The sequence below is a fragment of the Vibrio sp. 779(2023) genome (assembly GCF_033344285.1).
GTDB classification, from domain to species: domain Bacteria; phylum Pseudomonadota; class Gammaproteobacteria; order Enterobacterales; family Vibrionaceae; genus Vibrio; species Vibrio alginolyticus.
Map to the genome: position 1 here is coordinate 1 of NZ_JAWPOM010000023.1, position 57,671 is coordinate 57,671.

Consider the following 57,671-nt stretch of genomic DNA (forward strand, 5'->3'; position numbering starts at 1 on the left):
CAGACAAAATAAAACCCCGCCTGGTTTCCCAGACGGGGCTTATTCTTTTTCGCAGCAATCCAGCTACTAATAGGTGCTCCCTGCATCTATCCTTGATTGTGGCTAAGTCCTTTAACCGAGTTCCTTGTTCATCGCCTTCCTAGCGGTGTCCATTCTTGCCTATCATCCTGACGGGCGAACTCTATCCTAGAGCTTAACTACATCCTTGCTGACAACTCATCCTAAGTTATCAAATCTTCATCCTGAAGATACCCAATCCTTTAGGCTTTTTTCCTGTTCCCGCCAACATCCTGTCGACAAATTGAGTATTGATGTTTTGCTGATTTGACTCAATTAACTTTTCTAAATTATTTTTACTTATTATTTTAAGTGAATTTAAATATTACTTTTAAATCATATATTTAATGTTTTTTCTGGCATTGCTCTTAGAGGTGATTAATCTATTTGCTTACAACTCTTGTAAGAGATCTCGCACAAGTTTGGTGGTGAATGTATTAATGTGCGCTTTTTGTTCCGAGTTCTGTGGATTGAACTGGATCACAATGCGTTAAAAGGGAGACGATAAAGATGAAAGTGAATTGATCTTGAGTAGAGATTTGTTTGAAAAGAAATAAAAATTCTTGCGGTTTTTATAAACAGTATGGTAAATCTGAAATGCCCACCTTGTTAATCCTTATTAAGATTCAATGACAGTATAAGTAGGGAACTTGATTGCCATTTTTCTGTCATATCTGGTGAGTAAGTTAACCGTGTCAGATAGATAATATGCCGTTTGCCAGTAAAAACATGCTGCAAGAAACCGGTAATTATCATTATGTTGTGAAATTGGTCACGGTTAAATGATTGATTCCCTTATAGATTGAAGGGGATACGACCTTAGACAATAAGCTCCATGAGGAGCGTTACTTATATAAGATGAGGGACTTTACTATGAAAAAGACTAGAAGAGCTCAGCTACATCGTGTGCGTATTCAATACTGGAAAGACACGAAAGACGCCCCAGCTAAAAAATCATAGTTAATTATACCTAAAGGCACGAGCTGGCTGTGGAACGCAGTTTCCCGTTGATTGCCAGCTCAAAAACGCCACAATCACTCCGCGCAACTTCCCAAGCACCCTATTTTTACTATCGCATTCTTCCAAAAATAAAAAAGCCAGTCTTAAGACCAGCTTTCTCTACCATTTACTGAGCTCTGCGTATTACAGGTTGCCCTTTAGTTACAGGTAGTTGGCGTCAACTAGTTCGCCCGCTTGCGCGCTTTTCACTTCTGGGCGTGCTTCTAACCATTTGATAACTTGCGCTTTCTGTTCTTCAGTCGCACTGCCGTAACGGTCAGTAGAACATAGGAAGCCTTCAAACAGTTCTAGACCACCGCCACCGAAGCAAAGACCAAGCTCGTCAATGTAGTCGATAAAGTCATCAACGAATGCATCGTAACGGTCGAAGTCGTTAATGTCTGTTTCACAGCTGATCTCGAAACCTAGGATTGCGAACTCACCTAAGAACAGCTTTTTACGGATACGACGGCTCTTGTTATCGATCTTGTCTAATTTCATGATTATCTCTCGTAGATGATTTGATTTCGTACACCTTATACCTTCTATCACACTTTAGCCCAAGTAAAATCAGAATGAAGCGATACAGTTGGTGATTATGTAACCAGAATTTAATTGCTTCGTTAGCTGTGTTGGTTGGTTTGCAGTATTGTTGAAACACAAGTTTCATATGTTTTAAGCACTTTTGTCATTTTTCTTATCCAAACTTCTTGCCGTTCAACTAATCACTTATTTATTAATTAAACTATAAGATCGGGAAAGTAAAAATGAGCAAGGAAACCTTTGACGCGACGCGTTATAACCAAAGTGAAAACAAACCATTTGAAGAAGTATTAGAAGCGAGCCTATCTCGACGCAGCATTCTGAAAGGTGGTTTAGGTATCAGTGCGATGACAGCGTTTGGTGCTTTCGGATTGGCTGGTTGTAACTCGTCTGACTCAGGGAGTACAGTAAGCAGTGGTTCGGGCGCATCTAAAGCCGTTCTTAACTTTGAATCTATCCCTGGCTCACTCACTGACGCAGTTTCAATTCCACAAGGCTACACCGCACAAGTACTAGTACCTTGGGGAACACCACTTAATGCACAAGGCAGCGCATGGCAAAATGATGGTACCAACACCAGTACCGATCAGTTAAATGCGCTAGGCATGCACCATGACGGCATGCATTTTTTCCCATTGAACGATAGCACTACAGATGGCTTGCTATGTATTAACCACGAGTACATCGACACATCAGCACTGCATCCAAACGGTCCGACGGTTGAAAATGGCGTACGTACCATTGTAGATGAAGTGCGCAAAGAGATTAACGCGCACGGTGTATCAGTGGTTCGCATTCAACTGGAAGACAACATGTGGAAGTTGGTTGATACCGACCCACTAAACCGTCGTTATACTGGTGCGACAGTCATGGATTTGTCTGGCCCGGTAGCCCACACATCTTTAACTGTCACTCGTTTCTCACCAGATGGCAGCCAAGCGCGTGGTACGTTAAACAACTGTGGCAACGGCTACACGCCGTGGGGCACGTACTTAACGTGTGAAGAGAACTGGCCAGGTTACTTTGTTAACGCCGGGACTCGTACAGAAGAGCAAGATCGCATTGGTGTCGATGACCAAAGCACTCGTTACCTATGGGAGACATTAGCAGGAAATGCAGAAGAGCGTCTTGATGAGTTCTCTCGCTTTAATGTGGCTCCAACAGGAGCAAGTGCGATGGATGATTACCGTAATGAAGCCAATGGTCACGGTTACATTGTCGAGATTGACCCTTACACGCAAAACTCACGTGCGAAGAAACGTACTGCGCTAGGTCGTTTCCGTCACGAGGGCTGTACTTTCGGTAAGCTTGAAGAAGGCAAACCAGTGGTATTTTATTCTGGTCACGATTCTCGCTTTGAATACCTATACAAATTTGAATCTGCGGCAGCGTGGGATCCAGCAGATGCTAACCCTGATAACCGCTTGGCGATGGGTGACAAGTACATGGACGAAGGCACACTGTATGTGGCGCGCTTCAATGAAGACAGCACAGGTACTTGGTTACCATTAACGCTTGATAGCGTAACAACCGCTGGTGGTACATTAGCGGATCACTTTGATTCACTGGCTGAAATTATCATCAATACTGCGGGTGCGGCGGATTTAGTTGGGGCAACACCAATGGATCGACCAGAGTGGTGTACGGTTGATCCATTCACGGGTTCAGTATATTTAACATTGACGAACAATACGCGCCGTACAGATGAAACCAATCCTGCGAATCCACGTTTAAATAATAAGTTTGGTCATGTTATTCGTTGGGATGAAGGTGCTTCAGCAACTGACTTTACTTGGGATATCTTTGTGTTTGGTTCGCCAGCAAATGGTGATGCAGATACCAACCGTTCTGGCTTGAATGAGTTAAACCAGTTTGCGAGCCCAGACGGATTAGCGTTTGATGGCCGTGGTATTTTGTGGATTCAAACGGACAACGGCGCAGATGAAGTCACGTCTTACACCAATGATCAAATGTTGGCTGTTGTGCCATCTAAGCTAACAGATGAGAATGGTGATCAAGCTGTGATTGGTGCGGATAATCAAGCTGAATTGAAACGCTTCTTTGTCGGACCAAATGGTTGTGAAGTAACAGGCTTTACCATCAGCCCTGATTACAAATCATTGTTTGTGAATATTCAGCACCCAGGTAACTGGCCATACAGTGAAGATGCAGCCGAAGAAACACCTGCTGGTGTTTCTGTGCGCCCACGAGCGGCGACAGTGGTTATTCGCCGTGAAGACGGTGGAGAGATTGCAGTTTAATCTCTAAATGAATAAACACCTTAAAATTCAAGCCCTGCAATTGCAGGGCTTGATGGTTTAGGCGAATGCCTAGTTGCACTTTATACCTAGACAACAGGCTTATCTTTTCAATGAACCGCCTGAAGTACGAATCACGTCTTGATACCAGAAAAAGCTTTTCTTGCGTTTACGTTCTAGCGTTCCTTGCCCATCATCATGACGATCGACATAGATAAAGCCGTAACGTTTGCTCATCTCAGCGGTTGAGTTCGCGACCAAATCGATTGGTCCCCAACTGGTGAAGCCCATCAGCTCAACGCCATCAAGAATCGCTTCGTGTGCTTGCACAAGGTGGTCGTTCAAGTAAGCGATGCGGTAATCATCCTGAATCTCACCGTTTTCATCGATTTCATCACGCGCGCCTAAGCTATTTTCTACGACGAACAGTGGCTTTTGGTAGCGATCGTGAAGGAAGTTCAGCAGAACGCGAAGAGCTTTTGGATCGATCAGCCAGCCCCATTGGCTCTTTTCAAGATATGGGTTTGGTACGCTATCGACGATGTTACCCACTTCTTTCTGTTTCGGATCCGCGCTAGCACAGCCACTTGCGTAGTAGCTGAATGAGATGAAGTCGACACTCGCAGACGCAATTTCTTCTAAGTCGCCTGCTTCCATCTGAATTTCAATGCCGTTTTCGCGGAAGTAACGCTTCATGTAGCCAGGGTACTGACCACGTGTTTGCACATCACCGAAGAACAACCACTTGTTGTTTTCATGCATTGCAGCAAGCACGTCATCAGGGTTACAGGTATATGGGTAGTTGATTGCGCCAAGCAGCATGTTACCAATCTTGCCGTTTGGTACGATTTGCTGACACAGTTTTACCGCTTTTGCGTTGGCGACTAGTTGGTGGTGAATCGCTTGGTAAATCTCTTGTTCACTGGCGTCTTCTTGCAAACCAACACCAGTAAATGGTGCGTGTAGAGACATGTTGATTTCGTTGAACGTTAACCACAGCTTCACTTTGTCTTTGTAGCGTTCCAGCACGGTGCGAGCATAACGTTCGAAGAATTCGATGACGCGACGATCGCCCCAACCACCGTAGTTCTCGACCAGTGCGTAAGGCATTTCGTAGTGAGATAATGTCACGAAAGGTTGGATGTTGTGCTCGGCAAGTTCGTCAAAAATTTTATCGTAGAACGCCAAACCTTCTTCGTTAGGTTCTAGTTCGTCCCCGTTCGGGAAGATGCGGCTCCATGCCAAAGAGAGACGCAGACAGTTAAAGCCCATCTCTTTGAACAGCGCGATGTCTTCTGGGTAGCGATTGTAGAAGTCGATCGCCACGTCTTTGATACCCGGTGTACGCTCTTCACGGGTTTGATGCGGACTCAAAATACCGTTTGGCAGCATGTCTGATGTCGATAACCCTTTACCCCCAAGGTTGTACGCCCCTTCTACTTGGTTTGCAGCAATGGCACCGCCCCAAAGAAAATGTTCAGGAAACTTAATCATGTTTCTCACTCTTTATCGTTCGGAAGTTATTCGTCTTATTTGCTTGAGAATAGTGTAGGTCAAGGAGGGATTCTTGTATCGAGATCGTGTTTTTCTCAAACAGCGGGGATGCCTAGTTCTAATGATGATTTTGTAATCAATATCACCTTAGGCTGATTTGAACAATAAAGTGAAAGTCAGCCCATTTTGTTCATTCTTATGCACAGTAATTTGTCCGTTCATATCACGCATATTGTTGGCCGTAATCGCTAAACCCAGCCCCAATCCTTCACCAATTTTCTTTGAGGTTTGGAAGGGTTCGAACATGGATTCAAGCATCTCATCCGACACGCCGCAGCCATTATCACTGATGATCAGTTCGACCTGATTGCTGGTTGGGTTGACGATCAAGCTGAGCTGCGGGTTGGTGGTATTGTTCATTGCGTCTAGCGCATTCGAGACAAGATTACCGAGCACCTGAAGCAGTCGTTGTTCTTCACCCATGATATTAGGTAAATCATGAGGAACGCGCACACGCACATCCACCTTGTCTAATTGGGATTGATAAACGCGTAAGGTCTCTTCGAGTGCGGAGGTAAGAGAAATCGCCTGTAGGCTTTCTGGTTTGTTGTAGGCGAACGTCTTTAACTGACTGGTCATGCTTGCCATGCGATCAATCAGCTTCTGCACCAATACATTGTTGGCTTTCATCATCTCGGTTTCGCCACGTTCTGCTAACAGTTCGTTTGTAGTGAGCAGGGTACGCAAGCCTGTCAGTGGCTGATTGAGCTCATGAGTGATCGCGCTCGACATGCGACCCAAAGCGGCCATTTTGCTCGATTCAATTAATTGGCTTTGTGCTTCTTTTAGCGCTTGAGTACGCTCTTCTACCCGCTGCGCCAGTTCTTGGTTGACCTGTTGCAGTGATTGCTCGGCTTTTTTCCGCTTGCTGATGTCGATGATCGTCGCAAGGAAATACTGCTCGCCATGCCAAGGGAAACTGGTTAGCGAGAACAAGACAGGGAAGACGCTTCCGTCACTGCGTCTGGCAATGGTTTCGACCGTGCTGATCTCTGCGAGCTCTTTATGTTTAGGTAAATCCTTGAGCAACTTAAGTGTGGTGGAATTGGGATTGCCTGCGTCGAATAACTCCCAAGCAAAAGCATGTCGATTGACGCTTTCTGGTAAACAGAACAAACGCTTCGCCATTGGGTTGAGATCGAACAGTTGCCCTTGTTCATCAATCAATAGCAAACCAACGTGGGTTTTATTGATCATCTGTTTCAAGCGGCGTTGAGACTCTTCCAACAGGGCTTGAATTCGTTGTTGATTGATGTGCTTTTGTCGACGTTGTAGACCAATGATGACGAGTAATACAACCAACAAGAGCAGCGCCGCTACGCTCCAACCAATCACGTTGATGGTTTGTTGAATCGGCTTAGAAGGGGTGAGGTAGCTGACGTACCAATTCAAATCATCCAATTTAACGGTGTGCGCAAAATAGCGTTGCTGATTGAGCGTCCACACACTGATATTGGTGTTGTCGTATAAGCGCTGCGTTTCTAACTGAACGGTGTTGCTCGGTTCGTTAAACCAGTCTGCGTTATAAAGCGAGCTGCTTGATAGGAAAAAGCGTTGCTGGCGATTTTGCAACGTAATGATGTCTTGGCTAGTAATGGTCTGTTCGGTCAACAAGCTGAGGTTGATCTGCACCACCACAATGCCTGCGATATCCAGACCGTCGTAGATAGGAGCTGCAAGGTAATACAACGGGCTCGAACCTTTGGTTTTGTTCACCAAGGAAACACCGCCGCCTTGATTGTGAATTTGTTCCACAATGGCTTTTCGGTCAGATAGGCTAAAGCGCTCTTCGATTAAACTCGAGACCAATACTTCGCCAGAGTTAGACAGGATTAGCCAACCTTCCGTATTGGCGGCTTTATCTAGCTGAGTCAGTTGGGTTTGCAACGGTTCGTAATAAGTCCGGTTTCCTTTCACAAACGCGATGGTTTCCGGGTTATTGGTGACAAGGTAAGGCAAGTGATAGAAGCGTTTGAGTGCACGGCGAACTTCACCGATATAGTCGAGCAGTTTTTGTTGAGCTTCGGTTTGAGTTTGTACGCTCAACCATTGACGAGCAACCTCTCTGCTGGCGCTATAACAAGACAACATCAGCACTGCTGCAATTACGACCACAAGCCACGTTTTGCCATTCCTTTTGCGCTGCATACTGACTCCGTTCAGCTAGTGCGTTCTCACCGAGAGTCATTAAAGAGTGCGCCTAACTGGTTGGATGTTAAAGACTTGTAAGCAAGAAGTGAGATCTAGCTCCTTTTCTCCTCAGTGGTTTTTGCTACCGTTAGCAAAGAGCGATTTCTATTCCACCTACGGTAGTAACTCATGGCTTTTGACGACACCCCTAAAATTGCACTTATCGAAGACGATGACATTGTTCGTCAGGCTACCAGTCAGTGGCTGCAACTGGCGGGGTTCGACGTGACCGCATTCAGTTTAGGAGAAGAGGGGAAAGCGGCCATTCTTAGCCAAGAATTTGATGCGATTGTCAGTGATGTTCGCCTGCCGGACACCGATGGTTTGTCGATACTAGAAAGCCTGATTGCCAATCACATTCCAACGCCGGTTATCTTGATCACCGGACATGGTGACGTTGACATGGCTGTCGGGGCGTTACAAAACGGTGCGTTCGATTTTATCGAGAAACCTTTCCAACCTGAGCGCTTATCTCAACGTGTGACCGAAGCGGTCGAGAGTTATCGCGCACAAACGTCTACTCAAGATCGTCAAGAGTACCTTTCTAGCGTTAGCGGCTTAGAAGAAGTGTTGATTGGGCGAAGCCGAGTAATGCGACAGCTTAGAGAACAAGTTGCCAAGTTAGCGCGCATTGATACCAATGTGATCATTTACGGTGAAACAGGTTGTGGTAAAGAGCTGGTGGCGACCAGTTTGCATAATGAAAGCCAACGTAGATCCCATCATTTTGTGCCAATCAACTGTGGCGCTATTCCTGAGAACTTGTTTGAAAGTGAGCTGTTTGGGCACGAAGCGGGGGCATTTACCGGAGCGGGTAAAAAGCGCATTGGTAAGTTGGAATACGCGGATAAAGGCACCTTATTCTTTGATGAAATCGAGAGTATGCCGCTGTCCATGCAGGTGAAAGTCTTGCGTTCATTACAGGAACATACGGTTGAGCGCGTTGGGGGTAACCAACAGATCTCGGTTGATTTAAGAGTGATCGCCGCCGCGAAAGAAGATCTCAATGATCATGACGAGTTTCGTCAGGATTTGTACTATCGTCTTAATGTGGCGCAGATCTATTTGCCACCGCTACGTGAGCGAGAAGAAGATGCGTTGATCTTGTTCGAACACTTTGCTCTGAAAAGTAATCCTGAGAGTCGTCCGCTGAGTGAAGCCGATAGAAAGGCCGTTCTTGCTTACTCTTGGCCCGGTAACGTACGTGAGCTTAGGAATGTAGCGATGCGTTTTGCATTGGATGAAACCGTCTCCGTGATGGAAATTCTGTCCAGTCGACCATCCTCAACAACCGAAGAGACGCATGCAGGCGTGCCGTTGGCGATTCAGCTACATAACTTTGAACGTAAGGTGCTACATGATTCTTTAGTTAGGCATCATGGACGCATCAATGAGGTGATGCAGGAGTTGGATTTACCACGTCGAACCCTTAACCAAAAGATGCAGAAGTTTGGTTTGAATCGCTCCGACTATACTTAGTGCGATTTCTAGCTAATTCGAAATTACTGTCATAACAAACACGTTATGCGCTTTTGGCTGGAGCTGGGACAAACTTATAATTTAGGTCTTTCCCTTCTCCAAACAAGGTAACGAGGTTCCTTCCAGTATGTTTAGAGCTATATAGCGCTTCGTCTGCTTCAGCAAGCGCCTCTTGAAGTGATTGCCCCTCAGATAACTGACTGATACCAAAGCTCATGGTCACTTCAGTTTTAAATGATTGCAAAGCGGTTTCAGTTTCGACCGCAAGGCGAATTTGCTCTGCGAAAATTTTGGCTTGCTGTGCTTTTTCGAGCAAAACAATCATGAACTCGTCACCACCAAATCGCACAATGCAGGCTGACTCAGGAAGATGCTTTTTAAAAATAGTGGAGATCGTTGCCATGACGGAGTCGCCAACCGTGTGACCATAGTGATCATTAATCGCTTTGAACTTGTCGACATCAGTCATAATAATGCTGATTGCTTGGCTTTTTTTATACGCTTTACTAACCAAGTTTGGAACGATTTCTTCCATGGCTCGACGATTATATAGCCCTGTGAGTGCATCTAAATGAGAGAGATCATTAATGGATTGCACCAAGCGTCCGTTAATTAACCACAGCATACTAAAGCTCAAAGCAACGATCAGGCAGATGCTAAATAAGAAAGTCAGCTGATGGATAAGGCCTGCGACCATAAAACTTGGTAACTCACCTGAAAAAGTACTCCAAAGCGACCTAAATCCCATAAAAAAACTAAATCCAAAGAAAGAGTAAGCCATTGCTTTAACAGGGAGCTTTAAGTCCTTTTGGGTACCTTTAAGCATGGCGACACCACTAAAGAAGGTGACGATACAAATATACATGCTCAGATAAATAATGCGGCTTTTGATAGAAGGGTCATGGAAGGTGAAATAGTAAAATGAACCACTGAAAACAGGTGTTAACAAGGTAAGACAGTGAGCCAATTTTAAAGGATATTGACGAAAAATGCTTACGCTATATAGCGTAAGCAAGAAGCCGACTAATATGAGAGTGTTGGCTATGACGATGGTCAGCCAGTCTGGCGCAGAGCCTCTAAAGCCAAGTAAAAAAGGGCCTAAACCAATAAACAGTAGTGATATCGAGAAGGTTTTTAAGCCTTTGACTCTACCCTGAGTGTATTGATAACAAAGCAGACTAATAGAGTAAATGCAAGAGAACAGAATAACGATAAAGTTCAGTGTTCTGATGTCTAGATACTGATTATCCATAGGCGACCCATATCAATCTTTCATTCAGGCAACTCCTTTGCCTGATATCAATAAGCGAGCTACATAGTAACGCACTTATTGAGCGATGTCTTATGTTAAACGGCTATTCATTCACCAGCTCGAATTGTTCGGTTTGGTTGGTTTTCGTCGTAAACAGCAGACCAACAATCATCATAAATACGCTAGGCATAATCCAGCTAGCAAAGTCATTGTACAGAGGCATGTAATTACCCATCCACTCATCAGTGGAACTTGGCATGTAACCTAGGATGTGCAGCGCATCAACACAACCAAACGTTAGAGCAGTGAATGCGGTTGCGACGACCATGATTTGCGACATCTTGTTGCGCACTGGTGCCATGATCATCAACGCAATCGCGACTGGGTGAAGCGCCACAACCGCTGGTAATGTGATAGCTAATAGTTGCTCCAGACCTACGTTGGCGATTAAACCTGCCAATACCATGGTCGTGATAACGCAGCCTTTGTAGTTCACTTTGCTGAAGGTGTTGTCGTAAAACTCACTGCCTGCGGTGGTTACGCCGATAGCAGTAGTCAAACACGCTAATACCATCACGGCACCTAGTAATAGTGAACCAAATGCGCCGAAGTGGCTGAAGGTGAATGCCGTTAAAATGTCGCCACCATTGCTGAACTCAGAACCCAAGTATGAGCTTGTCGAGCCAATGTAAGCCAATGAGATGTAAACAAACGCCATGGCAACCGCGTACATCAAAGCTGCGATTAGCGTGTATTTTGCGGTGGCTTTCGGGCAATCCACACCCATGCTGCGAATCGCGCGGAAGATAATCCAACCAAAACCGATAGAACCTAGCGCATCCATGGTCATGTAGCCTTGGGTCAAGCCTTCAGCAAATGCGCCAGATAGGTATGGTCCCGTTGCGGCAGTTAGCTCACCTGCAGGAGAAACCAAAGCCGTCACAGACATGATGATCAAGATTGCCATCAAGGCAGGCGTTAAGATCTTGCCTAGGTTGTCGACCAATTTACCCGGATATAGGGCAAATAGAATGGTGATAGCACAGAAGGCAATAGTGAAAGGCACCAAAGCTGCATCACCAAACATTGGCGCAAAGCTGAATTGGTAAGCCACGGTAATTGCACGTGGAATCACGAACGCAGGGCCAATCACGATAAACACCATCACCCAGAAACTGGTCGCCAAAGGTTTAGGTAGGGCAGCGGTTAATTTATCTGAACCGTTTACGATAGCCACCATCACTAGTGCCATCGCAGGCAGACCTACACCCGTCAAGAGGAAGCCAGACATCCCGCTCAGAAAGTTTTCACCTGCTTGGTAACCCAAAAATGGAGGGAAGATCAGGTTACCCGCGCCTAAGTACATGGCGAAAGTCATGAAGCCCAAAGCGGCGATATTGCGTGCGCTTAACATTGTTATTCCTCTTATGTTTCGCTTGGAAGAAACTGAAAGGAATGGGAGGAGTATGTGGTGTTCCCGTCAGCTTCTTCTCAAGCTGACAGAAAGTTTAGATATAGCCTGTCAGCTCTGAATCAGTTCCAGAGAGAGCAGGAGGATCGCAGCAGCAACGCCAGATGGGCGTTTTAAAGCGAATTGTAATTGCGCAGTTGCTGACATGGGTGATCCTTAAAGACGAAAAAATACCAAGGAATACGTTTGCCTTGGTGTGTTGTTACACTAACGAACATAGGGCCATTGGCACAACCCCGAAGTAGAAAATAAGTTGATACGGTCAATGTCTATTTCTGAACTGGTGGATCGAGCTGCTTTTTAAATTAAAAATTAGAATAAATGACTTTTCATTTTTGTAACATGGCTTTCTTTGCTGTATTTTTGTGCTATTTGTAGTCGTTTAGGCTATAAACCTCAGCTGATAAATTGAGCAGTTTAGAATGATGCGCTTTTTCTTCTTATTGTTAAGATGCTCATTAGTTGCAATTCAATCCAAAATTGCATCGGCAAAATATTGCTTATTAGTGAATCGTGCATTTATTTTGTCTTGGTCACATTTTATTAACCTTTTGCGATCTAGGCGTGCAACCTTCTCCTCTTCAATGAGCAAGATCTTGCTCATTACTTTGCTATCAAATCAGCATGATTTTGCTCATTTTTGATGTCTTTCAGTACTTAGTTCAATAAATACAAAGGGTTAAAAGTTGGCATTTCAATTGCTCTAGGGAATATGTTGTTAATAAAGATTTAACATGATGTAAATCCCCAATCGTGAAACGACTACACGGAGAGTAATAATGAAAATGAATAAGCTGGTAAAAGCTTTGGCTGTCGCTGTGACTTCTTTTGGTATTGCTGCTAACGCTGCGGCAGAAGATCGTAGCTATATTCTTGCAACGGCATCGACAGGTGGTACTTACTACCCTGTGGGCGTAGCGTTGGCGACGTTAAGCAAAGTGAAATTGGCACCAAAGCACCACTTCTCCCTTTCTGCAATCAGCTCTGCGGGCTCTGGTGAAAACGTCAAACTGCTGAACGAAAACGAAGCACAGTTCGCGATTCTACAAGGTCTTTATGGTGCGTGGGCTTGGTCTGGTGAAGGTCCTTATGAGAAGAGCGGTCGTCAAGAACAACTGCGTTCAGTCTCTATGCTGTGGCAAAACGTTGAGCACTTTATTGTTCGCTCTGACCTAGCAAAAACGGGCACAGTGACTGATCTGAACAACCTAGATGGCAAGAAGTTCTCTATCGGTAAGAAGAACTCAGGTACTGAGAACTCTGGTCGCCAAATCATGAAAGGTCTGAAGGTCGACCCTGATAAATTCAATCTTGCTTACATGGGTTACGGCGGCAGTGCGAGCGCACTTCAAAACGGCACCATTGACGGCATGAACACGCCTGCGGGTGTACCTGTTGGTGCGGTCACTCAAGCTTTTGCTGCGTTGGGTAAAGACATTTCGATTCTTTCGTTTACTGACGAACAAATCAAAGAGGCGAACGGCAATTACAACCTATGGACGAAGTACGAGATCCCAGCGAACACGTACCCGGGTCTAGATAAGCCGATCACTACCATTGCACAGCCTAACTTCTTGGCAGTTCGTGAAGATATCTCGGAAGAAGACGTTTACCAGCTAACCAAAGCGATCTACGAGAACCTGCCTTTCCTACAAGGCATCCACAAAGCAACAAAAGCAATGGCGATTGAGAAAGCGATCGCTGGCTTGCCAGTGCCTCTTCATCCAGGTGCGGTGCGTTACTACAAAGAAATGGGCATCGAAATCCCATCAGACCTAATGGCGAAATAACGCCAACTTCGCCCCGAGTTTTGGCTCGGGGAATTTTATCCCTACCGATTTCTAAGATGGAAAAAGCCGCCAGAGCTTGGAGTATGAGATGAGCGACTCAATAGAAAAGGAATTGCAGAAGTTTGAGCTGCCCACGCGCACTGATTTTCCGTGGGTAACCACCACAATCACAGTGTTTGGCGTGGTGTTGTCTGCTTTGCACATTTGGTTTAATACCTTATCGACGTTACCAGAGTTATGGATTTCCGCGACCCACTTTGCTGGCTTTGCGGTGATTTGTGCGCTTTGGTATCCGGCTCATATCTCTCTCAAGCAGAGTAAGATTGCACTCGGCATCGATGTGTTGATTGCCATGGGCGCGGTCGCGTGTTTGCTCTACATTCCCTATGCCGAAGATGCGCTATATGAACGCGGTGTGAAGTTCGTGACCAGCGATTGGGTCTTCGCCATCATGGCAATTTTGATTGTTATCGAACTGATTCGACGCACCATGGGCTGGTTTATTCCAGTGCTGATTGTGGTGTGTTTAAGCTACGTTGTGCTTTGGGGTAAATGGGCGACAGGTATTTTCCACTTCCCGGGTTTGAGTATGGAAACCTTGCTCTACCGCAGCTTCTATTCTTCTGAGGGCATGTTTGGCTCTATCTCGCGCATCAGTTGGACTTTCGTATTCATGTTCATTCTGTTTGGTGCGTTTCTTGTGCGCTCTGGTGTCGGTGATTACATCATCAATGTGGCACGTGCTGCGGCTGGTAAAATCATCGGTGGTCCCGGTTTTATCGCAGTGATTGGCTCGGGATTGATGGGCTCAGTATCTGGATCTAGTGTGGCAAATACGGTTTCAACCGGTGTTATCAGTATTCCTTTGATGCAAAAAGCAGGTTTTCCTTCGCGCTTCGCGGCGGGGGTTGAAGCTGCGGCATCGACAGGTGGTCAGTTGATGCCGCCAGTGATGGGCGCGGGTGCTTTCATCATGGCGTCTTACACGCAAATTCCGTATGTTGATATCATTGCTGTTTCTTTCATTCCGGCCCTTATCTATTTCTTGTCTGTTGCGTTCTTTGTGCGTATTGAAGCCAAACGCAGCGGCGTTCAAAAAATCACGACCAGCGATGAATCTCTATTAAAAGTGTTAATCAGCGGTTGGCACAACCTTATCCCTCTGGCGGTTTTGGTTACTTTGTTGGTTCAAGGCTTTACGCCAACTTACGCTGCGGGCTTGTCGATCATTTCAGTAGTGGTGGCTTCTTGGTTCTCGAAAGATCACAAGATGGGACCAAAAGCGATCATCGAAGCGCTATCGCAAGGTGCGAAGAACATGGCGACAACAGCCGTATTGCTGGTGGGTATTGGTTTGGTGATCAACGTGATCAGTACAACAGGCATCGGCAACACGTTCTCACTGATGATCGACGGTTGGGCGAATGGCGACTTGTTCATCATGATCGTTCTGATTGCGCTCGCTTCTCTTGTTTTGGGTATGGGTTTACCTGTGACAGCGGCGTATATTGTATTGGGTACTCTGTCTGCCCCTGCACTTTACAAGTTAATTGCCGAAAACCAATTGCTTGAATTGATGGTGTCGGGTCAATTGCCTGAACAAGCAAAAGCTATCTTCATGTTGGCGGCGCCAGAAAAGTTGGAACTGCTTAATGCACCAATGGCGTTGGAAACCGCGAAAGAAATGGTGGCGCTAGTACCTGCGGACTTTATGGAAACCCTACTAGAGCAAAGCCTGGGTATGGAAGCGGTAGGCTTGGCATTGCTGGCTGCTCACCTCATCATCTTCTGGTTATCGCAAGACAGTAACGTTACGCCACCAGTGTGTTTGACCGCTTTTGCAGCAGCAACCATCGCCAAAACACCACCGATGCGCACTGGTTTGATGGCGTGGAAAATCGCCAAAGGTTTGTATCTTGTACCGCTACTTATTGCCTATACAGGCTTGGTCAGTTGGGATGTGACGTCGGTAATTACCGTAGGCTTCTTTGCCATCATCGGTACCTATGCATTGATTGGTGCGATTGAAGGCTACTTGGAAGGTCCTCTAAACATTCTGACGCGTCTCTTGTTGTTAGTGGTGGGTACATTGCTGGTTTGGCACGACATCCCAATGTTGGTTCGTGTGGCAAGCTGTGCGGTATTTGTCGCGGTGTTCATTTACAGTGGTCGCAAGTTCAAATTGCAACAATCTCAACTATCGGTTTTATAAGAGGTCGTATGAAATCAGTCTATGACTACATCATTGTTGGTGGCGGTATCGTTGGTGTGTCGACAGCATGGCAACTACAGCAACGTCATCCAGACAAATCCATTTTATTGGTTGAGAAAGAGTCCGGTTTTGCCCAGCACCAAACCGGACACAATAGCGGCGTGATTCATGCCGGGGTGTACTACGCACCGGGCAGCTTAAAAGCGGATTTTTGTAAGCGTGGGGTAGAGCGAACCATTTCGTTTTGTGCCGAGCACGATATTCCGGTGGAGAACTGTGGCAAGTTACTGGTTGCGACCAATGAGCAAGAAATCGAACGCATGAATGCCCTCTATGAGCGCTGCCATGTCAACGGCATCGACGTAAAGCTACTCGATGAAGTCCAACTCAAGCTGGCTGAGCCAAACATCACAGGCTTGGGTGCGATTTATGTCAAAACCACCAGTATTGTCGATTATCGTTTGGTCACAGAGCAGATGGCGGAAGAGTTTAAAAAGCTTGGCGGTCAAATCAGTCTGAGAACCAAAGTGGTGGCTGCCGAAGAGAAGGATGAAGAAGTTCAACTGACCTGCATTTCAGACGGGCAAACCATGCAACTTAATACCAAGTTCTTGGTTACTTGCAGCGGCTTGATGGCGGATCGCATGACTAAGATGATGGGTATTCCAACTGACTTTCAGGTCATCCCTTATCGTGGTGAATACTACCGCTTAGATAGCAAACACGACCAAGTGGTGAATCATCTTATTTATCCAATTCCCGACCCTGACTTGCCATTCTTGGGCGTCCATCTGACTCGCATGATTGATGGCAGTGTGACCGTAGGTCCAAATGCGGTGCAAGGCTGGAAGCGAGAAGGGTATGACAAGGTTAACTTCAGCTTGCAAGATACCATGCAAATGCTCAGTTTCTCCGGCTTTTGGAAGGTGACACAAAAGCATCTAAAAACCGGATTGGCTGAGTTTAAGAACTCGTGGTGGAAGCCGGGCTATCTCAAGTTGGTCAACAAATATTGCCCAAGCATCAAGGTAGAAGATCTCAAACCATATCCTGCGGGTATTCGTGCGCAAGCAGTGTTATCCGACGGAACCTTGGTTCATGACTTCTTGTTTGCCGAGAGCGCAAGAAGCTTACACGTTTGCAACGCCCCCTCTCCTGCAGCGACATCTGCAATGCCTATTGGAGAGTACATTTGCGATAAAGTGAATGAGAAGATAGAGGCGAAAACCGAGACGGTTTAACAGTAAAAAGCCATGTTAAAATATATGAGCGAAAAGAATGCTTTTCTAGAATATTGACTGGTATGTTATTTGCCGCACAATAATGTAATTAGCATGTAAGAAATGGTTTTAAAGTGTCGTAATACAATGTCAACTTCAAATTTTATAGGTGATTTTTTGTTCTTTCAGTTTTAATCTTCATCAGATGGAGGGACTATGATTACAAAACAGCACCTTAGAAAAGTATGGAAGAATGAAACTAAAGTTTCAGAAGACTATTTAGTGATTATAAGCAAAGAACTTTCTATGAAGATCTCTGAATGTAAGTTAGACAGTGAACTGAGACTGTCACACTTTGTCGCTCAATTAGCAAAAGAGGTTGGTCCTGGAATGAGAATAGAGGAAAACCTGAATTATTCAGTTCAAGGATTGAAAAGCACTTTCAGAGTCTATCGGAATAGGCCGGCGTTAGCTGAAAAGCACGGGAGAAAAAATGCCATCAATCAAAAAGCAAACCAAGAAGCGATAGCAAATAATGCCTATGCCATGAAAATAGGCAATGGTGATGCAAGTACCGGAGATGGATGGAAATATCACGGTAGAGGAATGATACAGTTAACAGGGAAAGGAAACTATTTAGCGACAGAAAGCATACACGCAAATATTTGGAATGAAAATACGAGTTTCTCTTCTTCGCCCCAGTTAGTTGCTCAACCTAAATATGCCATCAGGACTGCTATGATTTTTTGGCTGAAGAATAAACTATATTTAAAAGCCGATAAGGGAGCATCTAGAACGGTGACTGATAGTATTACTAGGGTTATTAATAAAAATACAGATTCATATGGACAACGACATGAGATATTTACCGAACTGTATAAAAAAGGTATTTTCAAAGAAATTTTTAAGTAGGGCTTTTGGAGCTTGTTTGATAGTACATTACCCTGCATTTTCCTTTCAGTTAACTAGTGTCGACGATGGTTATTTGTTGACTGATAATAAGTTTGAATCGGATTATATGGTATATACTCCGGGCGCGAAGGGAGCGGAAATTACTGATGCATATGACTTCACTTGTGTTGGTAGCAAAATCGAAGTGGTTAAAATTAGAAGTGAAATTAACAATGCCGTGACTCATGGAGAGCAGCTCCAATATTACTTTTTTCTTGTTACTGAGAATAAAGCTTACTGGCCACTTAGAATTGTTGAATCTTTCCAGACCGTGGACAAAGATTCCCAGGAATTAGTGTCAGAACATTTACCTTTCACAAAAAATGATGACCTTGGGTTAGCTTGTGATTTAGTTAGGCCTCAGGTTGAAAGCTATTACTTTTCCCAAGCTTTTGAAGCGATACCTAAACATACCAACAATAAAGGCGACTGAATCAGTCGACTTTATTGTGTCGGCTGTAAAGTTGTAGTGTCTATTGCTATTTAGGGCAGAGTTCCCCTTTCTTGGCGTGTCTTTCTATCATGTAATCGCCTCGGGCACTGTGCAATACAATTGCATTCCAGACTTTACCATCTTGCAACTCGAACTCAAACGCATAATGGGTGCCGCCGACTATTTTCGTTCTCACCTCATGAATTGCTCTCAATTTATCATCGGCATTCATTTGATAAAGCACCATGTTAAGTGAACGTCTGGCGTCAGGAGTTGCCTCAGCAAGTTGCCAATGGCTCTGTTCGTTTGTTGCGGAGCAAATAGACCGCATTTTACTTTTCATGGCGGATGACATCTGCTTGTCTACGGCCAATGCATTTGGTGAAAACAGTGGAACCGTCAAAGGAATCAAAGTTACCAGAAACCGCTTTAAGGTCATAAAAACACTCCGTTGTTTTACTCTTGCTTGAGTATAGACCTCAATGGCTTCAGATGTGGTGCAGTAGACTCTGGGCCTACAATATCACAGTTCGTATCAACGAACTGATGATAAACAAGGCGACCACGCTTGCCAGCCAAATGCCAATGAACCACAAAATGGGCTTTAGTTTCATCAGTGATATCCTTCTCCACGTTTCATCTTGCCGCGGAACACCCAGTACGAATAAGCCGTGTAGGCTATGATCAGAGGAAGTAATACCACCGCACCGGCAAGTAAAAATGCCAAACTTTTGTCTGGCGCGGCGACGTCTTGATAAGTGAGTGCGAATGGGACCAAGTAAGGGAATGTACTGACACCGAAACCCATCGCGGACACAAGAAACAGGCCGATCGCAAGAACGTAGGCTCGGACGGCTTTGTGGTCGAGTAAGGCTTTGAATAACTGCCAAATAAGTGCCGCTGCAATAATTGGTAAAATGAAAAACAGTAGCGAGTTTGGTAATGAGAACCAACGTTCAAATACGATATTTTGGCTCAATGGCAGCCACAAACTGGCGATGAATATACAGGCTACCATCGCTAGTCCCCATCGTCGCGCGACCACGTAATAGCGCCCCATCAGCTCTTCTGGAAGCTTGATTAATAACCAGCATGAACCGAGCAGAATATAAGCACAAACAAGCGCCAAGCCACAAAATACGCTAAATGGCGAAAGCCAATCAAACCATCCACCTGCGTATGCTCGTTCACTAACCTCTATACCTTGGAGCAGGGTTCCGAGCATAATGCCTTGCATCAATGCCGCGGTGAGTGAACCAATGAAAAAAGCGCTATCCCATAAAAACTTTCCGCGTTGTGTTCGGAAGCGATACTCAAAAGAAACCCCGCGCAGAATTAACCCGAGCAGCATTAAAATCAGAGGAGCATAGAGTGCTGGCATAATGACCGCGTAGGCGAGGGGGAACACGGCAAAAAGCCCACCTCCGCCAAGAACTAGCCAAGTTTCATTCCCATCCCAAACAGGAGCGATGCTGTTCATCATCATGTCGCGCTCTTCATCATCATTAGCGCTGAGGAATAGGATACCAATACCGAGATCAAAGCCATCTAACACGACATAAATCAGAACAGCGAGCCCAATCAAAGCGTACCAAATTAATGCGTAATCCATGAGTAAGCTCCTAGGTTAGATGGTTAGAATGTGTGATGGCATCGGTTTTCGTGCCATCAGGAAGTCGGCTATCTAGACCTTCTTCATATCGAGTTGGAGACTTGCGCATCAAACGTAGGAGATAGAAGAAGCCAGCTCCAAAAACCACAAAGTAAACCACGATGAACGCCGTCAGGGAGACGCTCACCGCGGCGGCATCAATAGGCGATGCCGAATTGGCTGTGGCTAAAAGACCGTATACGGTGTAAGGCTGGCGACCGACTTCGGTGGTTACCCAGCCTGCTAAAACTGCAATGAACCCCGCAGGGGCAAACAGGACACAAATACGTTGAAGTGCCCTTGAATCAAAAAGTTTGCGACGTTTTCTTAGCCATAGGCTCCACAAACCAATAACAAGCATGCCAAAACCAAGCGCGACCATTACTCGGAAAGACCAGAAAACGATAGAGACAGGAGGGTGTTCCTCCTCTGGAAAAGCATCTAATCCCTTCACTTCACCGTTGAGGTCATGAGTTAAGATCAAACTACCGAGTTTGGGGATTTCCAGTGCGTATTCCATGCGTTTTTCTTCATCGTTAGGGATACCGAAGAGGATCAATGGCGCGCCTTGGTGAGACTCATAGTGCCCTTCCATCGCAGCGACTTTGGCGGGTTGATGTTCAAGGGTGTTTAAACCATGCATGTCTCCAGCAACGATTTGAATTGGTGTCACGATGGCAGCCATCCACATTGCCATCGAGAACATAATTCTGGCTAGAGGGTTATGGTTTGCTTTTAGTAAGTGATAAGCGGCAACGCCGGCTACAACAAAGGCAGTAGTAAGGTAAGCGGCGAGCAACATATGAACGAGCCGGTAAGGGAAGGAAGGGTTGAAGACAATCGCCCACCAGTCTTCTGGGATAAACTGTCCTGCTTCGTTGATACTGTAGCCCGCTGGTGTTTGCATCCAACTATTAACCGAAAGTATCCAAAACGCAGACAAAAACGTCCCGAATGCAACAATACAAGTCGCGGCGAAGTGAAGCTTCTTACCCACCTTATCCATACCGAAAAGCATCACGCCTAAAAACCCCGCTTCGAGGAAAAACGCAGTAAAAACTTCATAACCCATTAGCGGGCCCAGGATTGGGCCTGTTTTGTCGGCAAACACGCTCCAGTTAGTACCGAATTGATAGCTCAACACGATGCCACTCACCACACCCATACCAAAACTGATGGCAAAGATTTTGAGCCAGTACTTATAGATTTGCATGTACTGTTTGTTGCCCGTTTTTAAGTACAAGCCCTCTAATACAGCGAGATAACTTGCCAAACCAATCGTAAAAGCTGGAAAAATAATGTGGAAAGAGACAGTAAAGGCAAATTGGAATCTAGCTAGGTCAATGGCGAGTGTGTCCATGAGCGGTCCCTTTTTCGTTGGATAAAACTGTTCGCCGGATTTAAAGAGGAGACAGAAGAGTGGCGAACAAGGTGAAATACGAAGAAGGAAGACGAAGAGATTAAAAAACGATCGCTTTTTACACATGTGCGTACCATCTTTTAGATAAAGGAGGAGCGTTATGAGCCTTAAACACTACTTAGAGAAAGCGACACCTAAGTTTGGTCCAGGTGGGAAGTATCACAAGTTCTACCCACTTTTCGAAGCTGTCGAAACCATTTTTTACACGCCTGGTAAGGTAAACCAGGGCATGACTCACGTTCGAGATAGCATCGATTTAAAACGTATTATGATCATGGTGTGGTTGGCGGTCTTCCCTGCCATGTTCTGGGGTATGTACAACATAGGCCAGCAAGCGAGTGATGCCTTGTTGTATGGAATGGAGCAAGCCTTAGCTCAGCAAGCGCTTGTTTCTTCATGGCAACTGAGTTGGGTATGGGGCTCGTTAGATGCGGTTTCACAAGCGGGGTGGGGAAGTAAAATGTGGCTTGGTGCTACTTACTTTCTCCCGGTTTATGCGACTGTGTTTATCGTTGGTGGTTTCTGGGAAGTTCTGTTTGCTATTGTGCGAAAGCATGAGGTAAATGAAGGCTTTTTTGTCAGCTCTATACTCTTTGCGCTGATCCTTCCTCCGACAATTCCACTATGGCAAGCGGCTTTAGGTATCACTTTCGGTATTGTTGTGGCGAAGGAGATTTTCGGTGGTACTGGACGAAACTTCCTAAATCCAGCTTTAGCAGGGCGAGCGTTCTTATACTTTGCCTATCCTGCCAACATGTCCGGTGGTGCTGTGTGGGTCGCGGCTGATGGTTACTCTGGCGCTACTCCACTTAGTCAATGGTATGAAGGCGGGCAAAGTGCTTTGATAAATAATATGACAGGACAAACAATTTCATGGGGAGATGCTTTTGTTGGTAATTTACCAGGCTCGATGGGTGAAGTCTCCACGTTGTTGATCGCACTAACAGGCTTGGTTCTCATCTTTATGAAGATTGCATCGTGGAGAATTGTTGCGGGCGTGTTGGTCGGTTTAATCGGAGCTTCATTACTATTGAATGCGATCGGTTCAGACTCTAACCCCATGTTCTCCATGCCGTTCTACTGGCACTTCGTGATTGGTGGGGTTGCGTTTGGTACCTTCTTTATGGCGACAGACCCTGTCTCGGCAGCTTTTACCAATAACGGGAAATGGGCATACGGACTATTAATCGGCGTGATGACGATTTTTATCCGAGTGCTGAACCCGGCTTATCCAGAAGGCATCATGTTAGCGATTCTATTTGCTAACTTATTCGCGCCACTTTTCGATTACCTAGTCAAAGAAAGTAATATCAAACGCAGAATGAAAAGGGCGAGACCTTCTTAAAATGAGGGTGACCTCACTGAAAATTGATTGAAAACTGCACTATATTGAAAAGGTCAGAGACATGGGGTTTCTGACCTTTTATTTTTATCAGGAGGACGAAGACGATGAGAATAAAGGATATTCTCGATAGCCGTTTGGTGCTGTCGTTCTGGTATAACCTAGACTACTGCTTGTCTCTTCTTAGTAAAATCTCTTCTCGTTGATTTCCTCAATGCAATCGCATTGAAAAGCATTCTATCTATTTGTTTTTTAGTCTTACGTGAAACTGCGTAGGGCAATGCGTATAAGGAAATTAACAATGAAACGTATTCCAGAACCTTTCCGTATCAAAATGGTTGAGCCAATCAAAATGACGACTTTGGCAGACCGTGAAGTCGCGTTAAAAGAAGCGGGCTATAATCCATTTCTTCTTCGTAGTGATGATGTTTATATCGATTTGCTGACTGACTCTGGCACTGGTGCCATGAGTGATAATCAGTGGGCTGGCATCATGATGGGGGATGAATCCTATGCGGGGAGTCGAAATTACTACAACCTGTGTGATGCAGTGGAGCACTTCTTCGGTTATAAGCTCACCGTGCCTGCACACCAAGGGCGTGGTGCCGAGCAAATTTTGTTCCCAGCTTTGATTGAGCGTATGCGTCAGGTGCGTGGTGGCGAAACGCCAGTATTTATCTCGAACTACCATTTTGATACCACAGCGGGTCACATTGAACTCAATGGCGGTAAAGCGATTAACGTGGTAACGGAAGAAGCATTCGACACCACTACGCCTTATGATTGGAAGGGCAATTTTGATATCGATAAGCTGGTGGCAACAATTGAAGCGCACGGTTCGCATAACATTTGTGCAATTATCACCACGATTACTTGTAATAGCTCCGGTGGTCAGCCTGTGTCGATGGAAAACATGCGCAGTGTGTACGAGATTGCAACCAAGTACGATATTCCAGTGGTGATTGACTCGGCTCGTTACTGTGAGAACGCCTACTTTATCAAGCAGCGTGAAGCGGGTTACGAGAATAAATCGATTCTGGAAATCATCCGTGAGATGTACCAGTACGGTGATATGCTCACCATGTCAGCTAAGAAAGACCCGATGGTAAACATTGGTGGCATGTGTTGTATTCGTGATCATAAGGAGTTGTTCCAGGCGGTGCAGACGCGCTGCGTACCCATGGAAGGATTTGTAACATACGGCGGCATGGCTGGGCGTGATATGGAAGCGCTCGCTCGCGGTTTGTATGAAGCCGCGGATGAGGATTTTCTTCACTATAGAATTAGCCAAGTTCAATACTTAGGTGAGCGCTTACGTGAAGGCGGTATTCCGATTCAATACCCAACGGGTGGTCATGCGGTGTTTGTGGATGCCGCTAAGATTTTGCCACATATTCCAGCGGATCAGTTTCCTGCGCAGGTATTGTGTAATGCTTTGTACTTGGAAGCGGGTATTCGAGCAGTAGAGATAGGATCGTTGCTGCTTGGTCGAGATCCGGAAACGGGTAAACAAAAAGTGTCAGAGCTTGAGTTGATGCGTTTGACCATTCCACGTCGTGTCTACACAAACGATCATATGGATTACATTGCGGATGCGATTATCGAACTGAAAAATCGTGCACATGAGTTAAAAGGGCTCACTTTCGAGTACGAGCCACCAGTGCTGCGCCACTTTACTGCTCGATTTAAAGAGATCGATTAACTCAAGTTTAAATCTAGATAAGCAAAAGGCCGCGAGTTTCGCGGCCTTTTTCGATTTGTTTATTTCTTAGCGTTACAGTTACGCCAACTCTAACGTGATGCGAACGAACTGGTCGTCTTGATACTGCACTTCATAATTGAAGGTACCACTGGCGTAAATGCTGCCAAGGAAAAGTGAGCGTTGACTCATTGGTCCGCGGAACAGCATCGAAATAGGAGCGATTAGGGCGTTATTATCATCGAAGTGCTGATTTAAGTTCTCAGAAAGCACACACAGCAAACAGCCGTGTTGGTCGTGAGATAAGTCGACGTCTTCCGGTCGAGATAATAACACGGTAGTCCCCAGTTTCTTCTCAATCTCGTTGATCAGCAGCAAGTAGCTATCTAGATCGGGTTGAGGGTTGCTGGGTTTGTCTGCACCGACGCAGCGCTCGAGTAATTCTTCCAGATTTCCGTTCTCACCTTTTGCCTGCTGAGTCAAAGATTTTAACGGCTTTTTAATCAGCTTATAGCGATTACTCTTCAGTTTTGGTTTCAGCCATTTCTGAAGTAAGTCATTACGTTCTTTAAGGGAGAGGCCATGCGAGGACGCGTGAATTTTAAAGTGCAGGTGTAATAAAGCGTGAACCGCAAGCTCACTCAGAAGTTGGTTAGCATCTGTAGACTGTCTTGCCTGCTTAGAACTTTGCATTACACTCGAACAAAATTAGGGAAGAAGGATAATGGTGCCGAGAGAGGGACTCGAACCCTCACACCAAAGGCACTAGCACCTCATGCTAGCGTGTCTACCAATTTCACCATCTCGGCATCATGATGCTCTGAATACTCAGAGGCCTCGAAAGAAGCAACGCGAATTATAACCAAAATCCACCTGTTGGCGAGAGCAAAATGACGAATTTTGGCTCTTTCGAGTTTGATTGCATATTTATTGGTCACTTTTATGTTTTTTACCATCAACGCCTATCCTTATGCCCTTACTTTTATTAATGGTATGACGACAAAAGAGTACTTTTGCCTAAATTTTGAACGCTTGAACGTTTGCGTAAATAAATGTGATGAATATCTCTTTTTGTTGGCTATACTTGCGTCCCGTTTAAGCGGGAATTAGGGTTTAGTTGTTCAGGACCCTTACCCATACAAGCCGTCACATGGAGCAGGCCAAGCAACATGCTCGCCAGCAGTGAATGACCCCACGGACCGGACCAGCTACGTTCAATTGCTTGTATAAGGTAAAAATAAGATGTCGAACTATTCGTTCTGTCTACATTCTGGATCTAAAAGTGAGTTATCACTCGCTGCGTTGTCCCTTTCTTCTGCCAATTCCTTTGGCTCTTTTTTCTTTTTCAACGTTTAGTAGGTCCAGCTCATGAGTGTTCTATTTAGTCTATTTGGTATTGTTGCACTGCTAGGTTGTGCTTTCCTACTTTCTGAGGGTCGTTCTTCCATTAATTGGAAAACTGTATCTCGCGCCTTGATGCTACAAATGGGGTTTGCTGCTTTGGTGCTCTATTTCCCGTTGGGTCAAGCGGCGCTGGCGAGTTTAAGTAATGGTGTCGCGGGGCTACTCAGCTTTGCTGATGAAGGGATTAAATTCCTCTTTGGTGACCTCGCTTCTTCTGGCTTTATCTTCGCTATCCGTGTCCTTCCTATCATCATCTTCTTCAGTGCTCTTATCTCCGCCCTTTACTATTTGGGCATTATGCAAAAAGTGATTCAATTTATTGGCGGCGCTATCCAGAAGTTCTTGGGTACGAGTAAAGCAGAGTCTTTGGTTGCAACAGGGAACATTTTCTTATCTCAAGGCGAGTCACCACTTCTTATTCGTCCATTTCTTTCTAACATGACTCGCTCTGAACTGTTTGCCGTGATGGCTGGTGGTATGGCTTCAGTGGCGGGCAGTGTGCTTGGTGGTTATGCTGGTTTGGGTGTCGACCTCAAATACTTGATCGCGGCAAGCTTTATGGCAGCACCAGGTAGTTTGATGATGGCAAAAATCATCGTTCCTGAGCGTCAAACGCCAAGCGATTACAACAATATTGAGCTAGATAAATCAGAAGAAAGTAACGTTATTGATGCGCTAGCAAGCGGTGCCATGGGCGGTATGAAAGTTGCCGTTGCTGTTGGTACCATGCTTATCGCTTTCGTGAGTGTTATCGCGATGGTGAACACGGGGCTAGAAAACTTGGGCGAGATACTTGGTTTCTCTGGCGTAACGCTACAAGCGATTTTTGGTTATTTGTTTGCACCTCTAGCGTGGTTGATTGGTGTGCCAAGCCACGAAATTCTAGCTGCGGGTTCATACATTGGTCAGAAAGTGGTGATGAATGAGTTTGTTGCGTTTATCGATTTTGTGCAGCACAAAGCGACACTGTCTGAGCATACTCAAATTATTATCACTTTTGCGTTGTGTGGTTTTGCGAACATTGGCTCAATTGCGATTCAGTTGGGTTCTATCGGCGTGATGGCACCTGAGCGCCGCAAAGATGTTGCAAGTCTAGGCCTAAAAGCGGTTGCTGCTGGTACACTCGCTAACCTGATGAGTGCGTGCTTAGCGGGCATTTTTATCTCTCTCTAATTTAGATTGAAGATACACACTAAAAACCCGCCTAAATGGCGGGTTTTGTTATTTCTAAGGCTTGGGCATTAAGCCGTAAGGTATCGATTTAAAAGCCTCTGGGTGCTCTTGATAAGTTGGCGCTTTATGTACCCCTTTCCAATCGAGCAGCATGATGGCTAGTACGTTACGGTGTTCGCCGTACTTGAGATCAAAGTTACCGTCGACCGACGGAATCATCCCTTTTTCTGCGTTGATTGCGTGACGAATGGCTTGGCGGGTTTTCTTTACGACCGGATCATGGTCCAAGCCTGCTAACAAAAACGAAATGCCGACTTCCGCAATCACGTCTTCTTTGGCGCGCAGTAGGATAGTGTCGATATTGTTGCGAAAGTAATCATAAATCCATTGGTGTTTCTTCTCGCTTACTCGCTCCTGATAATACTGTGAATCGGCAAAGATGATGTGCGTCATACCATAGAGTTTGTTCCAATACTGCTGAGCTGAAAGCATCTTATCTTTATCGTCGGGGTAGGTGTCACGGAAGGTTTGAGTGAATTCCTCGACCACATCTTGCTCTCCTAACTGACGAAGCCAGTAGACTTGGTTTGCAAGCTGAGCTGCCCATGCTTCTATCATCTCTTTGTCCGTAACGTAACGCGAGAAATCGTAGCGCCTAATAATTTTTCTCAGCGTTTTGTCTTGTTTATGCTTTAGGCCGTATTCGTTTGCTCTTGCCATTGCGCCAAGCAAATCCACACCAAGATAAAGGTACTCAGGATGGTGTTTAGTCACGGTATAGCGTCGCTGCCCTCGTTCGGTTTCTTTCTCTTGATACGTGGTCAACCTTTGAGATGAATAGAGAATGATGTCTTCTGGTTCAACGACTTCATTAGCAAATAGGTTTAACCGGCTGGCTACTTGTGCCATGTCGGTCCAAATGGCAGCGTGATATTTCTCATCTAATGTTTGGCGGTACATGCGTAAGCCAAAATGGCCCTCTTTAAACGCCGGGAAAGTGAACAGTTCTTGTTCGTAGGTACTACGAATCAACTGCGCTGATTGAGTATTATCGAGAAGCGGTACGTCTTCCTGTGATGCCTGAGCAGCAAAGGTAAGTGAGTAAAAGAGTAAGACCGCTAAGCTAAGAGGTTTAATACGCATAAATCCATTCCCTATGAAGTCCTGAACCTAAACCTACCATCAATATTAATTGAGAATGTAAAAGCTGAGTCAATAGTTGAAAATTTGCCTAAAAGTCAGGTTGATACGTTCATCTTTGGTTTTCGCGGTTTTTGGTACGCAGTGCTTCCAGTGATGCTGGAGCTCGCCAGCCATAATCAGTAAGGAGCCGTGAGAAAGCTCATATTCAATCTCAGTTTTACAATGTAAATTTCTAAGCAAAAATCGACGTGTTTCACCTAAGTTCAAAGATGCGATAACAGGGTTTCTACCTAACTCTGGTTCATTATCTTGGTGCCAGCCCATTGAGTCTTGCCCGTGTCGATATAAGTTAGCGAGAACAGAATTAAAAGTGACATCAGCAACTGATTCACAACGCACTTTGAGCTGAGTTAACTCAGGAGTCCAAGGGTGAGGCTGCATGGTTAAGCCTGAGTAAGTATATGCTGCATCACCGTGCCACGCTTGTAAGCGAGGTTGAAGTACTGACTTGCCGAACATAGTAATGTGTTCTTGGTGCCATGGCAGTGTCTTTCGAAGTTGGTCAAAGTAATTATCCGCCTCAAGATGGCTAAGAAAATGAGGATCATAATAAAGTTTTCCTCTTTCTACTTCTTGCCATAGATCGCCGCCAAATAAATCGCCTTGTTGATGCATCATCTCACACCTAAAACATAAAAGTTGTCAATCACTGTTACCTTTCTGATTATGATTGGTTATTCTTGTGATAATAAGAATTTTAACAATAAATAAAAAATCTCGTAGTTGTATACGAGTTGTGGGGAGAAAATGCGTTATTTACCCAGAAAGCGATGCTATTTTGCATTGTTCTTCCTCACCTTTTTCGCTTTGTGTATTGGGGTTATTGAGCTGTTAAATCGAAACCAGCAAGAGCTTCACAAAGAGCGAGTTCAAGTTGAGGCCAAAGAACAACTTTCCATTCTCCGTTCCAATTTGGAAGCGGTACTTATGGCGGATATCTACAAAGCCAGTACTTTAGCGACACTCATTACTTTACTTCCTAAAAACCAAGAAGAAGAATTGAGTATCGCCGCTCACCGAATCCTAAATAAAAGTAAACATATTACAATCATCGGTATCGCGAAAAATGATGTAATTAGTCATGTATTTCCACGCCAAGGTAATGAGCGCCTAATCGGCCTTGATTACCGCGCAGTGCCACAGCAGTGGGTACAGGTGCAAAAAGCCAAGGATGTACAAGAAATTTTCATCGCAGGGCCAGTGACTTTGATTCAAGGTGGCCGAGGTTTGATCGTGCGTGTGCCTGTTTTTCTTGATCCTCCAATGAATCAGGACTACTGGGGAGTGATCAGTGCGGTGATTGATTTCGATGCTCTGATGAGAGAAACCGGCGTAATTGATTTCTCGTATCGTTACCCTTTAATGATCCGTGGTTACGATAGCGGTGGCTCATTTGGTGATGCTTTCTTTGGCGCGCAAAGTGTAAATAGCATGGCATATGCAAAAGAGATGGTTCATTTTCCTTATGGTGGGTGGAGTATGGTGGTTTTCTCTGGAGGCAAAGCTGATCGCCAAATCTCTTGGCATCAGTTGCATTTAGCTAGAGTAATCGGCTATCCCATTATATTCGCACTTAGCCTCGCGCTGTTCGCCATTTATCGACTGTATACCATTGCAGATGACAGAGCTTTACACGATGAACTCACGAATTTACCAAACCGTCGCTATTTTATGAAGTTTTACAAGCAGCAGTTCGAAATAGCGAAACGTTATAAAAAGCGTTATAGCTTCGCCTTAATTAATATTGACCTAGATAGGTTTAAACACATTAACGACACCTATGGTCACGACGCAGGTGACAAAGTTTTAATCGCTACGGCTGAAAGGGTAAAAAGCTCTCTGCGTAAATCAGACATCGTGGCCAGAATGGGCGGTGATGAGTTCTTAGTTGTAGTTCATCACCCAGGAACGGAAGAAAATGTTCAGTCCCTTCTACAAAAACTTCGATTAGCGCTATGCTCGACGCCCGTCATTTACGATGAAACGCTTATCTATTTGAAAGCCAGTATTGGGTACGCGATATTTGACCCGAAAATGTCATCTCCTGAGCAAATGATGAAAATAGCCGATGAGAGAATGTATCAACAAAAGCATGGCGGATGAGCCTGAACCCAGTTTCAATAAGGGGTTAGAGGAATGGTAAAGTTGGGAGCCCGAAATCTCATCATCATTGAGGTGCAAGAATATGTGACTTCATATGTTCACAGACACTTTGCTGAGAGAGTCGTTATTAGCAGTGCATTCAGTGGCATATTTGCATGATGTTGCATTTTGCAAATGCAGTTTGCGAAATTAATGGTTAATAAAGCAACGATATGCATCTGGATCTACTAAAAAACGGCTTTTTTAAAGTTGGCACGCATCGTGCTTTACTTAGAGTGACCCTTATTAAGCCGAGGGTCACCTAGCCAACTGACGTTGTTAGTGAATACAAATTGTTCACAAGTATATACCGCCAATCACGTTTATTGTGATTGGCGTTTTTTCTTTCTAAAGCCCGATGATATTCACGTAGCTGCCCGTCTCATCAGCTTCTCCGCACTTGCTGTAACAACTAGGTTGTCTTGGACAAACCGCCCCTCTGGAGCAGATCAACCTTGCTTGGGTTTGAATCCCGCGCTCTATCCAGTTGATGTTTAATATCTTAGCGATAGTCGTTAAGTCTTTTTTGATGTGGGGAGGAATAACACTACTTCCGCCGGAAGCGACACAAAGGGACTTAAGTTCTTCCGCTATGGAAACGGCATCGCCACCTTGTGCAGAAATAGCAGGGTTAAGATCAATACCGGCACATAGCACGCGATTATTTCCCGCAGGGTCAAATACGTTGACCGATTCGCAGCAGTAGATACGTGGCTCGTCGCCAACATTTAAAATCGAAATTTGCGCTGAACTTGTATCCAAAGGCTGGGAAAGGCGTCGGAATACGGCCCAGTGCTGGCAAGGGTCGTTCACTTTGCGCATGTTGCCCCAAGGCAATGGAATACCATTTCCGCGATACACGGCTTTTAACTTGCCAGGGCCATAGGCATCAAAATAGTGCCAATGAGGGTAAGGCGAGACCACCGTCATGCGACGCATTGCAACGGAAGGAGAAACGCCGGCCTTTTTGTGAACATCAATCTCGTAACCAGAACGGTCAAGCAACTGACGAAAGGGTACTTTGGGGCAGAGTAGGGCACCGGCAAAGAAGCTGGACTCAAAATCACGCCAAGCTTGCAGGATATCTTGCGAATTGAGTTCAGAGTTCGACACAGGGCTGTCCATTTGCTCCCAATTGTTTTGATGCCCGATAGATAAAACGTTATTCATTGCATCGCTGCTATGGAGCACTCGATGACCAATATATACCGCCAAGTCATACTTCAATCGGGTTGGATAGTCACGCATTCGTTTATTGAGATAAATAGTCCCAGGTGGCTCCATGAAAGACGTAATCAACTGTTTGGCGCTGACGCCCAGTTCATCAATCACATCTTGTGGCGCTCGATCTACCCAGCGGATATCCAATCCCATACTCTTTGCAATGTCTACGAGATCTTCTACAGATAGATTCAGCCGCTTTAAGCCCACTTCTTCCGCTGCCCGTTCTAAGTCTGGGAAATGGTTTTGGTGGTTTTCTTGGTGTGCGCGGATCAGTAAGTGGGCGAATTGACGCCCCGTGATACCTGTTTGGGAGAGCATTTCTGGTATCGCGATTTGAAGAATATCATTGGAAAACAGGAAGCTCGGTTCCAACGCCATGCCACTAATCCCGCCACGATTTCCTTTGTTGGGTGTGATGGCTTCTAATTCGGGTTCATCATCTAAAAACCACGCCGGATCTTTTTGAAAAACTTCCGCGACCACTTCGAGCATATCGATACTCGGTACGCGTTTTCCGCGCTCAATCATCGAAAGGTAAGAAACCGACGGAGCGTACTCTGGATTAATTCTTACACAACGGGCAGATAAATCTTCCATCGTTAAATGGTTGTTTTTTCTTAGGTTACGAATTTTCGTACCAAGAAAATGAGACTGACGAATAAGGCTTTTTGACACAGACATTTTGTAAAATTCACATTGTAAAATTTTTGTTGTGAAATTGTAGTCAATATTTCGCTAGTCTACATAATGAGCAGGCAAGGAAATTAACCATCCACTTCACAGAATTGCCTGAAACTTAAATAAAGGATTTAAGTTTTTACTCTAGGACGAGTTTTTTAAGTGCGAGGATATGACGATGAATATGCTGAACTTCGATAAAAAAGAGATGCAACAACAACAACGCCCATTTATCGCTGAAGCCGTATTTGCCGTCGAAGCGGTAAGTGCTGAGCAGCAGAGTGAGAAACAAGTAAAAGCGAAGCAACTACTAGACCGCATGTTCTCATTGGAGAACGGGTCGCACCAAGATGTATCAAGTTACGTGATTGATTACCGCCATGTTTTGGCTTATTTCAAAGACGGTACACACAGCGGCCTGAAAAGCCCAAAACACTTCGTGGCGTACACTGGTGAAAAGGAAGATCCAAAGTCGATTTTGTTTAAAGATGATTCGGGCAATCATGTAGAAGTGCTGTTTGGCTGTCATAAAGGCACTGGTTGCGTGGAATTAGTGGACATTGACGATATTCAATTGGAAACTCGCACGACGTTTCATCCTGAACTAACTGGCAATGCACCAACCGCGATGCGCCATTGGATAAGTCTAATCAAAGGCGACAAAAAAGGTAAGCCGATGGCATGCAGTGAAGATAAAGAATATACCGCAAAAAATGGTGACGACTACATTCTAAGTTACTGCTACAGCGTCGATTAAGATACTCATGATTGGATATAAAAACCCCGCACTTTACGTCGCGGGGTTTTCTTTTTCATCGTAAAAGTCGTTTTCGCTTAGTCAGTTTATTTAAATTGGCATCACGCGGTTACGACCGAGTTGTTTTGCTTCATAAAGCTGTTTATCGGCTTTATTGATTAAGGCTTCAGGCGTATCACCCGGCTCAAATTCTGCTACCCCAAAAGAAGCGGTAATGCTGTGAACTTGTGTGCCTGAGCGCTTATCTCTGATACGCAGTTTTTCTATCATCCGGCGTAGTGTGTCTGCATATTGGCGAGCAATTCGCAGAGATTTGTTAGGTACAATTAACGCGAATTCTTCACCACCAAAACGGTACGCACATATTCCATCTCGACAGCTTTGTTGTAGCCGGCGGGCAATGGCTTTTAACACTGTATCGCCAAAAAGGTGCCCGTAATTGTCGTTAAATGATTTGAAATGATCGATATCAAGCATGATCAAGGTCATTGCCTGATTTGATGCGATAAGTGAAGAGAGATCTTTGTCAAATGCTCGGCGGTTGTATAGGTTTGACAAACCATCGAACAACGCATCTTGCTGTACTTCAGCCAGTTGATTTTTGAGGCGAGAAATTTCTTCACTCGCGTTAGTCAATTGGCTATTCAAAAACTTTGTTGAGTGACGAATTTCGTGTGACTCTGCGACAAGTTGACGAATCACCACCATCACTTCTTCAATGCTTAGGCTATTGTCCTCAACTTTTTCCAGTTTATTAAAGCTTTTGTCTACCATCTCAGAAAAGGAGGAAGTATCTGAAATCGTATCGCTCATTGAACTGGATACTTCATGTAGCAGAACTTCTACATTGGTTCTAAGATCTTCAAGGCTGGTTTCTGCTTTGCTGGCCACATAGTTGTTGTAAAGCTGTTTATTGGTTGCTGGCGGGCAAATACCGTAGTTTTCTAACACCGTGTCTAACTCAAAGTTGAGTTCTGGAATGGTCTTGTCAACGTAGGTATACCAAAGCGCGTAGTTGGCTGGCGTGGCAGCAACATGGTTTTTGATCATCAGTGGGACCGCTTTTTTTAAATTAGCGGTTGATTTCTTAAACTCGTCGGTCATTTCTGCGATGGTACTAGCAAAATGGGATTGGGCTTAGATTAACGGATATTAACTAATGTCGCTTTAATTTTTATCACTTTTGCATGGTTTATATAGAAAATGAGTGATTAAGATCGTGATCAATACCGTTGGATTCAAATTTTATAAAATATCAGTATGAAACATGTACAGGCATTTGGTGGTATTGCGTGTTTTGAGATATCCAGCAAATGGATTCCGTGTAAACGTTAGTAACCTAATGATCGTCAAACTCTCGTTTTCGTATAAAAGCAAGTAAATCAAAAGGCTTAACGTCAGGGTCTCCGTGAAAAGAACTCGTAGACGAAGAATTAACATCTGAGGGTGCGAATTGAAAAAGAAAATAGGACTTTATTGGTTCACGAACGACTTGCGATTGCACGACAACCCACTGTTGAAAAGCGCCAGTGTAGAAATGGACGAGTTAATTTGCTTGTATTGCTACCCTTCAATGACGCCTTACTTGCATCACTTTGCGCAGGAAGCCTCTTTCGGGCGCGCGAAATTGCAGTTTCTCGATTCATCGCTTAGTGAACTCAATCAATCTTTGAATCACCTTGGTCAGCGATTGTGGGCAGTTGAACTGACGCCCGATCAAGCAATCAAGTATGCTGTTAATCGCTTCGGCGTCACACATATATATGCTGACGCCTTTCCCGGTTCGGATGAGCAACAAGCGTTAGATCGCGCAGTTGAAGGCGCGTCTCATGTAAAAATAAAACAGCAAGCAATCCGGACCCTGTTAAGGGAAGAACAACTGCCATTTGACTTGAGCAATCTGCCTACCACTTTCACGCAGTTTAGAAAGCAAGTTGAAGGTTTAGACATCTCTCGGCCCCACGAGAGTATCCGTTCGTTACCTCCAATTCCTTTAGGTGTGAATCTTCCTTCCGTTACTGCATATTACTTTGACGCAAAAGCTGCGTTTCATGGTGGAGAAAGCCGCGGGCTTGAACATTGTCGCCAGTATTTTGCTTCCACACTAGCCAGTGAATACAAACAAACACGCAACGGTTTAGATGGCATGGATTACTCCACCAAGTTCTCTCCTTGGTTAGCTCATGGGTGCGTTTCTCCGAAAACTATTTATGCCATGTTGAAACGTTATGAAGCGGAGAATGGTGCAAATGATTCAACCTACTGGATTTACTTCGAACTGCTTTGGCGTGAATACTTTTATTGGTATGCCCGTCGACACAAGCGACAGCTCTTCCGATTCGGTGGCATCCAAAATCGAGCACCACTCACCAGCTTTTACGCGCACCGTTTTCAACAATGGAAGAAAGGTGAAACGCCATTTCCTATCGTCAATGCGTGTATGCACCAACTTAATGAAACGGGTTATATGTCGAATCGTGGCAGACAGTTAGTTGCCAGTTGTTTGGTGCATGAGCTTGGCCTCGATTGGCGTTATGGCGCGGCGTACTTTGAGTCACAACTGGTCGATTACGATGTGGCATCAAACTGGGGAAATTGGCAATACTTAGCAGGCGTTGGTGCTGATCCGCGTGGTTCACGACAATTCAACCTCGAAAAGCAAACCGAAATGTACGATCCGCACATGGAGTTCATCGATAGGTGGCAAGGTCGTTGTCCTGGCGCGCATTTGGATAGTGTAGACATGGTCGATTGGCCGATTGTGATGGGCAGCAGTGACAAAGCTTCGTCATCGGAGAAACCGTAATGCAATTTGAAACCGTACGATTGATCTTGGGCGATCAACTTAACAGTGAGCACTCTTGGTTTCAGCAACCGGATGAGCAAGTGCTTTACCTGATTGCGGAGCTCAAGCAAGAGAATACTTACGTCACGCATCATATTCAGAAAGTGTGTGCGTTCTTTTCCGCAATGGAACAGTTTGCGAAAGAGCGTCAGAGTGAAGGTCACCAAGTTCTGCACCTCACGTTGGATGACACACAATCCTTCGACGATCTTGAGCAAGTCTTGCAACACTACGCGAGTGAAGTTGGTGCAAGTAAGTTTGAATATCAACGCCCGGATGAATACCGTCTTCTGGAGCAGTTAGCCAAACTAAAGCTTGATGGGGTCGTGACGCGTTGTGTCGACTCGGAACATTTTTTGTTGCCGTTTGAGGAAATAGAATCGCAGTTTCCTCAAGGTAAACACATCATGATGGAGCACTTTTACCGCCGTATGCGCAAGCGCTTCGACATCTTGATGCAAGACGGAAAGCCCGTCGGCGGAAAATGGAATTACGATGCCAATAATCGTAACAAGCTCAAAGCCAAAGACATTGAACAACTGCCACAACCTTTGATGTTCAGTACTGACATCCACGGCATTATTGAGCGGCTGGCACGACATGACATCAAAACCATCGGAAATCTCGAAGGGGACTTGTTGTGGCCGATTAATCGCGCGCAAAGCCTCTCTTTACTCGCGCATTTCTGCCAAGTCTGTCTGCCGTTATTCGGACGTTTTCAAGATGCCATGACAGGCCAGCACGACGCTAAGTGGAGCTTGTATCACAGCCGAATTTCATTCTCGCTTAACAGCAAATTACTGCACCCGAGAGAAGTCATTGATGCTTCACTCAAGGCATTTCATTCCAACGCGGACATCGACATTTCTCAAGTTGAAGGGTTTATTCGCCAAATCTTAGGATGGCGAGAGTACATTCGAGGGGTCTATTGGGCGAACATGCCTCATTACCCGAAAAACAACGAATTGGGCGCAGAAAGAAAGCTGCCAGATTTCTTCTGGAATGGTGAAACTAAAATGGCTTGTATGCGCAATGCGATTGGGCAGTCCCTCGATTACGCCTACGCACACCACATCCAACGATTGATGGTCACTGGTAACTTTTGCTTGCTAACCGAGATCGACCCAGATCAAGTGGATGAGTGGTATCTCGGTATCTATGTTGATGCGATTGAATGGGTCGAAATGCCGAACACACGTGGCATGGCATTGTTTGCGGATGGCGGCATTGTTGGCACCAAACCTTACGCGGCGAGTGGTTCTTACATCAACAAAATGAGCGACTACTGTAAGGGTTGCCATTACGACAATAAGGCGAGGAGTGGGGAAGGATCGTGTCCGTTTAACAGCCTTTATTGGCGCTTTATGAACAAACACGACAAGCGCCTCGCAGCCAATCCACGAATCGGGATGATTTTCCGCTCTTGGGACAACATGGAAGAACAGCAACGCCAAGCGATTCTTGATACCGCAGAGCACTACATAGAAAACGTGGAGAACTTGTGATGGAAATACTCATCGTCGGTGGCAATGGTGGAATTGGTTTGGCGATGGTTCAAGAAGCCGCAGCTCGGTTCCCTCAAGCGCGCGTGCATGCCACTTATCGTAAGCAGCAACCAGATTGGCAACACCCAAATGTCGTTTGGCATCAAGTGGATGTATCGCAAGACGAGCAGGTAAAAGCGTTCAGTGAGCAGATTGAACACGTCGATTGGTTGGTGAACTGTGTTGGTATGTTGCACACCCAAGAGAAAGGTCCTGAGAAGAATCTTAGCTCGCTCGACGCAGACTTCTTTCAGCAAACCATCACGGTCAATACTTTGCCAAGTTTACTGTTGGCAAAATACTTCACGCCCAAGCTAAAATGCAGTACTGCACCTAAGTTTGCGACCATTTCAGCCAAAGTTGGCAGCATTAGCGATAATCAGTTAGGTGGTTGGTACAGCTATCGAGCATCGAAAGCCGCATTAAACATGTTCCTCAAAACCATGTCGATCGAATGGCAAAGAATGGTCAAACATGGCACGGTGCTGTCACTTCACCCAGGTACTACAGACACCGCTTTGTCGGCACCTTTTCAAACCAATGTGCCAGAGGGAAAGCTGTTCACACCAGAGCGAGTCGCAAAGGATTTATTAGGCTTGATAGAAAAAGCAACCCCGCAAGATAGCGGGGCGTTTTGGGCTTATGATGGGACGTTATTACCTTGGTAAGAGAACGCGTACAAACGTTAATACAAATGAAATAACATACTCCAGAGAGGGTCGGAGTGACCTACGTTTTCGTTGATTTATTTCTTCGGCAACGCTCAGAACAATAAACGATTTCCTCCCAATTTCGCGCCCACTTCTTTCTCCAAGAAAATGGGCGCTGACAGACCGGACAGACTTTCATGGGAAGGTTGGATTTAAAACCTTTCATCGCGCTGAATGTTCACTCCTAATTTGGTTAAAACTACTTATCAAATAGGTACAGGTAATCGCCGTAGCCTAAACTCGCCATCTTGTTCACAGGTACAAATTTCATCGCAGCAGAGTTCATACAATAGCGTAATCCCGTCGGCTTCGGACCATCTTTAAACACATGACCTAGGTGTGAATCACCAAACTTACTGCGGATCTCCGTTCTAGGGTAGAGCAGTTTATAATCGGTTTTCTCCACGATGTAACCCGGGTTAATTGGTCGAGTAAAGCTTGGCCAACCTGTGCCAGATTTGTATTTATCAGTAGAAGAAAATAGCGGTTCACCGGTCACAATATCCACATAAATTCCCGCTTCTTTGTTGTCCCAGTATTCATTATCAAACGGACGCTCCGTGCCTTCTTCTTGCGTCACGTAATACTGTAGCTCTGTTAAGTTTGATTTGATTTCAGACTGAGCAGGTTTACTGTACGCTTTCACTTTCGAAAGCAGCTTTTTTTCTTCAATCAACTGTCGAAGTGTTTTAGGACTTTCTTTTCGATCTTCACCAAATACTTCGTCGAGATATTTATCGCGACCTGATGCGTAGCGGTAGTATTTGTACTTCAAGCTACTCTTCTTGTAGTAATCCTGATGGTACGACTCCGCAGGGTAAAACTTTTCAAACTCGATCAGCTCTGTTTTCAACGGTTTTGGATAGATCATCGCCTTGTCGATTTCCATCATAAACTGCTTAGCAATCTGCTTTTGCTCCGCATTATGGTAGAAGATCGCTGGACGGTATTGAGGACCACGGTCAACAAATGAACCTTTATCGTCGGTAGGGTCGATATGACGGAAGAAGTAGTCCAGCACTTGCTCGTAGTTCACGACAGCAGGATCGTACTTCACCTCAATCACTTCAATATGACCAGATTTACCAGAAGAGACTTGGCGGTAAGTCGGGTTTTCAATATGACCACCTGAATAACCTGATACAACATCGATTACGCCGGGCAGTTGCTCTAAATCCGATTCTGTACACCAGAAACAACCGCCAGCTAGCGTTGCGATTCTTGTATTCTCTGAAGCCTTCAGCTTATCCATCGTATCGGCGGTACCTGTTTTACTCAATAGTAGAAACAAGACTGGAAGTGCGAAGGAGAAACCGGCCAATAACTTAGACATATTCTTCATAGCTACCTCATCGTTATTTTTGTAGAAAGTGTTACTTAAATAAAAAGTGTTACGTATAGAGAAAGGTAACCGAGCGAAAAAATTACAGTAATGTTGAAAATTCCGTTGCCCTTTTATGCGATAGAGCTAAAGTATCGACAAGAAACATACCGCTAGTAAGGGCAACGATGCCTTGAATGAGCGATGCTAAATGAGGTAAATCATGCAAGCTGAAGTTAAATGGATAGAAGATTTTAAATTCCTTGGGCAATCTCAGTCGGGCCACTCCGTAGTGATGGATGGCAATGGTGGTGCAACCGCACCAAGCCCAATGGAAATGGTACTAATGGCTGCTGGTGGCTGTAGCTCTGTCGATGTTGTTGATGGTTTGAAAACAGCAGGCCAAAAGGTTTCGTCAGTTAATGCCAAGCTAACCACAGAGCGTCGTGAAACCGCACCGCGTATCTTTACGCAAGTGAATATCCACTTTGAAGTGTCAGGTGACGAGCTTGACCCAGAAGTCGTAGCAAAAGTGGCGGCTGACTCGCTAGAAAAATACTGCTCGGTTTGCTTAATGCTAGGCGAAGGTGTTGAGATGACCCACAGTTGGGAAATTGTGTAAGTTGACAGACTCCACAAAATATAAAAACAGGAAAGAGAAAAGTCCGGGCTTTTCTCTTTTTTTATTTCGCAGTTCACGTACCTTGTGAAGAATCTGAAAGCAGTAATTGCAGGTTGTAGGAGTCTTCCAGTGACAGAACTAGAAAAAATGATGTCTGGCCAGGTCTTTGATGGCATGGACAAAGAAATTGACGCCATTAGAAGCCATGCTCTTCAAGCACTTAGAGCACTTAATAATAACACCGACGAAAGTCAGCGCGACGAATTGCAAAAGCAGCTATTTGGCAAGGTAGGCCGTTGTATTGTCCAGTCCCCTTTTCATTGTGAATTTGGTAAGACCATCGAAATAGGTGAAGAAACCTTTATCAACATGAACGTGGTCATGCTCGATGGTGCCAAAATTACCATCGGGAACCACGTGCTCATTGGACCGAGCGTGCAATTTTATACCGCTTCTCATTCTGTTGATTACCGCAGTCGCCGACGTTGGGAAACGTTTTGTAAACCCATCACGATTGAAGATGATGTGTGGATTGGCGGTAACTCCGTTATTAACCAAGGTGTAACAGTTGGCGCTCGCTCGGTGATTGCAGCGAACTCGGTAGTCAACCATGATGTGCCGCCAGATTGTCTATACGGAGGCACGCCAGCTAAGTTGATTCGTCGTCTCAACGAAGAAGAATTATTGTAAGAGAGCAAGCGTCGTTGTGACAATTATATAGCTTTCGAGAAGAATATAGCTTATTCGAGTTACATTAAGCCCAAATAAGCTATTTCTACATTATTCAACTTCAAAGTTTCAACTTGAACTTGAAAAACAATAAGGTATTAAGGGTTTAAACTATCTACTAATGCGAGTATTCCAGCTGAAGAGAATACGACTATCAGCATAGAGGAGTTTATAATAATTATTCCTATTAATAGAATTGATAGTGAGCGGTACCATCTAGGCACTTCTTTGGAGATATCGGGTAACTTTCGTTTTTTACCTGAGCTAGGTTGGACGATTAAACGAACAAACATCAATGTTCGGAAAAATGCGTAAGGCCATCCCGTAAATAGAGCTAGTTCGAAAGTGTTAAAATAAGGTTCTGTAAAGTAACTATTGACAACTTTTTTTTGCATTAAAATATGCATGATACCTATAAATAATGTCTGGAGAAAAATAATCAATATTCCAGAAAACATTAAGTATCCAATAATATTCCAAACTAATTGCATATGGCACCCAAGCTTGTCTTTGAAACTAAGTCAGGCTGAGAGCCTAAGTTGTTGTATGTAAGCACAGCTGCTTTACCGGAGGCGTACCCAATAGCGGTAGTACCGGCAGCGAGTACAATGGCAGTCCCCCAGTCAATAGGGTTTGATACTAAAAATAGACCGACTAACGCGCTGGTACCCATTCCTACAGCTGTGCTAGTTATTGACTCAACAAAAATTTCATTCTTCTCATGTTGGTCTTGTGTATTCGCAATCTGAATGCAGGAAGCCGTTAGACCAACACATACTAAAACATGTCCGCCAACTTTAGATGCTTGAGCTATTTTATTCAGTTTTTCGGCTTGTTTAACTATATGAGCATTCGCAGGTAACCCTCCACTTCGAGCTATGCGAATAGACTCGTAAGCTTTTTATTATCAAGTGATAAATTTAGCCTTTCATATGGAGCACCATACATGTTTAATATAATTGATGATAAGTTATCATGAGTTTTTATTTTATACTCAAATAATCCCGACACAGAGCACCTCTAGCTAATAATTTGTTTGTGCAGATACTAACAAAAAACTATATTTAAAAAGGTTTATTTTTTGCATTCTAGACTTTCATTTTAAAAAGTTACAAATTAGCTGATGTATTTATTATTTTTATGAAATTGTTAATGTGATTTTTTACATTTAAAGTGTGATATTAAACTTGGTTGGATAAGTGAAGGTCATACATGATTTACTAGTGATAAAAAACCTGCGATAAAAAATACAAGTGCTAACATTGTAGAGTTTATGATAATTACCCATATTATTATGAAGGATAATAGGCGGTACCACCTAGGCACCTCTTGGGATACATCAGGTAACTTTCGCTTTTCACCTGAGCTAGGTTGAACGATTAAACGAACAAACATCAATGTTCGGAAAAATGCTTAAGGCCAACCTCCAAATATGGTTGGTCGTGTATAAAATTGATAACGTGTAATGGCGAGATGTAAGCCTTGCACAACTAACAAAGGTTGGTTAAACAAGGCTAATAATCGGTTATGGATGAATAACGATTTGTTGCTCCTCTGTCATCACAAGTGTCGCTTTGCTTTGTTCGATAAGTTGGGCAGCATAAGAAGGGGTAACGGCCTGCATATCACCTTTAGATCGAAGAGTTAAAGACTCCCACGCTTGATCTCGATATTTCCCTGCTTGGGTGTATTGAATCAGTACTTTCATAGCTTCACGCTCCGGTGTGGTTGACGTGCTACTTAAGTTAACGATCTTAGGTTGGTTGCGCATCTGTTAAAAATGAAACATTAGTTTAACTAAATGTGCCTTTCCAAATATCTCGCATTGAGCAGAGCAATGTAGAATCCTTGTGATGGAAGGATGAAGAACACTCAATCTTTCGATTCATACTGCGCAATATAATGTTTGAGAGATTTGGTTTCCGCACTCTGAAACTCTTCATCGTGCATACGCAGTGCTTGGATACGGTCGAGGCGGAACTGGCGATAGTCATCGCGCAATTCGCACCAGGCGACCAGCGTCCAGACTTTGCCCCAAAAGAACTGGCCTAACGGTTGGATTTTTCTCTCGGTCACCTGTCCGCTTTCATCTTGGTAATCCAAACTGACCTTAAACTGATGATCAATCGCGTGGCGCAGAAGCTGCCCTCGTTTGGCAGTCTCGGATTGGGTGTGATAATCGGGCACAATCAGCGGACAATCTTCCACTTGTTGTTTGAGCTTATCTGGCAATACCGAAAGTATTTTGGTGGACGCAGAGTGAGACGCTTCGGCGAGTTCGGCGTCCGACCAGGCTCGAACCATCCGCATACCCAGTTCAAGCGCCATCATCTCCTTTTCTGAGAACATCAAAGGTGGCAGATGAGAGCCAGCTTGCAACAGGTAGCCGACACCTGCTTCACCTTGAATCGGAACACCAGAACTGAGCAACGACTGAATATCGCGATAAATCGTACGTTCGCTGACTTCCATTCTTTCTGCGAGCTCTTTCGCTGTCACGGCGTAACGCTTTGCGCGCAGAAGCGTCAGTAGCTCAAACAGTCGTTCTGATTTGCTCATGATGTTCCTTATCTAGACCTACTGGTTGTTAGTGGTAGTGTGGCTGATTACTTCTCTAGCTCACTGCACATTTTTAAGTTGTGATGTTTAAGCTCGAAGCTTTCGCAGTCAATCATCGATAACAGAGGCTGAAATTCAACGGCTTGCTTAATCTGTTTTCCCGCCTGTTTTGCATCGTCCATTGAACGCCAGTAAATGATGTCTGTCCACACATCGTCCGTCGCTTCGTGACTGAGCGATCGGTACAAAAAGCCCGGCAGATTCTTCACAAACGTTTGTGACTGTTTGGCAGCAGCGATCACGTCTTGCTCTGTTGTGCCTGCGGTTAGACGAAATTGCACAGTTTCGATAACGGTTTCCATATTGTGATTCCTTATTGGTTTTGGCGGATTGCCTGTTGAGTTCCAAATAAGGTTACGCGGATGGAATGTCAGAACATGTCAGTAGTGAAATCTCACTCACTTATCATCAATATGGTTATTTTTCTGGGCTGTTGTAACGATCCCAGTAAGGTAAATCTGTGCCGAGTTTTTCGCTGATAAAATCGATAAAGGCTCTTACTTTCAACGGCATGTGCTTGCGCTCAGGGAACACCGCATAAATGGCGTGTTCTGGTAGAGAATACTCTTCCATCACCGGTTTTAGATTTCCTGCGGTAAAGTCTCTTCCTGCAATAAATGTTGGCAGTTGCGCAATGCCCGAACCTCTTAACAGCAACTGGCGAATGGCTTCGCTGTTATTGACGATAAAGTTTCCTTTTGGAAGTACCTTGTATTCGCTGCCGTTGTTGATGAACATCCATTCGACGCCGCCACGGAAATAGGAGTAGCGCAGGCAGTTGTGACCGACTAAATCACTTGGTTTTTGTGGTGTTCCAAACTCCTCTAAGTAATCTGGTGAGGCACAAAGCACACTTTTACAAGGGGCGAGACGTTTTGCGATTAGATTGGAAGAGGTGAGTTCACCAATACGGATCCCCAAATCAAAACCGTCTTTAACCAAATCGACCATTTTGTCTTCGAGGTTTAAATCCACTTCAATTTTCGGGTAACGAGCGAGAAACTCGCTGATCAAAGGCGCGATATGCAGCACACCGAAAGACATCGGCACGGTAATTTTGAGCCGACCTTGTGGAGAGCCTTGCAGTTCAGATACCGCGTCTACGCCTTGCTGGGCCAGATTGAGCGCTTGAGAAGCGTACTCAAAATAGCGTTCTCCCGCTTCGGTCAGGCTCAGCTTACGCGTAGTTCGGTTAAGGAGACGAATGCCCAAATCGTCTTCTAGTTGGTTGATGCGTTTGCTGATCGCCGATTTCGTCAGATTCAGCTGTTTGGCCGCAAGGGAAAAGCTGCCGCATTCGACAACAGCAACAAAAACGGGCAGGGAGGCAATCGCGTTCATATCAATCTCCTATTATCGTGAAGCATTTATTGTTGAGCACAAGGATACAATTAATTTCCAATTATAGAGATTATCTTCAAGAAGAAAACAATCTAGACTATGCACCAGTATTACGACCTTGATTTTGGGAAGAAGAAAATGAAGTACGATTGGATCCTGTTTGACGCTGACGAAACCTTATTCCACTTTGATGCTTTCAAAGGTTTGCAGCTTATGTTTTCTCGCAAAGGCGTAGATTTTACTGAACAAGATTTTGCTCATTACCAAACCGTAAACAAACCGCTTTGGGTGGATTACCAAGACGGCAAAGTAACGGCAGATGAGCTAAAACATAAGCGTTTTATCGAGTGGGCTGAGAAGCTGAATACCACAACAGCAGATCTCAATAGCGCATTTTTAGAAGCAATGGCCGATATTTGCAGCTTGTTGCCAGGTGCAAAAGAGCTGATGGAAGCGCTGCAAGGCAAAGCCAAAATGGGCATCATCACCAACGGTTTTACAGAGTTGCAAGCAATTCGCCTTGAGCGCACAGGGATGACTGAGTACTTCGATAAAGTGGTGATCTCTGAACAAGTGGGCGTAGCAAAACCGGACTTAGGTATTTTTGAATACGCGATGCAGCAAATGGGCAACCCATGCAAAACGCGCGTACTGATGGTGGGTGACAACCTGCATTCCGATATTCTGGGTGGTAATAATTTTGGTATTGAAACTTGCTGGTTAAATACCACAGGCGCAAGCGTCGATGAGCGTATCGCACCAAATTACACCGTTGAGTCTTTGAGTGAACTAAAGAACATTTTGGTGGCGTAACCGAATCGGGTATTATTCCGTAGTAACCCTCAGAAAAATCAAGGAATAATCATGTCAGATATCAAACAGCTAGACAGCAAAGTCGTTTACCAGAATAAGTGGATGACGGTGCGTGAGGACAAAATTTTACGTCCGAGCGGCGCAGAGGGCATCTATGGTGTGGTCGACAAACCTGATTGTGCTGCGATTCTGGCTATCGATAACGGGATGATTCACTTGGTTCAGCAGTACCGTTACACCGTAGGTCAACGTTGTTGGGAGATCCCACAAGGGGCGTGGGAATCAAACCCAGATGCGGATCATCTTGAGCTTGCCAAAGGCGAGCTGCGTGAAGAAACGGGCATGCAGGCGAGCGCTATGGCGTATGTCGGCGCGCAGTTTATCGCATACGGCTTTTTGAATCAGACATGTCACGTCTACTTCGCCACTGATTTAACGGACGTGGGCAATCAACTCGACAGTGAAGAAGAGGATTTGATCACTCGCGCTTTTTCTGTTGAGGAGTTCGAACAGATGATGATCGACGGCACGATCAAAGATTGTGTCACCATCGCCGCTTATGGTTTGGCGAAGCTGAAGAAATTCATTTAGTTATCCATGACGATTTTTTAGTGAAAACAGCGGCCTAGTGCCGCTGTTTTTAGTTTGGGTGAGCTCGTTGAGCCATTGCTTACTCGTCGATTTTCTTACCTAAGATTTCCACTTGCGCTTTTTTGGTCACCCCCGCGACTTGCAGCGCAGTGCTGCCAACCGATTCATAGTTCAACTCGATTTTGTCTAACTTCGCGTTATCTTTTGTTGGTAGGCTTAAACTTCTTGATGACATGCCTTTAGTCAGAACACCTAAACTGTCGAACGTCTTTTCCTGACCATCTTTCATGATTACTTTAACGCTTTTCAGATCGACCGTACCTTGCGTACATTTGATTTTGATGTGGCTAAAACGAGCGTTAGCAAATGGGGACAGTGGATTGACTGTGTCGGTTTCCGATTTAAAACTGACGGTCTTATCTGCAATCTTATCCCAATTGTTGTCTCCTGCAACCGATTGGAAAGAAGCTACAGCCGCTAAAAGACAGAGTGCGATGGTGTTGAACAGTTTCATAGCTTTTCCTTACCTTAGGTTTAGATATTCTGTTTAATCAGTTCGATGACGTGTGTGACTTCGTCTTGAGTTAAAGCCCCTTCTTTGACGAATAAAATTTCGCCTTGTTTATTTTGTACGATAATCGCAGAACTTTCTTGCTGTAGATCCCAAGTTGTTGCTAATACGCCATTTTTGTCTAACACCATGGAAGACCAAGAGAATGTCTTTTTGCTGTCCTCTGCCGACGATTTAACAAATGTACCGGCTCCCCAAATGGCGTCTTCTTGGTTGATCACGGTTGTGGTCTGATACTGATCTTCAGGAAAGTGAGCGGCAGTGATTGCTGACATCAGCGGCGCGTTCATCTCTTTGGCTTTACTACGACCTGCAATGGCTTGTATCACACGGACTTTGCCTAACATCTGCTGAGTTGCCCAAGGTTGATAAGCCACATCGTCTCCTTGCAGCGTCATTTCGCCATAGGTATCAATGCTGACGGAAGGGGTGGTTTGACCGACAGAAAGGTTATGAGAGAAGGCGAATGTCGGGGCGAGTGCGAGTAAGAGTGACAGAACAGATGGAGTTTTCATTGGGGGTTCCTGTAACGAAGTGAGGTTAGAGCGAATCAAAATAAGGGGCAAATACGATGCCCCTTATCGGATGTGGCGTTTAGTTAGAAAGTACAACGCGCGCATTTAGCGGTTGCAGCGGACGATTGTTTTGTCCCATGACTTCCATCAGTTTCGCGGCTTGATCTTTGGATAAGGTTTGAGTGTCTTTAAGCACAAACCAGCGCACACCTTCTGAACATGGCGGTGTGGTTAAAGAGCCGTTAAATCGATAGTGGTTTGCAGTTTTTGGCAGTAAGTCGTTAATCTCAAACGTATCTTTAAAGAACGTGGTTTGATTCTCTTGTGGGATTGCGTTGATCAGTTTAGACAGTGCTGCGTTTTGATCGCCAGCATCAAACATCACCGAAATTACCGCCAACTCGCCGTCTGCGTTGGCGTGTACAAAGTGCGCTTCAAGTGGATATTGGCGGCCTTTGATTTGGTTTTCTGATGGTGTGTGGAAATGGAACTGTTGCAGCTCGAACGTCTCGCCATCGATGGTGAAGCTGTTACGTCCGTTCACTTGCGCTTGCAGCGTATGACCATTGTTGGTTAAACCAATGACCTGACCAGTGTACGAAAGGTTCAGTGCTTCCAGTTTTGCATCGGCTGGGTTGTCGATGTTGATTGGGCTTTGGTTTTTCGTGGTTGCGCAGTCTTTGGCGATTTTTCCCCAGTGCTCTGGCCCGTGTTTGTCATTGCCATAGCCCCATTCCGAAGCCTGAGCTGCGCTTAGAGTGAGAAGTGAGAGTGAAAAAGAAAGTAGTGTTTTGTTCATAATAATGTCTCTGTTCGGTCGCTTCGATAAGCGTTGTTACAAGGCAATGACCTAGAGGTTTGATCACTGCCTGACAAATTAGAAACGGTGGCTGAGTTGGGCACCAATTAGGAACGCATTTGAATGGGTCACGCCCGTCACCATAGGTGCAGGAACACCTTCATACGCGTACTCTTCTACGTTGACATCTTCACCAATCAAGTACGTCATGCCGATGTCAACCGTGGTATCTGATGACCATTGGTAAGATGCGCCCGCAGATAACCAGTGACGGTTCGAACCTGGAATAGAAAGCGAAGTCAGCTCATCGACAGGTGTTTTGTCGAACATGTAACCCGTGCGAAGTGTCCAACGTTCATTGGCGTACCAAGTCGCACCGATGGAGTAGTGCGCGGAGTCTTGCCACTGAAAATCTTTTAGCAACTGATCATCAGCTTTCAAGCTGTCAAATGCTGACCAACCAATCCACTGCACAGAATAGTGCAGGGCAAATTTAGGTAAGACGCGGTGATAACCGGAAAACTCCGCAATATCCGGTAGCGGCATAGCAAGCGAGTCGTACGATTCGCCAGCAAAGTGGATGTCGCCCTTGGCATCTATGTTAGGGCTGTGCTTGTAGCTTAAACCTAAGCGATGACGTTCGTTAAACTCGTACATCATGCCAATGTTCGCGCCAAGCCCAATGCCGCCAGCTTCCACATCAAGTGCGTTGCCTTTTACGGATCCACAGCGTTGTTCTAGTTCGTTTCCAAGTATGTTCCCACCAACGCAAACACCCACGTCCATATCGCGGTACAGCTCACCAGAGCCGTAAATCACATCAATACCACCACCGATACTAAAACGGTCGTTCACCTTGTATGCCAAGCTTGCGCCAAGGTTGACACTCGCTACGCTGGTGACACCGCCAAAAACAGGTGCGCCATAGTTTGGTTTAAACTCCATGTCGGTTCCGAAGTTGGAATATGCCGATAAGCCTAGATACCAGTCGTCGTTGATAGGGTGAATAAAGTAAAAATTGGGTACAACGGCTGGTTGACCAACGCCATCGACGTCATCAATGTCGGTCACGGTTTGAGAGAAGGACGGGGTAATGTCAACTTGAGGGGACGGAGGAAAACCGCCCATACCAACATTGACATCTGCATTAATGTTAGCTCGATGATATTGCGCATTTTTAACGGTAACGTCAGGTTTGACGTAAGTGACACCGAACGATAAGGCATTTTGTTTAAACAGCGTCATCGCTGCGGCGTTTCGGCTGACTATAGACGCATTATCACCAATGACGGCATCACCAGCAAAAGCACGACCAAGACCCGTCGCCGAATGTTCGTTAATTTGAAAACCACCGGCATACGCCGTCGAGGAGGCTAACCCGATTAATAAATAAATCGGTGAAAGAGTTAATTGTCGCTGCATGTTTTTCTCATGAATTAATTAGAAGTTGTATTGCAACTAAAATTAGTAAAATAAACAAATCTGACCAGTGTATTTGGGAGTAAAACTAACAGTGTGCTGACAATAAGTAAATTTAACTTAATAAATATTTATTGTTGAATTTATTAATGCTTCATGGCGTGAATATAGTAGTTATTTTAAGTGTAAATTAAACCCTGAACCTCTATTTTTATTTTTGCAGTATTACTTCTCTATTTTTATTGTGCTGACTGTTCCCTAACAAATAGAGGGAAATCCAGCGATAAAGTGTCCGTGATGGAAACTCTGAGTCATTTGTATTTCCATTGCATCCCAACGTTGGTAGTTCGAATCAGCAAGAGAACTATCGTTTTAAACCCACATGACACACCCCTCTCGGTCTTACCTGTGTTATGTGGGTATTTTTTATTTAACTTGCCACTTAACTCCTCTTGAAATTCAATAATTAAAAATGGCCATAATGAAATTTTAATGGATTGCATATTGAATAAGTTAAGATTTTTACTGGTTTGTTGGTATTTAAAAGTTTTGTTTATAATACTTATAACTTGAATTTCTATATTAGAAATGGTCTTTGCTATACGTATTGAATAATAAAGTTTTGAAGTGACTATAATATCTCTGATTTTTCACGTTAGTGAAGTTATTCATTCAGTTTCTTGACGTTAATTTACCTATCTTTACGTCTCGTACCCTGTACGGCTAAGACAAATAGCAGTATAAAATCAAAACGATTATTTACTTCACTCCTGCTATGAAACTCAATAAAAAATGGCTCGTTTTGTGTGGCCTACTTGCTATTGGTGCTGGTGGTTATCATTATCTGCAACGTCCAGAACCCATTTCTCCTTACGCGACAGAAGTCGTTCGCAAAGGCAATATCGAAAAGGCGGTATTAGCTAACGGCATGTTGCAAGCGTCCAAATTGGTGAATGTAGGTGCGCAAGTATCTGGGCAAATTCAACGCCTCGCTGTGAACTTAGGGGATGAGATAAAACAGGGGGACTTGATTGCACAGATTGACAGCCTGACTCAGCAAAACAGCCTCAAAGAAGCCCAAGCGTCTCTTAATAGTCTCAACGCTCAGTACCAGGCTAAGCAAGCGCAGATTAAACAAGCAAACTATGAATACGTGCGCCAAAAAGGCATGTTGGCAGCGAAAGCGAGCTCACGAGCTGATTACGAGAATGCCGAAGCGACGCTCGCCATCTACAAAGCCGAGTTAGCGCAACTGGATGCCGAAATCGAGAAAGCCAAAATCAACGTCGACAATGCGCAGTTAGATCTCGGTTACACCACCATCAACGCACCGATGGATGGCACGGTGGTCTACACCGCGGTGGAAGAAGGACAAACCGTAAACGCCAATCAAACCACGCCAACTATTATCGAGTTAGCCAAGCTAGATACGATGACGGTGAAAGCCGAAATTTCGGAAGCCGATGTGATTTTTGTTCACCCAGGCCAAATGGCGCTGTTCACCATTTTAGGCAAACCGAATCAGCAGTTTAAAGGCACACTGCGCGCCATTGAGCCGGGGCCAACCATCATGGATGGCGATGACAGCGATTTGAGCATTTCAGATAGCGACGCCATTTACTACAACGCTGTATTTGATGTGAAGAACCCGCAAGGTATTTTGCGCATCGGCATGACTGCGCAAGTTTCGATTGTCCTTGAGCAATCGGAAAATACCTTGATTGTCCCTTCACAAGTGCTGCAAAAATCTGGCGGCAAAGGCAACTATACCGTGCCAGTGCTTGAACAGGGCCAAGTGGTGGAAAAGCCCGTGACAGTGGGTATTAACAACAAAGTGAACGCAGAAATTCTCTCAGGTTTGAAGGAGGGCGACCAAGTTGTTCTTGGCAATGCTATGGACGGAGAATCATCAAGCCGAGGTGATCGTCGTCGATCTCCAATGAGGTTCTAAGATGAGTGACGTGCTTTTAAAAGTTGAGGATTTAACTCGGCGTTTTGTCTCTGGCGACGAGTCGCTTACTGTGTTGAACCACATTAATTTAGAGATAAAACGCGGTGAAATGGTCGCGATCGTGGGTGCATCGGGCTCAGGTAAATCGACGCTGATGAATGTGCTCGGCTGCTTGGATAAACCGTCCAGCGGTCGATACTTCATTAATGGGCAAGATGTCTCGACGTTGGAATCCGACCAACTGGCGGAACTGCGCCGCGAGTATTTTGGCTTTATATTTCAGCGTTACCATCTGCTGGGGGATTTAACCGCGGTGGCAAATGTGGAAGTACCAGCGGTTTACGCGGGAGTTCCTCATCGTCAAAGAACGGAGCGAGCGCAGTCGTTATTGGCACGCTTAGGGCTGGAAGATCGTTTGACCCACAAGCCCAGCCAACTGAGTGGTGGCCAGCAACAGCGCGTGAGTGTTGCTCGTGCACTGATGAACGGTGGTGAGGTGATTCTCGCTGATGAGCCCACTGGCGCATTAGATAGTCACAGTGGGCAAGAGATGATGGCACTGCTTAAAGAGTTGCATCAACTTGGGCATACGATCATCTTAGTGACTCATGATATGAACGTGGCGAACTTTGCGGATCGCATCATTGAAATCAAAGATGGTGAAATCATTGCAGATACGCCAAATGCACAAGTTGTAATCAATGAACAAGCAGCAAATACACCGAGCGCGTCTTTTCATCGCCCAGCGCAAGCCGCCAGTAAGTGGTGGAAGTGGGACAGTTTTATTGACGCGCTCAAAATGGCGCTGCTGGCGATGTCTAGCCACAGAATGCGCACGTTTTTGACCATGCTCGGCATCATTATTGGTATAGCCTCGGTGGTTTCCGTGGTGGCACTAGGTAATGGTTCACAACAGCAAATTTTGTCGAATATTTCATCCATGGGAACAAACACCATTGATGTCAGGCCGGGCAAAGGGTTTGGTGACCGCCGCTCCGGACGAGTGAAAACGCTAACCGCCGACGATGCTAAATCGTTGGAGAGTCTACCTTTTGTCGACAGTGTCACGCCGTCTTTATCCAACAGTTTAACCGTGCGTTACGCCAATCAGGATGCAACCGCGTCTGTGGAAGGGGTTGGGGAAGATTATTTCCGTGTGCGCGGTTATGAGATCGCCAAAGGTCAGTTTTGGGATGAAGAGAGCGTGAACTCACTCGCGCAAGAAGCAGTGATTGATGACAACACTAGAAAGGAAATGTTTGCGGATAGAAATCCGATTGGTGAAGTGATTTTTCTAGGTTCATTGCCAGTGCGTATTGTGGGTGTCACGCAGAAAAAAGAAGACGCGTTTGGCAACAGCGACGCGCTGAAAATTTGGGTGCCATACACCACCATGTCGGGACGAATGATGGGACAACGCTACCTCAACGGCATTACTGTACGGATTGATGAGAACGCCCCAAGCGCAGCGGTAGAACAGAGCATCATCAACTTGTTAAAAATGCGTCACGGTACAGAAGATTTCTTCACGATTAACACTGACACCATTCGTCAGAGCATCGAGAAAACCACCGCCACCATGACGTTACTGATCTCAGCGATTGCGGTGATCTCCCTAATTGTCGGCGGAATTGGTGTAATGAACATCATGTTGGTGTCGGTGACAGAGCGCACGAAAGAGATCGGTGTGCGAATGGCTGTGGGTGCGCGGCAAGCGGATATTTTGCGTCAGTTTTTGATTGAAGCGGTATTAGTGTGTTTGTGTGGTGGCATTGCTGGTATTGGCTTGGCGTTTTTGATTGGTTTTGCATTCAGTACATCTGGTAGCGGCTTCCAAATGATTTACTCGATGAACTCGATCATCTGGGCGTTTATTTGCTCAACGTTGATTGGCATCGCCTTCGGCTTTTTACCCGCTCGCAATGCCGCCAAACTCGATCCGATAGAAGCGCTAGCGAGAGACTAAAAATGAGTAACACAATGAAATTCAAAACTCGATTGGTCGCGGCTGCCTTAAGCGCAGTGTGGTTGTCAGGTTGTGGTTCGCTTATGCGTAGCGACTATCAAGCTCCTGAGGTGCAAGTGCCTGCAAATTGGCAACAGATGCATGTTGCGGGTGATGTCAGTATGGATCCTTGGTGGTTGGCGTTTAACGACCCAACGCTTAATCAATACATTACTCAGGTGTTGGCTCAAAACAACGATTTGACGCTGGCAACGCTAACGCTAAAGAAAGCGCGTTTACAGCTGGGTTTAGCGCAAGATGACCTTTTCCCTACGTTGAGTTCTTCCACATCAGGACAAGTTCAAAAATCTCTTGATAGCGGGGAATCGGCAGATAGCTACAGCACTAACTTGTCCGTCAATTACGAGTTGGATTTGTGGGGAAAAATCTCGGCAGACGTTGACCAAGCCAAGTGGACGGCGATGGCAAGTCAACAAGATCGCGAGGCGACCGCACAAAGTTTGGTGGCAACGACGGCATCGTTATATTGGCAAATCGGCTATCTAAAACAGCGCTTAAACCTCAGTCAGCGTAATGTGGAAGACGCAGCTCAAACGCTACAATTGATTGAAAAACAGTACCAACTTGGCGCTGTGGATCAGTTAGATGTGCTTGAAGCCAAACGTACGTTGGCAAGCTTACAAGCGCAGCAAAGTGAGTTTGAACAGAGTTTACTTGAGGCAAACAACGCCTTTGCGATTTTGTTCAATCAACCGCCGAAGAGCATCAGTGCAAACATCCAAATGCTGCCTGAAGGCGATATGCCATCGTTGAGTGTTGGTGCTCCGTCTGATTTATTGATCCGCAGACCCGACATTAAAGCAGCGATTTATGACGTCAAAGCCGCGCTAGCAAATAAAGACGCAGCAGATTTGGACTATTTGCCTAAGCTGACGCTCACTGGGGCTTTGGGTGGATCGTCACAAGCGCTCAAAGATCTGCTTTCCAACCCGATCGGCAGTTTAGGTGCGGATATGACGCTACCGTTTTTGCAGTGGAATGAGATGAAAAACAGCCAAGCCATTGCCGATTTAGACTATCAATCGGCCATTGTGAGCTATCGCCAAGTGTTGTACGCCGCCTTCCAAGATGTCGAAAATGCCTTGTCAGCACGAGAAAAATTGAAGTATCAAGCTGCGCGTTTACAAGAGCAATATGATGCCGCAAGTGCCGCTGAGTCCATTTATGCTGCGCGGTATCAGTATGGCTCGACATCGATCATGGACTATTTGAATGCCCAAGAAGACACCAGAAACGCGCAAGCTTCTTTGTTGGAGAACCGTTACAACCAGTTTCTCACTCAGGTTACGCTTTACCAGTCTTTAGGAGGAACCGACATTGCGCCGTTGTAATTAGGGGTCAGCGCACACTAGCGAAGCGCCATGCAACAAAGCCTTTTTTGAAGGTATTACTGGTCCCATGAATGGGACCAGTAATAAAAGCTTAAGTTACTTGGCGAACTTCTTGAAAGGTGCATCAACCGGGGTGTCAGCTAGGTGATTGGTGTAGTTACTCATCACTTTTTGCGCTAGACCAAGTACAATTTCAAGCAGTTGCTGCTGTCCGTAACCTGCCGCAAAGAATTTCTCTATCTGAGACTCTTCCACTACACCACGTTGACGCACCATTTGAAGCGTTGTTTCTCGTAGTGTTTCAAGTTTTTCGTCTGCCAATGGTGTTTGGTTGACGAGAGCATCAACAATCTCCTGATCCACTTTCATTGACGCCGCGATCGCACTATGAGCAGGAACGCAATAGTGACAACCATGTTCAACGTTGATGGTTTGCCATACGACGGTCAATTCTTCTGCGTTAAATGATGTTTGTTGAAAGAGCTCATGCACAACTTGATAACCCTCAAGCAAGGTTGGCGCTTCAGCCATAACAGCATGAAGATTTGGTAGCATGCCAAACGCTTTGACTGAATTTTCAATCAGGTGCTTTGATCCTTCGGGTGCGTTTTCTGCGGTATACAGTTTAAATTCTGCCATGTTTAAATCTCCTGTAATTGGATATGAGCGGATTAGGCAAGAACAGGATAGTTGATTTTGAGCGGTCGCTCAATATAAAATTGAGCATATGTTCAAAATTGATAATTGCTCATGGCGAATACAAAGAAATTCCAACGTGACGAAGTGGTGAAAGCCGCCTCGGATCTATTCTGGAAGAAAGGTTTTCATGCAACATCTACACGTGATTTACAAGATAGCGTGAATCTGCGTCCTGGAAGTATTTATGCGACGTTTGGGTCAAAAGAGGGGCTATATTGTGAAGCGCTAAAAATGTACGTTGCGAACTTACAAGCCCTGTTTGAGTTGCATTTAGCTCAGAACACAACGGTTCTAGATGCAATAGAAGCTTTCGCGATTGATGTGGTTATCAATCAGCGAGACTCCAATCCCAGTGAAGTGTGCATGTTAGTCAAATCAGCAAGTGAATTTGCTGAGGATTTTAATGCGCTGCGCAATCAAACAAACAGCTTAGCAAACCAATTTGAATCTTTTCTTGCAAAGCTGTTTGAGCGAGCAATCGAGAATGGCGAAATTGAAGCCCAGGATACATTGCTTCTTGCTCAGTTGTTCCAGGTTCAGTTTACGGGTATACGAGCCTACTCATACCGCAGTGATGATGAAACCTTAAAGACGTTGATCTCTATTATGGTGAACAGCTTCCGCGGTAACGTACCAAAACAGAACGCTGAATGAGACTGCTCAAAGTCAACGTCTCTAAATCAACGGCTTGAAGTAAGCGAGCTCAAATAAACCCATTATCGGGGGTCGATATCGATAAAAAATGACCACGAAGCATCGTGGTCATTTTTATGCAGATTAACTTGCAATGAACAACAACGGCTTATTAAAAGCGAAACTCTTCTAAGTTATTGCTGCTTTCTAACATTTTTTCAGCCACATAACGATGCGTTGCTGTGGTTGGGTGAGTCACATCCCAGAACACGAACTTATCTGCGCCAGATGCTGCACATTCAGAACGTAATGAGTGAGTGTACATGTAGTCAACAGAGGATGAACGGTTGATGTCTAAGCAAGGGCCGCTTGCATTTACGAAACCGTGTTCTTCTGGTACCGAGGTTAACTTCTCAAACAGTGCGTGTGTATCAAACAATGCGATGTTGTAGCCTTGGGCTTTGTAGTACATCGCTTGTGCTTTGATGAACTCGTTCATCTTCAATACTTTCGCACGAATCGTTTCAATTTCTTCCTGTGTTGAGTATTTGAACTGTGGTGCTTTGGTTGCATCTGGCAGTGTCATCAACATGAAGTTCTTCGCGCCAGCGTCTGTTAAACGAATCAGAGCTTCAGCGTAATCCGCTTTTACTTCCGGCACGCTACGGTTGTAGTTCATGAAGTCATTTAAACCAAACTCTAACGTAAACAATGTGTTAGCAGGGTTGTAGTTCTTCGCCAGCTTTGTGTAGGTTAAGTAAGAAGAAACTTGTTCGCCGACACCAGTTAGCGCGATGTATTGGTTTTCACCTGCTGCGCCACCAACTGCCCAGTTGTATAGCGGTAAGTTTTTGGCTTTAGCAACGTATTCCGTCCAAACAAAACCGTTTGAGAAGTGACCCAAGAACCAGCTATTCGGGTTAGGAAAGCGCCATTGGGACGCGTTAAAGATGTTGCCTGTATCAGACAAGCTATCGCCTAAAGCCACTACTTTGTTTATCTGATCTGGTTGCATTGCAGCATCATTGCTCCAGATCGTGTGGTTATAAGAATAACGATTGTCGGCAGCAAAAAATGTAATGTCTGCGTTCTCGTTCGCTAGATCTAGTGTTTCTTCACAACGCTGACGAATTACGTTTTGTGAGGTATTGGTGTAGAACATGTTTTTAAATGAAACAGAGCTCCACCAATAGCCATCGATAGTGAAGTCACTACCATCTTGGTTTTTTGCCCATTTCCAATCGGTAGCCGCATCGTCCTTAGAGTGGCTCGTACGATACCAGCATCGAACGTACGTATAAGTTTGATTTTCTTGCGCGCTAACCACTTCAGCCGCAGAAACCATTGCTGGTGATAAAGTTGGCTCCTCAGCAATGGCGGAGGCAAGCGGAAGTAATGCAGTTAATAGTGTGATTGTTTTTTTCATCATTCACTCTTCTTGTAATGGTTATTGTTCCGAATGCGTGAATACGCTCGGCTATAACAGTATT

Annotated in this window: 49 protein-coding genes and 1 tRNA gene; 23 read left to right on the plus strand and 27 right to left on the minus strand. The window is 45.0% G+C overall.

The genetic code is table 11. The annotated features are described in order from the left end of the window. Positions 1 to 1,218 precede the first annotated feature (1,218 nt). The gene (locus tag R8O70_RS20975; RefSeq protein ID WP_005374208.1) at positions 1,219 to 1,557 is read right to left on the minus strand and encodes a YggL family protein; all 339 of its coding nucleotides are present in this window, start codon (positions 1,555 to 1,557) and stop codon (positions 1,219 to 1,221) included. Between the two features lie 266 nt (positions 1,558 to 1,823). Between R8O70_RS20975 and R8O70_RS20980 the strand changes: the two genes are divergently transcribed. After that, on the plus strand, positions 1,824 to 3,860 hold the full coding sequence (locus tag R8O70_RS20980) for a PhoX family protein (protein ID WP_017635525.1): 2,037 nt from the start codon (positions 1,824 to 1,826) through the stop codon (positions 3,858 to 3,860). Between the two features lie 99 nt (positions 3,861 to 3,959). Here the strand turns inward: R8O70_RS20980 and R8O70_RS20985 are convergent, their stop codons facing one another. Together R8O70_RS20985 and R8O70_RS20990 are read right to left on the minus strand one after the other, a co-directional pair. Beyond that, a complete protein-coding gene (locus tag R8O70_RS20985) occupies positions 3,960 to 5,351 on the minus strand; it encodes a glycoside hydrolase family 1 protein (RefSeq protein WP_318184339.1) in 1,392 nt (463 codons plus the stop codon). A 147-nt stretch (positions 5,352 to 5,498) separates the two neighbouring features. Then, complete coding sequence (locus R8O70_RS20990) at positions 5,499 to 7,559, minus strand: sensor histidine kinase (protein ID WP_318184340.1); 2,061 nt, start codon at positions 7,557 to 7,559, stop codon at positions 5,499 to 5,501. Positions 7,560 to 7,730: 171 nt separating this feature from the next. Between R8O70_RS20990 and R8O70_RS20995 the strand changes: the two genes are divergently transcribed. After that, a complete protein-coding gene (locus tag R8O70_RS20995) occupies positions 7,731 to 9,080 on the plus strand; it encodes a sigma-54-dependent transcriptional regulator (RefSeq protein WP_206954825.1) in 1,350 nt (449 codons plus the stop codon). Positions 9,081 to 9,123: 43 nt separating this feature from the next. Here the strand turns inward: R8O70_RS20995 and R8O70_RS21000 are convergent, their stop codons facing one another. Continuing rightward, the gene (locus R8O70_RS21000) at positions 9,124 to 10,332 is read right to left on the minus strand and encodes a GGDEF domain-containing protein (RefSeq protein WP_206954826.1); all 1,209 of its coding nucleotides are present in this window, start codon (positions 10,330 to 10,332) and stop codon (positions 9,124 to 9,126) included. 103 nt (positions 10,333 to 10,435) lie between these two features. Continuing rightward, positions 10,436 to 11,746, minus strand: coding sequence for a branched-chain amino acid transport system II carrier protein (brnQ, locus tag R8O70_RS21005; protein ID WP_033906244.1), 1,311 nt, complete (start codon positions 11,744 to 11,746; stop codon positions 10,436 to 10,438). Positions 11,747 to 12,582: 836 nt separating this feature from the next. Here brnQ and R8O70_RS21010 point away from each other — a divergent pair. From R8O70_RS21010 to R8O70_RS21030, 5 genes are all read left to right on the plus strand, one after another. Then, positions 12,583 to 13,593, plus strand: coding sequence for a TAXI family TRAP transporter solute-binding subunit (locus R8O70_RS21010; RefSeq protein ID WP_017635521.1), 1,011 nt, complete (start codon positions 12,583 to 12,585; stop codon positions 13,591 to 13,593). An 88-nt stretch (positions 13,594 to 13,681) separates the two neighbouring features. Next, positions 13,682 to 15,805 (plus strand): TRAP transporter permease, encoded by a 2,124-nt coding sequence (locus tag R8O70_RS21015; RefSeq protein ID WP_033906245.1) that lies wholly within the window; start codon positions 13,682 to 13,684, stop codon positions 15,803 to 15,805. Positions 15,806 to 15,813: 8 nt separating this feature from the next. Further along, on the plus strand, positions 15,814 to 17,046 hold the full coding sequence (lhgO, locus tag R8O70_RS21020) for an L-2-hydroxyglutarate oxidase (protein ID WP_033906246.1): 1,233 nt from the start codon (positions 15,814 to 15,816) through the stop codon (positions 17,044 to 17,046). Positions 17,047 to 17,241: 195 nt separating this feature from the next. Further along, on the plus strand, positions 17,242 to 17,937 hold the full coding sequence (locus R8O70_RS21025) for a glycoside hydrolase family 19 protein (RefSeq protein ID WP_258624714.1): 696 nt from the start codon (positions 17,242 to 17,244) through the stop codon (positions 17,935 to 17,937). A 76-nt stretch (positions 17,938 to 18,013) separates the two neighbouring features. Then, a complete protein-coding gene (locus R8O70_RS21030) occupies positions 18,014 to 18,409 on the plus strand; it encodes a hypothetical protein (RefSeq protein WP_245398218.1) in 396 nt (131 codons plus the stop codon). 46 nt (positions 18,410 to 18,455) lie between these two features. Here the strand turns inward: R8O70_RS21030 and R8O70_RS21035 are convergent, their stop codons facing one another. The 3 genes from R8O70_RS21035 to R8O70_RS21045 all read right to left on the minus strand — a co-directional run bounded on the left by R8O70_RS21035 (position 18,456) and on the right by R8O70_RS21045 (position 21,420). Then, complete coding sequence (locus R8O70_RS21035; protein ID WP_318184341.1) at positions 18,456 to 18,848, minus strand: cystatin; 393 nt, start codon at positions 18,846 to 18,848, stop codon at positions 18,456 to 18,458. A gap of 174 nt (positions 18,849 to 19,022) precedes the next feature. Then, positions 19,023 to 20,021, minus strand: a complete 999-nt coding sequence (gene cydB, locus R8O70_RS21040) for a cytochrome d ubiquinol oxidase subunit II (protein ID WP_005374173.1) — start codon at positions 20,019 to 20,021, stop codon at positions 19,023 to 19,025. Between the two features lie 10 nt (positions 20,022 to 20,031). Further along, positions 20,032 to 21,420: a cytochrome ubiquinol oxidase subunit I gene (locus tag R8O70_RS21045; RefSeq protein WP_258624711.1), complete on the minus strand. Its 1,389-nt coding sequence runs from the start codon at positions 21,418 to 21,420 to the stop codon at positions 20,032 to 20,034. A 160-nt stretch (positions 21,421 to 21,580) separates the two neighbouring features. Here R8O70_RS21045 and R8O70_RS21050 point away from each other — a divergent pair, with 160 nt between their 5' ends. Further along, a complete protein-coding gene (locus tag R8O70_RS21050) occupies positions 21,581 to 22,825 on the plus strand; it encodes an NADH:ubiquinone reductase (Na(+)-transporting) subunit B (RefSeq protein ID WP_258624709.1) in 1,245 nt (414 codons plus the stop codon). Between the two features lie 298 nt (positions 22,826 to 23,123). After that, complete coding sequence (locus R8O70_RS21055) at positions 23,124 to 24,524, plus strand: tryptophanase (protein WP_053307136.1); 1,401 nt, start codon at positions 23,124 to 23,126, stop codon at positions 24,522 to 24,524. Positions 24,525 to 24,602: 78 nt separating this feature from the next. Here the strand turns inward: R8O70_RS21055 and R8O70_RS21060 are convergent, their stop codons facing one another. The 3 genes from R8O70_RS21060 to R8O70_RS21070 form a co-directional block, all read right to left on the minus strand. After that, entirely contained in the window at positions 24,603 to 25,214 is a 612-nt protein-coding gene (locus R8O70_RS21060) for a DUF2913 family protein (protein WP_213966676.1), read from the minus strand. Positions 25,215 to 25,246: 32 nt separating this feature from the next. Further along, positions 25,247 to 25,330: transfer RNA gene (locus R8O70_RS21065), tRNA-Leu, on the minus strand. Then, the gene (locus R8O70_RS21070) at positions 25,295 to 25,477 is read right to left on the minus strand and encodes a hypothetical protein (RefSeq protein WP_021035910.1); all 183 of its coding nucleotides are present in this window, start codon (positions 25,475 to 25,477) and stop codon (positions 25,295 to 25,297) included. Before R8O70_RS21070 ends, R8O70_RS21065 begins: the two co-directional genes overlap by 36 nt. Positions 25,478 to 25,889: 412 nt before the next feature. Between R8O70_RS21070 and R8O70_RS21075 the strand changes: the two genes are divergently transcribed. After that, on the plus strand, positions 25,890 to 27,098 hold the full coding sequence (locus tag R8O70_RS21075) for a NupC/NupG family nucleoside CNT transporter (RefSeq protein WP_017635515.1): 1,209 nt from the start codon (positions 25,890 to 25,892) through the stop codon (positions 27,096 to 27,098). Positions 27,099 to 27,152: 54 nt separating this feature from the next. Here R8O70_RS21075 and R8O70_RS21080 read toward each other — a convergent pair whose 3' ends face one another. Both R8O70_RS21080 and R8O70_RS21085 read right to left on the minus strand, forming a co-directional pair. After that, the gene (locus tag R8O70_RS21080; protein WP_239932755.1) at positions 27,153 to 28,241 is read right to left on the minus strand and encodes a DUF3541 domain-containing protein; all 1,089 of its coding nucleotides are present in this window, start codon (positions 28,239 to 28,241) and stop codon (positions 27,153 to 27,155) included. Between the two features lie 69 nt (positions 28,242 to 28,310). Further along, positions 28,311 to 28,916 (minus strand): alpha-ketoglutarate-dependent dioxygenase AlkB family protein, encoded by a 606-nt coding sequence (locus R8O70_RS21085; protein WP_005374161.1) that lies wholly within the window; start codon positions 28,914 to 28,916, stop codon positions 28,311 to 28,313. Positions 28,917 to 29,048: 132 nt separating this feature from the next. Here R8O70_RS21085 and R8O70_RS21090 point away from each other — a divergent pair, with 132 nt between their 5' ends. After that, the gene (locus tag R8O70_RS21090; protein ID WP_054865439.1) at positions 29,049 to 30,404 is read left to right on the plus strand and encodes a diguanylate cyclase; all 1,356 of its coding nucleotides are present in this window, start codon (positions 29,049 to 29,051) and stop codon (positions 30,402 to 30,404) included. Positions 30,405 to 30,791: 387 nt separating this feature from the next. Here R8O70_RS21090 and R8O70_RS21095 read toward each other — a convergent pair whose 3' ends face one another. Then, positions 30,792 to 32,348, minus strand: a complete 1,557-nt coding sequence (locus tag R8O70_RS21095) for a DUF3612 domain-containing protein (RefSeq protein WP_318184342.1) — start codon at positions 32,346 to 32,348, stop codon at positions 30,792 to 30,794. A 175-nt stretch (positions 32,349 to 32,523) separates the two neighbouring features. Here R8O70_RS21095 and R8O70_RS21100 point away from each other — a divergent pair, with 175 nt between their 5' ends. Further along, a complete protein-coding gene (locus tag R8O70_RS21100; RefSeq protein WP_170890228.1) occupies positions 32,524 to 33,102 on the plus strand; it encodes a hypothetical protein in 579 nt (192 codons plus the stop codon). 90 nt (positions 33,103 to 33,192) lie between these two features. Here R8O70_RS21100 and R8O70_RS21105 read toward each other — a convergent pair whose 3' ends face one another. Next, positions 33,193 to 34,206, minus strand: a complete 1,014-nt coding sequence (locus R8O70_RS21105; RefSeq protein WP_005374150.1) for a GGDEF domain-containing protein — start codon at positions 34,204 to 34,206, stop codon at positions 33,193 to 33,195. Between the two features lie 349 nt (positions 34,207 to 34,555). Between R8O70_RS21105 and R8O70_RS21110 the strand changes: the two genes are divergently transcribed. From R8O70_RS21110 to R8O70_RS21120, 3 genes are read left to right on the plus strand one after another with little or no spacing between them, the layout of a single operon-like run. Continuing rightward, positions 34,556 to 35,908 (plus strand): DASH family cryptochrome, encoded by a 1,353-nt coding sequence (locus R8O70_RS21110; RefSeq protein ID WP_031778851.1) that lies wholly within the window; start codon positions 34,556 to 34,558, stop codon positions 35,906 to 35,908. Beyond that, complete coding sequence (locus tag R8O70_RS21115; protein ID WP_005374147.1) at positions 35,908 to 37,452, plus strand: cryptochrome/photolyase family protein; 1,545 nt, start codon at positions 35,908 to 35,910, stop codon at positions 37,450 to 37,452. Before R8O70_RS21110 ends, R8O70_RS21115 begins: the two co-directional genes overlap by 1 nt. Beyond that, positions 37,452 to 38,159 (plus strand): SDR family oxidoreductase, encoded by a 708-nt coding sequence (locus tag R8O70_RS21120; RefSeq protein ID WP_005374144.1) that lies wholly within the window; start codon positions 37,452 to 37,454, stop codon positions 38,157 to 38,159. Before R8O70_RS21115 ends, R8O70_RS21120 begins: the two co-directional genes overlap by 1 nt. 61 nt (positions 38,160 to 38,220) lie before the next feature. Here the strand turns inward: R8O70_RS21120 and R8O70_RS21125 are convergent, their stop codons facing one another. Together R8O70_RS21125 and msrB are read right to left on the minus strand one after the other, a co-directional pair. Then, the gene (locus tag R8O70_RS21125; protein ID WP_005374142.1) at positions 38,221 to 38,367 is read right to left on the minus strand and encodes a DUF2256 domain-containing protein; all 147 of its coding nucleotides are present in this window, start codon (positions 38,365 to 38,367) and stop codon (positions 38,221 to 38,223) included. Between the two features lie 33 nt (positions 38,368 to 38,400). Continuing rightward, a complete protein-coding gene (msrB, locus tag R8O70_RS21130) occupies positions 38,401 to 39,543 on the minus strand; it encodes a peptide-methionine (R)-S-oxide reductase MsrB (protein ID WP_005374134.1) in 1,143 nt (380 codons plus the stop codon). 202 nt (positions 39,544 to 39,745) lie between these two features. Between msrB and R8O70_RS21135 the strand changes: the two genes are divergently transcribed. Next, on the plus strand, positions 39,746 to 40,144 hold the full coding sequence (locus tag R8O70_RS21135) for an OsmC family protein (protein ID WP_005374132.1): 399 nt from the start codon (positions 39,746 to 39,748) through the stop codon (positions 40,142 to 40,144). A gap of 129 nt (positions 40,145 to 40,273) precedes the next feature. Then, positions 40,274 to 40,834 carry a sugar O-acetyltransferase gene (locus tag R8O70_RS21140; protein ID WP_053349374.1) on the plus strand — a complete coding sequence of 187 codons (561 nt, stop codon included), beginning with the start codon at positions 40,274 to 40,276 and terminating at the stop codon, positions 40,832 to 40,834. 1,564 nt (positions 40,835 to 42,398) lie between these two features. Here R8O70_RS21140 and R8O70_RS21145 read toward each other — a convergent pair. From R8O70_RS21145 to R8O70_RS21160, 4 genes are all read right to left on the minus strand, one after another. After that, positions 42,399 to 42,581: a hypothetical protein gene (locus tag R8O70_RS21145; RefSeq protein WP_021035913.1), complete on the minus strand. Its 183-nt coding sequence runs from the start codon at positions 42,579 to 42,581 to the stop codon at positions 42,399 to 42,401. A 164-nt stretch (positions 42,582 to 42,745) separates the two neighbouring features. Next, entirely contained in the window at positions 42,746 to 43,432 is a 687-nt protein-coding gene (locus R8O70_RS21150) for a helix-turn-helix transcriptional regulator (RefSeq protein WP_005497912.1), read from the minus strand. A 47-nt stretch (positions 43,433 to 43,479) separates the two neighbouring features. Further along, complete coding sequence (locus R8O70_RS21155) at positions 43,480 to 43,794, minus strand: hypothetical protein (protein ID WP_005497913.1); 315 nt, start codon at positions 43,792 to 43,794, stop codon at positions 43,480 to 43,482. 115 nt (positions 43,795 to 43,909) lie between these two features. Continuing rightward, positions 43,910 to 44,833, minus strand: a complete 924-nt coding sequence (locus R8O70_RS21160; protein WP_258624699.1) for a LysR family transcriptional regulator — start codon at positions 44,831 to 44,833, stop codon at positions 43,910 to 43,912. Positions 44,834 to 44,971: 138 nt separating this feature from the next. Here R8O70_RS21160 and yjjG point away from each other — a divergent pair, with 138 nt between their 5' ends. Together yjjG and R8O70_RS21170 are read left to right on the plus strand one after the other, a co-directional pair. Then, positions 44,972 to 45,646 carry a pyrimidine 5'-nucleotidase gene (gene yjjG, locus R8O70_RS21165; RefSeq protein ID WP_140293742.1) on the plus strand — a complete coding sequence of 225 codons (675 nt, stop codon included), beginning with the start codon at positions 44,972 to 44,974 and terminating at the stop codon, positions 45,644 to 45,646. Between the two features lie 51 nt (positions 45,647 to 45,697). Then, positions 45,698 to 46,237 (plus strand): NUDIX domain-containing protein, encoded by a 540-nt coding sequence (locus R8O70_RS21170; RefSeq protein ID WP_017635078.1) that lies wholly within the window; start codon positions 45,698 to 45,700, stop codon positions 46,235 to 46,237. A 79-nt stretch (positions 46,238 to 46,316) separates the two neighbouring features. Here the strand turns inward: R8O70_RS21170 and R8O70_RS21175 are convergent, their stop codons facing one another. The 4 genes from R8O70_RS21175 to R8O70_RS21190 all read right to left on the minus strand — a co-directional run bounded on the left by R8O70_RS21175 (position 46,317) and on the right by R8O70_RS21190 (position 49,544). After that, a complete protein-coding gene (locus R8O70_RS21175) occupies positions 46,317 to 46,751 on the minus strand; it encodes a hypothetical protein (RefSeq protein WP_213866855.1) in 435 nt (144 codons plus the stop codon). A gap of 20 nt (positions 46,752 to 46,771) precedes the next feature. Beyond that, positions 46,772 to 47,323: a YtfJ family protein gene (locus tag R8O70_RS21180; protein WP_213866856.1), complete on the minus strand. Its 552-nt coding sequence runs from the start codon at positions 47,321 to 47,323 to the stop codon at positions 46,772 to 46,774. A 79-nt stretch (positions 47,324 to 47,402) separates the two neighbouring features. Further along, a complete protein-coding gene (locus R8O70_RS21185) occupies positions 47,403 to 48,122 on the minus strand; it encodes a carbonic anhydrase (protein WP_225455343.1) in 720 nt (239 codons plus the stop codon). A gap of 78 nt (positions 48,123 to 48,200) precedes the next feature. Continuing rightward, complete coding sequence (locus tag R8O70_RS21190; RefSeq protein ID WP_318184345.1) at positions 48,201 to 49,544, minus strand: OmpP1/FadL family transporter; 1,344 nt, start codon at positions 49,542 to 49,544, stop codon at positions 48,201 to 48,203. A gap of 772 nt (positions 49,545 to 50,316) precedes the next feature. Between R8O70_RS21190 and R8O70_RS21195 the strand changes: the two genes are divergently transcribed. From R8O70_RS21195 to R8O70_RS21205, 3 genes are read left to right on the plus strand one after another with little or no spacing between them, the layout of a single operon-like run. Then, complete coding sequence (locus R8O70_RS21195; RefSeq protein WP_053349367.1) at positions 50,317 to 51,492, plus strand: efflux RND transporter periplasmic adaptor subunit; 1,176 nt, start codon at positions 50,317 to 50,319, stop codon at positions 51,490 to 51,492. Position 51,493: 1 nt separating this feature from the next. Continuing rightward, positions 51,494 to 53,458: a MacB family efflux pump subunit gene (locus R8O70_RS21200; protein ID WP_140348891.1), complete on the plus strand. Its 1,965-nt coding sequence runs from the start codon at positions 51,494 to 51,496 to the stop codon at positions 53,456 to 53,458. 14 nt (positions 53,459 to 53,472) lie between these two features. Beyond that, positions 53,473 to 54,849, plus strand: a complete 1,377-nt coding sequence (locus R8O70_RS21205) for an efflux transporter outer membrane subunit (RefSeq protein WP_005374098.1) — start codon at positions 53,473 to 53,475, stop codon at positions 54,847 to 54,849. Positions 54,850 to 54,945: 96 nt separating this feature from the next. On the opposite strand, the gene R8O70_RS21210 is transcribed toward R8O70_RS21205, so the two are convergent. Beyond that, entirely contained in the window at positions 54,946 to 55,488 is a 543-nt protein-coding gene (locus R8O70_RS21210; protein ID WP_005374097.1) for a carboxymuconolactone decarboxylase family protein, read from the minus strand. 111 nt (positions 55,489 to 55,599) lie between these two features. On the opposite strand from R8O70_RS21210, the gene R8O70_RS21215 reads away from it, so the two are divergent. Further along, positions 55,600 to 56,202, plus strand: a complete 603-nt coding sequence (locus tag R8O70_RS21215) for a TetR/AcrR family transcriptional regulator (RefSeq protein ID WP_005384344.1) — start codon at positions 55,600 to 55,602, stop codon at positions 56,200 to 56,202. A gap of 151 nt (positions 56,203 to 56,353) precedes the next feature. On the opposite strand, the gene R8O70_RS21220 is transcribed toward R8O70_RS21215, so the two are convergent. After that, entirely contained in the window at positions 56,354 to 57,610 is a 1,257-nt protein-coding gene (locus R8O70_RS21220; protein ID WP_318184346.1) for an SGNH/GDSL hydrolase family protein, read from the minus strand. Between the last annotated feature and the right edge of the window lie 61 nt (positions 57,611 to 57,671).

Excerpts from the sequence above, each read along its gene's own strand:
- R8O70_RS20975 (WP_005374208.1), bottom strand. The coding sequence starts at position 1,557 with ATGAAATTAGACAAGATCGATAACAAGAGCCGTCGTATCCGTAAAAAG.
- R8O70_RS20980 (WP_017635525.1), top strand. The coding sequence starts at position 1,824 with ATGAGCAAGGAAACCTTTGACGCGACGCGTTATAACCAAAGTGAAAAC.
- R8O70_RS20985 (WP_318184339.1), bottom strand. The coding sequence starts at position 5,351 with ATGATTAAGTTTCCTGAACATTTTCTTTGGGGCGGTGCCATTGCTGCA.
- R8O70_RS20990 (WP_318184340.1), bottom strand. The coding sequence starts at position 7,559 with ATGCAGCGCAAAAGGAATGGCAAAACGTGGCTTGTGGTCGTAATTGCA.
- R8O70_RS20995 (WP_206954825.1), top strand. The coding sequence starts at position 7,731 with ATGGCTTTTGACGACACCCCTAAAATTGCACTTATCGAAGACGATGAC.
- R8O70_RS21000 (WP_206954826.1), bottom strand. The coding sequence starts at position 10,332 with ATGGATAATCAGTATCTAGACATCAGAACACTGAACTTTATCGTTATT.
- brnQ (WP_033906244.1), bottom strand. The coding sequence starts at position 11,746 with ATGTTAAGCGCACGCAATATCGCCGCTTTGGGCTTCATGACTTTCGCC.
- R8O70_RS21010 (WP_017635521.1), top strand. The coding sequence starts at position 12,583 with ATGAAAATGAATAAGCTGGTAAAAGCTTTGGCTGTCGCTGTGACTTCT.
- R8O70_RS21015 (WP_033906245.1), top strand. The coding sequence starts at position 13,682 with ATGAGCGACTCAATAGAAAAGGAATTGCAGAAGTTTGAGCTGCCCACG.
- lhgO (WP_033906246.1), top strand. The coding sequence starts at position 15,814 with ATGAAATCAGTCTATGACTACATCATTGTTGGTGGCGGTATCGTTGGT.
- R8O70_RS21025 (WP_258624714.1), top strand. The coding sequence starts at position 17,242 with ATGATTACAAAACAGCACCTTAGAAAAGTATGGAAGAATGAAACTAAA.
- R8O70_RS21035 (WP_318184341.1), bottom strand. The coding sequence starts at position 18,848 with ATGACCTTAAAGCGGTTTCTGGTAACTTTGATTCCTTTGACGGTTCCA.
- cydB (WP_005374173.1), bottom strand. The coding sequence starts at position 20,021 with ATGGATTACGCATTAATTTGGTACGCTTTGATTGGGCTCGCTGTTCTG.
- R8O70_RS21045 (WP_258624711.1), bottom strand. The coding sequence starts at position 21,420 with ATGGACACACTCGCCATTGACCTAGCTAGATTCCAATTTGCCTTTACT.
- R8O70_RS21050 (WP_258624709.1), top strand. The coding sequence starts at position 21,581 with ATGAGCCTTAAACACTACTTAGAGAAAGCGACACCTAAGTTTGGTCCA.
- R8O70_RS21055 (WP_053307136.1), top strand. The coding sequence starts at position 23,124 with ATGAAACGTATTCCAGAACCTTTCCGTATCAAAATGGTTGAGCCAATC.
- R8O70_RS21060 (WP_213966676.1), bottom strand. The coding sequence starts at position 25,214 with ATGCAAAGTTCTAAGCAGGCAAGACAGTCTACAGATGCTAACCAACTT.
- R8O70_RS21070 (WP_021035910.1), bottom strand. The coding sequence starts at position 25,477 with ATGGTAAAAAACATAAAAGTGACCAATAAATATGCAATCAAACTCGAA.
- R8O70_RS21075 (WP_017635515.1), top strand. The coding sequence starts at position 25,890 with ATGAGTGTTCTATTTAGTCTATTTGGTATTGTTGCACTGCTAGGTTGT.
- R8O70_RS21080 (WP_239932755.1), bottom strand. The coding sequence starts at position 28,241 with ATGCGTATTAAACCTCTTAGCTTAGCGGTCTTACTCTTTTACTCACTT.
- R8O70_RS21085 (WP_005374161.1), bottom strand. The coding sequence starts at position 28,916 with ATGCATCAACAAGGCGATTTATTTGGCGGCGATCTATGGCAAGAAGTA.
- R8O70_RS21090 (WP_054865439.1), top strand. The coding sequence starts at position 29,049 with ATGCGTTATTTACCCAGAAAGCGATGCTATTTTGCATTGTTCTTCCTC.
- R8O70_RS21095 (WP_318184342.1), bottom strand. The coding sequence starts at position 32,348 with ATGTCTGTGTCAAAAAGCCTTATTCGTCAGTCTCATTTTCTTGGTACG.
- R8O70_RS21100 (WP_170890228.1), top strand. The coding sequence starts at position 32,524 with ATGAATATGCTGAACTTCGATAAAAAAGAGATGCAACAACAACAACGC.
- R8O70_RS21105 (WP_005374150.1), bottom strand. The coding sequence starts at position 34,206 with ATGACCGACGAGTTTAAGAAATCAACCGCTAATTTAAAAAAAGCGGTC.
- R8O70_RS21115 (WP_005374147.1), top strand. The coding sequence starts at position 35,908 with ATGCAATTTGAAACCGTACGATTGATCTTGGGCGATCAACTTAACAGT.
- R8O70_RS21120 (WP_005374144.1), top strand. The coding sequence starts at position 37,452 with ATGGAAATACTCATCGTCGGTGGCAATGGTGGAATTGGTTTGGCGATG.
- R8O70_RS21125 (WP_005374142.1), bottom strand. The coding sequence starts at position 38,367 with ATGAAAGGTTTTAAATCCAACCTTCCCATGAAAGTCTGTCCGGTCTGT.
- msrB (WP_005374134.1), bottom strand. The coding sequence starts at position 39,543 with ATGAAGAATATGTCTAAGTTATTGGCCGGTTTCTCCTTCGCACTTCCA.
- R8O70_RS21135 (WP_005374132.1), top strand. The coding sequence starts at position 39,746 with ATGCAAGCTGAAGTTAAATGGATAGAAGATTTTAAATTCCTTGGGCAA.
- R8O70_RS21145 (WP_021035913.1), bottom strand. The coding sequence starts at position 42,581 with ATGAAAGTACTGATTCAATACACCCAAGCAGGGAAATATCGAGATCAA.
- R8O70_RS21150 (WP_005497912.1), bottom strand. The coding sequence starts at position 43,432 with ATGAGCAAATCAGAACGACTGTTTGAGCTACTGACGCTTCTGCGCGCA.
- R8O70_RS21155 (WP_005497913.1), bottom strand. The coding sequence starts at position 43,794 with ATGGAAACCGTTATCGAAACTGTGCAATTTCGTCTAACCGCAGGCACA.
- R8O70_RS21160 (WP_258624699.1), bottom strand. The coding sequence starts at position 44,833 with ATGAACGCGATTGCCTCCCTGCCCGTTTTTGTTGCTGTTGTCGAATGC.
- yjjG (WP_140293742.1), top strand. The coding sequence starts at position 44,972 with ATGAAGTACGATTGGATCCTGTTTGACGCTGACGAAACCTTATTCCAC.
- R8O70_RS21170 (WP_017635078.1), top strand. The coding sequence starts at position 45,698 with ATGTCAGATATCAAACAGCTAGACAGCAAAGTCGTTTACCAGAATAAG.
- R8O70_RS21175 (WP_213866855.1), bottom strand. The coding sequence starts at position 46,751 with ATGAAACTGTTCAACACCATCGCACTCTGTCTTTTAGCGGCTGTAGCT.
- R8O70_RS21180 (WP_213866856.1), bottom strand. The coding sequence starts at position 47,323 with ATGAAAACTCCATCTGTTCTGTCACTCTTACTCGCACTCGCCCCGACA.
- R8O70_RS21185 (WP_225455343.1), bottom strand. The coding sequence starts at position 48,122 with ATGAACAAAACACTACTTTCTTTTTCACTCTCACTTCTCACTCTAAGC.
- R8O70_RS21190 (WP_318184345.1), bottom strand. The coding sequence starts at position 49,544 with ATGCAGCGACAATTAACTCTTTCACCGATTTATTTATTAATCGGGTTA.
- R8O70_RS21195 (WP_053349367.1), top strand. The coding sequence starts at position 50,317 with ATGAAACTCAATAAAAAATGGCTCGTTTTGTGTGGCCTACTTGCTATT.
- R8O70_RS21200 (WP_140348891.1), top strand. The coding sequence starts at position 51,494 with ATGAGTGACGTGCTTTTAAAAGTTGAGGATTTAACTCGGCGTTTTGTC.
- R8O70_RS21205 (WP_005374098.1), top strand. The coding sequence starts at position 53,473 with ATGAAATTCAAAACTCGATTGGTCGCGGCTGCCTTAAGCGCAGTGTGG.
- R8O70_RS21210 (WP_005374097.1), bottom strand. The coding sequence starts at position 55,488 with ATGGCAGAATTTAAACTGTATACCGCAGAAAACGCACCCGAAGGATCA.
- R8O70_RS21215 (WP_005384344.1), top strand. The coding sequence starts at position 55,600 with ATGGCGAATACAAAGAAATTCCAACGTGACGAAGTGGTGAAAGCCGCC.
- R8O70_RS21220 (WP_318184346.1), bottom strand. The coding sequence starts at position 57,610 with ATGATGAAAAAAACAATCACACTATTAACTGCATTACTTCCGCTTGCC.